Annotated in this window: 52 protein-coding genes and 1 tRNA gene (1 of these 53 running past the window's edge); 23 read left to right on the plus strand and 30 right to left on the minus strand. The window is 65.1% G+C overall.

What is annotated here, in order from left to right:
- Positions 1–112: 112 nt before the first annotated feature.
- Positions 113–187 (minus strand) — tRNA-Gly (locus ABWP89_RS00005).
- A 300-nt stretch (positions 188–487) separates the two neighbouring features.
- Between ABWP89_RS00005 and ABWP89_RS00010 the strand changes: the two genes are divergently transcribed.
- Both ABWP89_RS00010 and ABWP89_RS00015 read left to right on the plus strand, forming a co-directional pair.
- Positions 488–1,405 (plus strand): tetratricopeptide repeat protein, encoded by a 918-nt coding sequence (locus ABWP89_RS00010; RefSeq protein WP_353226381.1) that lies wholly within the window; start codon positions 488–490, stop codon positions 1,403–1,405.
- Positions 1,406–1,411: 6 nt separating this feature from the next.
- The gene (locus ABWP89_RS00015; RefSeq protein ID WP_353226382.1) at positions 1,412–2,026 is read left to right on the plus strand and encodes an LON peptidase substrate-binding domain-containing protein; all 615 of its coding nucleotides are present in this window, start codon (positions 1,412–1,414) and stop codon (positions 2,024–2,026) included.
- A 4-nt stretch (positions 2,027–2,030) separates the two neighbouring features.
- Here the strand turns inward: ABWP89_RS00015 and ABWP89_RS00020 are convergent, their stop codons facing one another.
- The 5 genes from ABWP89_RS00020 to argB form a co-directional block, all read right to left on the minus strand.
- Positions 2,031–2,654, minus strand: a complete 624-nt coding sequence (locus tag ABWP89_RS00020; protein ID WP_353226640.1) for a MarC family protein — start codon at positions 2,652–2,654, stop codon at positions 2,031–2,033.
- A 9-nt stretch (positions 2,655–2,663) separates the two neighbouring features.
- Positions 2,664–3,413, minus strand: a complete 750-nt coding sequence (locus ABWP89_RS00025) for a hypothetical protein (RefSeq protein ID WP_353226383.1) — start codon at positions 3,411–3,413, stop codon at positions 2,664–2,666.
- A 49-nt stretch (positions 3,414–3,462) separates the two neighbouring features.
- Positions 3,463–4,356: a bifunctional methylenetetrahydrofolate dehydrogenase/methenyltetrahydrofolate cyclohydrolase FolD gene (gene folD, locus ABWP89_RS00030; RefSeq protein WP_353226384.1), complete on the minus strand. Its 894-nt coding sequence runs from the start codon at positions 4,354–4,356 to the stop codon at positions 3,463–3,465.
- A 3-nt stretch (positions 4,357–4,359) separates the two neighbouring features.
- Positions 4,360–4,653 carry a YggT family protein gene (locus ABWP89_RS00035; RefSeq protein ID WP_353226385.1) on the minus strand — a complete coding sequence of 98 codons (294 nt, stop codon included), beginning with the start codon at positions 4,651–4,653 and terminating at the stop codon, positions 4,360–4,362.
- A gap of 198 nt (positions 4,654–4,851) precedes the next feature.
- Positions 4,852–5,766 carry an acetylglutamate kinase gene (argB, locus tag ABWP89_RS00040; protein ID WP_353226386.1) on the minus strand — a complete coding sequence of 305 codons (915 nt, stop codon included), beginning with the start codon at positions 5,764–5,766 and terminating at the stop codon, positions 4,852–4,854.
- A gap of 204 nt (positions 5,767–5,970) precedes the next feature.
- Here argB and ABWP89_RS00045 point away from each other — a divergent pair, with 204 nt between their 5' ends.
- The 5 genes from ABWP89_RS00045 (at position 5,971) to ABWP89_RS00065 (ending at position 12,221) form a co-directional block, all read left to right on the plus strand.
- Positions 5,971–7,233 carry a NupC/NupG family nucleoside CNT transporter gene (locus ABWP89_RS00045; RefSeq protein ID WP_353226387.1) on the plus strand — a complete coding sequence of 421 codons (1,263 nt, stop codon included), beginning with the start codon at positions 5,971–5,973 and terminating at the stop codon, positions 7,231–7,233.
- A gap of 168 nt (positions 7,234–7,401) precedes the next feature.
- The gene (locus ABWP89_RS00050) at positions 7,402–8,691 is read left to right on the plus strand and encodes a glycosyltransferase family 39 protein (RefSeq protein ID WP_353226388.1); all 1,290 of its coding nucleotides are present in this window, start codon (positions 7,402–7,404) and stop codon (positions 8,689–8,691) included.
- A gap of 81 nt (positions 8,692–8,772) precedes the next feature.
- Complete coding sequence (gene thrS / locus ABWP89_RS00055; RefSeq protein ID WP_353226389.1) at positions 8,773–10,779, plus strand: threonine--tRNA ligase; 2,007 nt, start codon at positions 8,773–8,775, stop codon at positions 10,777–10,779.
- Between the two features lie 99 nt (positions 10,780–10,878).
- Positions 10,879–11,829: a hypothetical protein gene (locus ABWP89_RS00060; RefSeq protein ID WP_353226390.1), complete on the plus strand. Its 951-nt coding sequence runs from the start codon at positions 10,879–10,881 to the stop codon at positions 11,827–11,829.
- Positions 11,829–12,221 (plus strand): PilZ domain-containing protein, encoded by a 393-nt coding sequence (locus ABWP89_RS00065; protein WP_353226391.1) that lies wholly within the window; start codon positions 11,829–11,831, stop codon positions 12,219–12,221. The genes ABWP89_RS00060 and ABWP89_RS00065 overlap by 1 nt, the downstream gene beginning before the upstream one ends.
- 273 nt (positions 12,222–12,494) lie before the next feature.
- Here the strand turns inward: ABWP89_RS00065 and ABWP89_RS00070 are convergent, their stop codons facing one another.
- From ABWP89_RS00070 to ABWP89_RS00110, 9 genes are all read right to left on the minus strand, one after another.
- On the minus strand, positions 12,495–12,863 hold the full coding sequence (locus ABWP89_RS00070) for a HesB/IscA family protein (protein ID WP_353226392.1): 369 nt from the start codon (positions 12,861–12,863) through the stop codon (positions 12,495–12,497).
- Positions 12,864–12,865: 2 nt separating this feature from the next.
- On the minus strand, positions 12,866–13,351 hold the full coding sequence (locus tag ABWP89_RS00075) for an SUF system Fe-S cluster assembly protein (protein ID WP_353226641.1): 486 nt from the start codon (positions 13,349–13,351) through the stop codon (positions 12,866–12,868).
- Positions 13,352–13,365: 14 nt separating this feature from the next.
- Positions 13,366–14,589, minus strand: coding sequence for an aminotransferase class V-fold PLP-dependent enzyme (locus tag ABWP89_RS00080; RefSeq protein WP_502915193.1), 1,224 nt, complete (start codon positions 14,587–14,589; stop codon positions 13,366–13,368).
- The gene (locus tag ABWP89_RS00085) at positions 14,586–15,317 is read right to left on the minus strand and encodes a SufD family Fe-S cluster assembly protein (protein ID WP_353226393.1); all 732 of its coding nucleotides are present in this window, start codon (positions 15,315–15,317) and stop codon (positions 14,586–14,588) included. The genes ABWP89_RS00080 and ABWP89_RS00085 overlap by 4 nt, the downstream gene beginning before the upstream one ends.
- On the minus strand, positions 15,314–16,057 hold the full coding sequence (gene sufC, locus ABWP89_RS00090; RefSeq protein WP_353226394.1) for a Fe-S cluster assembly ATPase SufC: 744 nt from the start codon (positions 16,055–16,057) through the stop codon (positions 15,314–15,316). The genes ABWP89_RS00085 and sufC overlap by 4 nt, the downstream gene beginning before the upstream one ends.
- Positions 16,058–16,429: a hypothetical protein gene (locus ABWP89_RS00095; protein WP_353226395.1), complete on the minus strand. Its 372-nt coding sequence runs from the start codon at positions 16,427–16,429 to the stop codon at positions 16,058–16,060.
- A gap of 235 nt (positions 16,430–16,664) precedes the next feature.
- Complete coding sequence (locus ABWP89_RS00100; protein ID WP_353226396.1) at positions 16,665–17,135, minus strand: endonuclease domain-containing protein; 471 nt, start codon at positions 17,133–17,135, stop codon at positions 16,665–16,667.
- Entirely contained in the window at positions 17,128–18,633 is a 1,506-nt protein-coding gene (sufB, locus tag ABWP89_RS00105) for a Fe-S cluster assembly protein SufB (RefSeq protein WP_353226397.1), read from the minus strand. Before sufB ends, ABWP89_RS00100 begins: the two co-directional genes overlap by 8 nt.
- Positions 18,630–19,097 carry an RrF2 family transcriptional regulator gene (locus tag ABWP89_RS00110; protein WP_353226398.1) on the minus strand — a complete coding sequence of 156 codons (468 nt, stop codon included), beginning with the start codon at positions 19,095–19,097 and terminating at the stop codon, positions 18,630–18,632. The genes sufB and ABWP89_RS00110 overlap by 4 nt, the downstream gene beginning before the upstream one ends.
- A 520-nt stretch (positions 19,098–19,617) precedes the next feature.
- Between ABWP89_RS00110 and ABWP89_RS00115 the strand changes: the two genes are divergently transcribed.
- The 3 genes from ABWP89_RS00115 to ABWP89_RS00125 all read left to right on the plus strand — a co-directional run bounded on the left by ABWP89_RS00115 (position 19,618) and on the right by ABWP89_RS00125 (position 24,318).
- The gene (locus ABWP89_RS00115; RefSeq protein WP_353226643.1) at positions 19,618–20,649 is read left to right on the plus strand and encodes a quinone-dependent dihydroorotate dehydrogenase; all 1,032 of its coding nucleotides are present in this window, start codon (positions 19,618–19,620) and stop codon (positions 20,647–20,649) included.
- 26 nt (positions 20,650–20,675) lie between these two features.
- Positions 20,676–22,388, plus strand: a complete 1,713-nt coding sequence (locus ABWP89_RS00120) for a gamma-glutamyltransferase family protein (RefSeq protein WP_353226399.1) — start codon at positions 20,676–20,678, stop codon at positions 22,386–22,388.
- A 127-nt stretch (positions 22,389–22,515) separates the two neighbouring features.
- Positions 22,516–24,318: an AMP-dependent synthetase/ligase gene (locus ABWP89_RS00125; protein ID WP_353226400.1), complete on the plus strand. Its 1,803-nt coding sequence runs from the start codon at positions 22,516–22,518 to the stop codon at positions 24,316–24,318.
- A gap of 71 nt (positions 24,319–24,389) precedes the next feature.
- Here the strand turns inward: ABWP89_RS00125 and ABWP89_RS00130 are convergent, their stop codons facing one another.
- The 3 genes from ABWP89_RS00130 to ABWP89_RS00140 form a co-directional block, all read right to left on the minus strand.
- Entirely contained in the window at positions 24,390–24,947 is a 558-nt protein-coding gene (locus ABWP89_RS00130; protein ID WP_353226401.1) for a hypothetical protein, read from the minus strand.
- Positions 24,948–25,083: 136 nt separating this feature from the next.
- Positions 25,084–25,809: a tRNA (guanine(46)-N(7))-methyltransferase TrmB gene (gene trmB, locus ABWP89_RS00135; protein ID WP_353226402.1), complete on the minus strand. Its 726-nt coding sequence runs from the start codon at positions 25,807–25,809 to the stop codon at positions 25,084–25,086.
- Between the two features lie 34 nt (positions 25,810–25,843).
- The gene (locus tag ABWP89_RS00140) at positions 25,844–26,476 is read right to left on the minus strand and encodes a TetR/AcrR family transcriptional regulator (protein ID WP_353226403.1); all 633 of its coding nucleotides are present in this window, start codon (positions 26,474–26,476) and stop codon (positions 25,844–25,846) included.
- Positions 26,477–26,560: 84 nt separating this feature from the next.
- Here ABWP89_RS00140 and ABWP89_RS00145 point away from each other — a divergent pair, with 84 nt between their 5' ends.
- The 3 genes from ABWP89_RS00145 to ABWP89_RS00155 are packed head-to-tail and all read left to right on the plus strand — an operon-like array spanning position 26,561 to position 30,758.
- On the plus strand, positions 26,561–27,994 hold the full coding sequence (locus ABWP89_RS00145) for an efflux transporter outer membrane subunit (protein WP_353226404.1): 1,434 nt from the start codon (positions 26,561–26,563) through the stop codon (positions 27,992–27,994).
- Positions 27,995–28,038: 44 nt separating this feature from the next.
- Complete coding sequence (locus ABWP89_RS00150) at positions 28,039–29,169, plus strand: HlyD family secretion protein (protein WP_353226405.1); 1,131 nt, start codon at positions 28,039–28,041, stop codon at positions 29,167–29,169.
- An 11-nt stretch (positions 29,170–29,180) separates the two neighbouring features.
- Entirely contained in the window at positions 29,181–30,758 is a 1,578-nt protein-coding gene (locus ABWP89_RS00155) for a DHA2 family efflux MFS transporter permease subunit (RefSeq protein ID WP_353226406.1), read from the plus strand.
- Between the two features lie 170 nt (positions 30,759–30,928).
- Here ABWP89_RS00155 and ctrA read toward each other — a convergent pair whose 3' ends face one another.
- From ctrA to lptB, 4 genes are all read right to left on the minus strand, one after another.
- Positions 30,929–31,630 carry a response regulator transcription factor CtrA gene (gene ctrA / locus ABWP89_RS00160; RefSeq protein ID WP_353226407.1) on the minus strand — a complete coding sequence of 234 codons (702 nt, stop codon included), beginning with the start codon at positions 31,628–31,630 and terminating at the stop codon, positions 30,929–30,931.
- A 206-nt stretch (positions 31,631–31,836) separates the two neighbouring features.
- The gene (locus ABWP89_RS00165) at positions 31,837–32,697 is read right to left on the minus strand and encodes a tetratricopeptide repeat protein (protein WP_353226408.1); all 861 of its coding nucleotides are present in this window, start codon (positions 32,695–32,697) and stop codon (positions 31,837–31,839) included.
- 36 nt (positions 32,698–32,733) lie between these two features.
- Complete coding sequence (gene rpoN / locus ABWP89_RS00170; RefSeq protein WP_353226409.1) at positions 32,734–34,290, minus strand: RNA polymerase factor sigma-54; 1,557 nt, start codon at positions 34,288–34,290, stop codon at positions 32,734–32,736.
- Between the two features lie 38 nt (positions 34,291–34,328).
- On the minus strand, positions 34,329–35,096 hold the full coding sequence (lptB, locus tag ABWP89_RS00175) for an LPS export ABC transporter ATP-binding protein (RefSeq protein ID WP_353226644.1): 768 nt from the start codon (positions 35,094–35,096) through the stop codon (positions 34,329–34,331).
- A gap of 376 nt (positions 35,097–35,472) precedes the next feature.
- Here lptB and ABWP89_RS00180 point away from each other — a divergent pair, with 376 nt between their 5' ends.
- Positions 35,473–35,880: a hypothetical protein gene (locus ABWP89_RS00180; protein WP_353226410.1), complete on the plus strand. Its 408-nt coding sequence runs from the start codon at positions 35,473–35,475 to the stop codon at positions 35,878–35,880.
- Between the two features lie 253 nt (positions 35,881–36,133).
- Complete coding sequence (locus ABWP89_RS00185; protein WP_353226411.1) at positions 36,134–37,480, plus strand: TldD/PmbA family protein; 1,347 nt, start codon at positions 36,134–36,136, stop codon at positions 37,478–37,480.
- Between the two features lie 171 nt (positions 37,481–37,651).
- On the opposite strand, the gene ppa is transcribed toward ABWP89_RS00185, so the two are convergent.
- The 3 genes from ppa to ABWP89_RS00200 all read right to left on the minus strand — a co-directional run bounded on the left by ppa (position 37,652) and on the right by ABWP89_RS00200 (position 41,033).
- Positions 37,652–38,194: an inorganic diphosphatase gene (gene ppa, locus ABWP89_RS00190; protein WP_353226412.1), complete on the minus strand. Its 543-nt coding sequence runs from the start codon at positions 38,192–38,194 to the stop codon at positions 37,652–37,654.
- A 137-nt stretch (positions 38,195–38,331) separates the two neighbouring features.
- Positions 38,332–39,036 (minus strand): DUF1345 domain-containing protein, encoded by a 705-nt coding sequence (locus ABWP89_RS00195; RefSeq protein WP_353226413.1) that lies wholly within the window; start codon positions 39,034–39,036, stop codon positions 38,332–38,334.
- A gap of 23 nt (positions 39,037–39,059) precedes the next feature.
- Positions 39,060–41,033 carry a M61 family metallopeptidase gene (locus ABWP89_RS00200; RefSeq protein ID WP_353226414.1) on the minus strand — a complete coding sequence of 658 codons (1,974 nt, stop codon included), beginning with the start codon at positions 41,031–41,033 and terminating at the stop codon, positions 39,060–39,062.
- Between the two features lie 98 nt (positions 41,034–41,131).
- On the opposite strand from ABWP89_RS00200, the gene hisS reads away from it, so the two are divergent.
- The 6 genes from hisS (at position 41,132) to metK (ending at position 48,709) form a co-directional block, all read left to right on the plus strand.
- Positions 41,132–42,433, plus strand: coding sequence for a histidine--tRNA ligase (gene hisS / locus ABWP89_RS00205; RefSeq protein ID WP_353226415.1), 1,302 nt, complete (start codon positions 41,132–41,134; stop codon positions 42,431–42,433).
- On the plus strand, positions 42,430–43,500 hold the full coding sequence (prfA, locus tag ABWP89_RS00210) for a peptide chain release factor 1 (RefSeq protein WP_353226416.1): 1,071 nt from the start codon (positions 42,430–42,432) through the stop codon (positions 43,498–43,500). Before hisS ends, prfA begins: the two co-directional genes overlap by 4 nt.
- A gap of 8 nt (positions 43,501–43,508) precedes the next feature.
- Complete coding sequence (gene prmC, locus ABWP89_RS00215; protein ID WP_353226645.1) at positions 43,509–44,375, plus strand: peptide chain release factor N(5)-glutamine methyltransferase; 867 nt, start codon at positions 43,509–43,511, stop codon at positions 44,373–44,375.
- A 268-nt stretch (positions 44,376–44,643) separates the two neighbouring features.
- A complete protein-coding gene (locus ABWP89_RS00220) occupies positions 44,644–45,819 on the plus strand; it encodes a DUF4167 domain-containing protein (protein WP_502915195.1) in 1,176 nt (391 codons plus the stop codon).
- Between the two features lie 18 nt (positions 45,820–45,837).
- Entirely contained in the window at positions 45,838–47,451 is a 1,614-nt protein-coding gene (gene lnt, locus ABWP89_RS00225) for an apolipoprotein N-acyltransferase (RefSeq protein ID WP_353226418.1), read from the plus strand.
- Between the two features lie 37 nt (positions 47,452–47,488).
- On the plus strand, positions 47,489–48,709 hold the full coding sequence (metK, locus tag ABWP89_RS00230) for a methionine adenosyltransferase (protein WP_353226419.1): 1,221 nt from the start codon (positions 47,489–47,491) through the stop codon (positions 48,707–48,709).
- Between the two features lie 72 nt (positions 48,710–48,781).
- On the opposite strand, the gene ABWP89_RS00235 is transcribed toward metK, so the two are convergent.
- Positions 48,782–50,077: an acyl-CoA dehydrogenase family protein gene (locus ABWP89_RS00235; RefSeq protein WP_353226420.1), complete on the minus strand. Its 1,296-nt coding sequence runs from the start codon at positions 50,075–50,077 to the stop codon at positions 48,782–48,784.
- Positions 50,077–51,471 carry a phosphotransferase gene (locus ABWP89_RS00240; RefSeq protein ID WP_353226421.1) on the minus strand — a complete coding sequence of 465 codons (1,395 nt, stop codon included), beginning with the start codon at positions 51,469–51,471 and terminating at the stop codon, positions 50,077–50,079. Before ABWP89_RS00240 ends, ABWP89_RS00235 begins: the two co-directional genes overlap by 1 nt.
- Positions 51,472–51,727: 256 nt before the next feature.
- On the opposite strand from ABWP89_RS00240, the gene ABWP89_RS00245 reads away from it, so the two are divergent.
- Complete coding sequence (locus ABWP89_RS00245) at positions 51,728–52,705, plus strand: serine hydrolase (RefSeq protein WP_353226422.1); 978 nt, start codon at positions 51,728–51,730, stop codon at positions 52,703–52,705.
- A 187-nt stretch (positions 52,706–52,892) separates the two neighbouring features.
- Here the strand turns inward: ABWP89_RS00245 and ABWP89_RS00250 are convergent, their stop codons facing one another.
- Positions 52,893–53,078 carry a hypothetical protein gene (locus ABWP89_RS00250; RefSeq protein ID WP_353226423.1) on the minus strand — a complete coding sequence of 62 codons (186 nt, stop codon included), beginning with the start codon at positions 53,076–53,078 and terminating at the stop codon, positions 52,893–52,895.
- 297 nt (positions 53,079–53,375) lie between these two features.
- Between ABWP89_RS00250 and polA the strand changes: the two genes are divergently transcribed.
- Positions 53,376–56,222 carry a DNA polymerase I gene (gene polA / locus ABWP89_RS00255; RefSeq protein WP_353226424.1) on the plus strand — a complete coding sequence of 949 codons (2,847 nt, stop codon included), beginning with the start codon at positions 53,376–53,378 and terminating at the stop codon, positions 56,220–56,222.
- 129 nt (positions 56,223–56,351) lie between these two features.
- Here polA and ABWP89_RS00260 read toward each other — a convergent pair whose 3' ends face one another.
- Positions 56,352–57,224, minus strand: a complete 873-nt coding sequence (locus ABWP89_RS00260; protein ID WP_353226425.1) for a 3-hydroxybutyryl-CoA dehydrogenase — start codon at positions 57,222–57,224, stop codon at positions 56,352–56,354.
- Positions 57,225–57,247: 23 nt separating this feature from the next.
- Positions 57,248–57,671, minus strand: partial view of a cob(I)yrinic acid a,c-diamide adenosyltransferase gene (locus ABWP89_RS00265; RefSeq protein WP_353226426.1) — the 3' portion only. Its footprint extends 155 nt past the window's final position; 424 of the gene's 579 nt are visible here — the last part of the coding sequence; the start codon falls outside the window, past its right edge — the gene reads right to left on this strand; the stop codon is at positions 57,248–57,250.

Raw genomic sequence — 57,671 nt, forward strand, 5'->3', positions numbered from 1 at the left:
AAGGGATTCGAACCGCCCAGCGGAGCGGCTTGCCGCGCAGCGCAACAAAGACTCAGAGGGTTCCAAGAGGCTGGATCGGACATCGCGTCAACGACCATAACCAACAGGCAACTGGAGCGGGCGAAGGGATTCGAACCCTCGACCCCAACCTTGGCAAGGTTGTGCTCTACCCCTGAGCTACGCCCGCTCGTGCGTTGCGCCGAACCCCGCGCATTTTCCTTGAAAAAGCGCCGTTCGGCTGGGGTGAGGCGGGCAAATAACTGCGTTGCCCCATGGGCGCAACCCCCCAAATGCGTTTTCTTTGCTGTGAGGGTGCGCACACGCCATTTCGTGGGTGTTGTTAAGGGCAATGGCACTTGCCGAATGGCCGTGTCATCCCACATGGTGGCCGGAGCGTGATGCCAAAAAGTGGGCACCGGTTTTTGGCAAAAATCACGCGACCAACAAATGCTCGCAATTCCCATCAGCGATGGCGGAGACAGTACCCGTGGCAACCCTTGGCCTCAATCTTGACGAACAAAAAGCGGTCGACAGGTTCCGCAAATCGGTGGTCGAACCATCGATGACCAAGCTGGTGGTGCTGGATTTCTGGGCCGAATGGTGCGGCCCGTGCAAGGCGCTGACCCCATTGCTGGAAAAGGTCGCGGCCGAATATGCCGATCGCGGCGTGGTGCTGGCCAAGATCAATGTGGATGAAGACCAGTTCATCGCCGCGCAGTTCCAGGTGCGGTCGATCCCCACGGTCTATGCCATGTTCCAGGGCCAGCCGGTGGCGGACCTGACCACTGCGCGCACCGAATCGCAGCTGAAACAGGTGCTGGACCAGATCCTGGGCCAATTGCCGATCGTGGCGGGGGCCGCTGGCGAAGAACCCGCGCCCGATCTGGAACCGCTGCTGGCGGCGGGCGAAGACGCGCTGGCCGCCGGCGCGGCCGAGGATGCGGTGGCGATCTTTGCGCAGATCATCGACATCGCGCCAGACAATGCGCCGGCGCATTCCGGCCTGATCCGCGCGCTGCTGGCCAATGGCATGACGGACGAAGCCGCTGCGGTGCTGGCCGATATGGACCCGAAACTGGCCGAGGACCCCGCGCTGAACAAGGCGCGCGCTGCGCTGGCGCTGGCGGCGGACGCGCCCGCGCCCGACGAACTTGCGGGTTTGCGCGCGGCGGTGGCGGCCGATCCCGATGATATGGCAGCGCAACTGGCGCTGGCCAATGGCACTTATGCCGCGGGCGACCGCGACGGCGCGGCGGCACTGTTGCTGACCATGGTGGCCAAGGATCGCGCGTGGCACGATGGCGCCGCACGCACGCGGCTGTTGCAAATTTTCGAAGCGATCGGGCTGGAAGACCCGTGGGTTGCGGCCACCCGTCGCAAGCTGTCGACCGTGTTGTTCGGATAAATGGCGATGGGTAGCGAACGATTGTCGATTTTTCCGCTGGCAGGTGCCCTGCTGTTTCCAGGGCTGCAACTGCCGCTGCATATCTTTGAACCGCGCTATCGGGCGATGGTGTCGGACGCCTTGGCGCGTGATCAGCGCATTGCCATGATTCAGCCACAGGCCGCCGCCAATGGCGCGCCGCTGTTCCAGATCGGCTGCGTGGGCAAGATTGTCGAGGTCGAGGCGGGCGAGGATGGCCGGTACAACCTGGTGCTGCAGGGTATCGCGCGGTTCCGCGTGCTGCGCGAGCTAGAGGTGACCACCCCGTTCCGCCAGGTCGAGGCCGAATTGATGACCGACGATCCCGATGCGGCGCTGAGCGCGATCGAACGCGCCGGCTTTGAACGCGAAGCGCGTAGCTTTGCCACGTCGCAGGGCTATGCGGTCGATTGGGAATCGGTCGGCAAACTGGATGACGCCGCGCTGATCAACGGCGTGGCGCAGATCGCCCCGTTCGACATCGCCGCCAAACAGGCACTGCTGGAGGCAAGCACATTGCACACACGCTGCGAATTGCTGATCCAGCTGATGCAGTTTTTTGGTCGTCGTGATCGGGATGATGGGCAGGTGACGTTGCAGTAGGTGCCTAAAACAGCTGCCCCTTGATCCCGTCGATCACGAATTGTGCGGCAAGGGCAGCCAGCAGCACGCCCAGCAGGCGCGTCACCACCGCCTCGATCTGCGCACCCAACAGCCGGATAATCGGGCGGGCGGCGACCATGGCGGCGAAGGCCAGCGCCATGACCGTGGCCAGCGCGGCCAGGATGACCGAAATTTGTGTCGCGCCATGCGCGCGTGCCATCAGCAGCATGATCGATGCGATTGATCCCGGCCCGGCCAGGATCGGCATGGCCATCGGGAACACCGCGACATCCTTCACCACCGGGCGCGAAGCCTTGACCTGTTCGGCGCGTTCGCTGCGGCGTTCGGTGTTGCGATCAAGCACCATGTCGAGCGCCAGCAGGAACAGCATGATCCCCCCGGCGATGCGAAAGCTGTCCAGTTCAATATGCATCGCCGCCAGCAATTGCGCGCCGAACAGCGCAAATCCCACCAGAATGCCCGCGGCGATCAGGCTGGCGCGCAGCGCCATCCCCATCGCCTGGCGCGGGGTGGCATCGGCGATCAGCCCGGCATAGATCGGCGCGCAGCCGGGCGGATCGATCACCACGAACAGCGTGATGAACGCCGACAGGAACAGTTGCACCAGCATGCCGGATTACCGCACCGGCGCCGGGGTGGCGCGGTCCAGCACCGCCTGCATTGCGCCGTCATGAAAGGTCCAGGCGATCAGGTGCCGCGCGCCATCGGGGGCCACCGTGGAGCGCCAGACCAGCGAACCATCATCGGAACGCCCGTCCACGCTGTCACCCCCCGCGATCGGCGCAGGGATGGCGGCGGGCAGTGGCGGCAGCATCACCACAGCAGGCTTTTTGGGCGGCGGCCCATCGCCATCAGCGCGGGCCAGGCGCGACGGGCATTCGGCGACTTTGCCGGTGATGAAATCGCTGCTGCGCGGCAGCGGCGCCAGCGGCGCGGCATCGGCCAGCAGCCATTTGTAGCCGCCCTTTTTCTGGCGTTTCCACACCACCGCGAACCAGCCGGCAGCGGCGCCGTCCCTGCCCCACAGCCCTGCGCTGATCCCCGCCGACCCGTCGCACGCCACCCACACCGACGCGGTCTGGCGGTTGACGAACTGCGCGGCGGCATCGTGGCTTTTCAGCCAGGTGCGTGCCGGCGTGCGCGCGGGCGCAAACAGCACGCCCGCATCATCGGCGTTCAGGCCCAGCGCGGCATTGGCGCCCTTGTCACGCGCCAGGTGCGCCAGTGCGCTGTCGCTGGCGACCAGCGCGGCGGGATTGCCCGCCGGGGTCATCGTGCCGGGCAGCCGCGCGGGCTGCGCTTGCAGCATGGCAGGCAACAGGGCTGTGCACAGGGCAAGCGTGGCGGTGCGGGGAATGATGGTCACACCCCCGCCATAGCCCAAGCCCGTTCCCGGTTGAACCCCGGGGAAGAAATCAGATCGCGTCGTCGGCCAGCGCGATGCCGCTGTTGCGGAATGCGGCGACCAGTGTGTTGCGCAACAGCACGGCGATGGTCATCGGCCCGACCCCGCCCGGCACCGGGGTGATCGCGCCCGCGACATCCAGCGCCTGCGCATAATCGACATCGCCGACCAGCCGCGTCTTGCCCGGTTCTGCGCCCGCAACACGGTTGATGCCGACATCGATCACGGTGGCGCCGGGCTTGATCCAGTCGCCCTTGACCATTTCCGGGCGACCCACCGCGGCCACCACGATATCGGCGCGACGGACCACGTCGGCCAGATTGCGCGTGCGGCTGTGCGCAATGGTCACCGTGCAGCTTTGCGCCAGCAGCAATTGCGCCATCGGCTTGCCCACGATGTTTGACCGCCCGATCACCACCGCATCCAGCCCCGACAGATTGCCGATGCGGTCCTGCAGCAGCATCAGGCAGCCCAGCGGCGTGCACGGCACAAACCCCGGCTGGCCCACCGCCAGCCGCCCGGCATTGGTCACGTGAAAACCATCGACATCCTTGTCGGGATTGATGGTGGCGATCACCGCCTGTTCATCGCAATGCGGCGGCAGCGGCAATTGCACCAGGATGCCATCAACCATGGGATCGGCATTCAGCGCCTGGACCAGCGCGATCAGATCGGCCTGGGGTGTATCGGCGGGCAGGCGGTGTTCAAAACTGGCCATGCCGGCCTCCACCGTCGATTTGCCCTTTGACCGCACATAGACCTGGCTGGCCGGGTCTTCGCCCACCAGCACCACCGCCAGCCCGGCCTTGCGGCCCGCCTGCGCGGTGAAATCGGCGGCAAAGGTGGCGATGCGCCCACGCAGGGTGGCGGCAAACGCCTTTCCATCAATGATTTCAGCAGTCATGTGTTACATCCCCGATTGGGCAAGGCCGGCCAGCAGCAGCGACAGCAGCCGCAACCCGACAATCAGCACCAAAGGTGAAAAATCGACCGCGCCGGTGTTGGGCATCGCCCGGCGGATCGGGCCGAGCAGCGGTTCCAGCAGCGCGTTCAGCCCGCGCCAGATCGCCACCACCGCATCGTTGCGGGTGTTGATCACGTTGAACGAAATCAGCAGCCCCATCACGAACTGCACGATCACGATCATGCTGACCACGCTGATCAGATAATCGATCATCTGCACAAGGGTATAAAGCAACACGAGGAAGACCTTTCCCGACAAAATCTGGTGCCGCTTTTGCCGAGCGGACGGCGGCATGGCAACATCTCTTCCCCCCTCCCCTTCAGGGGAGGGGCCGGGGGTGGGGCCTCTCAATATCGCTCGGCGCTTGGGGAGAGGCCCCACCCCAACCCCTCCCCTGAAGGGGAGGGGCTTTAGTTATCGTCATACACTTTGGTCTTACGCGCGGATCAGCGTACCTGCCCCGCGCGCGGTAAACACTTCCAGCAGCATGGCATGCGGCACCCGGCCATCCAGCACGACCGCCGCCTCGCAACCCGCCTCCACCGCGTGGACACAGGTTTCCAGTTTGGGGATCATCCCGCCGCTGATCGTGCCATCGGCGGCCAGCCGGGCAATGTCGGACGGGGTCAGATCGGTCAGCAGCGCTTTGTTCTTGTCCAGCACGCCCGGCACATCGGTCAGCAGGAACAGCCGCGCCGCGCCCAGCTTGGCCGCGATCGCGCCCGCCATGGTATCGGCATTGATGTTGTAGGTGGCGCCATCGTCGCCCACCCCGATCGGCGCGATCACCGGGATCATGCCGGCGGCACAGGCGGTGTGGATGATCATCGGATCGATCGCCGATGGTTCACCCACAAACCCCAGATCGACCAGCAATTCATCACCGCTGTCGGGATCGATGATGGTCTTTTCCACCTTCACCGCGGTTACCAGCCCGGCATCCTTGCCCGAAATGCCCAGCGCCTTGCCCCCGGCGGCGGCGATCCAGCTGACCAGTTCCTTGTTGATGCGGCCCGACAGCACCATTTCGGCAATTTCGGCGGTGACCGCGTCGGTCACCCGCAGGCCATCGACAAACCGCGATTCGATCCCCAGCTTTTTCAGCATCGCGCCGATCTGTGGCCCGCCACCATGCACCACCACCGGATTGATGCCGATCGCCTTCATCAGCACCACGTCCTGCGCAAAATCCTGTTGCGCGGCCGGGTCGCCCATCGCGTGGCCGCCATATTTCACCACAAAAGTCTTGCCCGCATAGCGCTGCAGATAAGGCAGCGCCTCTATCAGCGTTTCCGCCTTGTCGAGCATCGACTGGCGATAGGCGTCATGGGTGTCGAGATGCGTGGCCATAATGCCGCTGGCCCTTACGCGTTTCGCGGTGAAAGAGAAATGAATTTGCGGCGTCGGTTGTTCACGCGCAGCCCGTGCCATCCCTCTGCGGGCAGCGCGCGGGCGCCGTGCAGCGCGACGCCGAACTGGGTTTTGACCGGTTGCCGAATTGCCTTTACGCGGGGGGTCACGACCGATCCCGGTTCCGGAGCCAGGCCCTCGCCCATGCATACCCTGTCGAGCCTGGCCGGAATGGCGCTGATCCTGTTGCTGGCGCTGGCATTGTCGCACAACCGGCGCGCGATCCGGGCGCGGGTGGTCATCCCGGCATTTGCGCTGCAGATCGGGCTGGCCGCGCTGGTCCTGCGTTTTCCGCCGGGCAAGGCCGCGCTGGAGGGTGCCAGCCATGGCGTGGAAAGCCTGCTGGGGTATGCTCATGCCGGGGTGATCTTTTTGTTCGGGCCGCTGGCCGCGCCCGAAATCGGCGGGCACAGCTTTGTCATCGCCGCGCTGCCGACGATCGTGTTTTTCGCCGCGCTGATTTCGATCCTGTATTACCTGGGCGTGATGCAACTGGTGATCCGCTGGATCGGCGGCGCGCTGGAGGCGGTGACCGGGATCAGCCGGGTGGAGGCGCTGTGTGCGGCGGCCAACATCTTTGTCGGGCAAAGCGAATCGCCGCTGGTGATCCGGCCCTATCTGGCCGGTCTGGCCCCGGCGCAGCTGTTCACGGTGATGACCGTTGGCATGGCCGGGGTCGCGGGCACCATCCTGGCGGCCTATGCGGCGATGGGCATCCGCGTCGATTATCTGGTCGCCGCCGCGTTCATGTCGGCGCCCGGCGGCGTGCTGATGGCCAAGCTGATCTATCCCGATGAACCACCACTGCCGCCGGAACTGGCCACAGACGCCGCCCTGCCCGATCCGCATGAGCCGCGTGCACCCACGCCCGATCATGGCGAAGAACCCCCCGCCAACCTGATCATGGCCGCCGCACAGGGCGCGCAGACCGGGGTGCGGCTGGCGGTGGCGGTGGGCGCGATGGTGCTGGCGTTTGTCGCGCTGGTGGCGATGGCCAATGGCCTGCTGGGCTGGGCCGGCGGTTTCGTGGGCCACCCCGGCCTGGCCTTTCAGCAAGTCATCGGCACCGTGTTTGCGCCGGTGTTCCGCCTGCTGGGCGCGCCCGACTGGCGTGAGGCGCAGATTGCCGGGGGAATGTTCGGCACAAAGATCGTGCTGAACGAATTTGTCGCGTTCATCGACCTGGGCAATGCCAGGGACCTGAGCGCGCAGACCGTGGCGATCGTCACCTTTGCGCTGTGCGGCTTTGCCAATTTCAGCTCTATCGCGATCCAGATGGCGGTGGCCGGCGGCCTGGCCCCCAACCAGCGGCCCATGATTGCGCGCCTGGGCCTGCGCGCGCTGATCGCCGGCGCGCTGAGCAACCTGATGAGCGCGGCGCTGGCGGGATTGTTTCTGGGGGCGTAGCGAAGCTGACCATGCGTGATCGCGGGTCCGGTAACGGTGTTTGGGCCAGCCTTGGCGTATGTGGTTAGCGCTCGACAATCCTGGCATCAGCGGGACTGGTTTGCGGTAACAATCCAGGCACCGCCCGTTTATCCCCACTTTAACCCTCCGCTGCTATGCTTTGCGCCAATGATCGACCGCATTGCCGCCTCTCTGGCTCGTTTGCTGCTGCATCGCCATGCGCTGGCGGTGCTGTTTGTGCTCTATCTGCTGCCCCGTGCGGCAATGATTGCCTGCAACGTGACGCCGACATCCGATGCCGACTGGTATTACAGCCGCGCCGCGATGCTATCGCACGGGTTGGGCTATCTCGATGCAAAGGGGCACGCGACCGCGTTCTGGCCGGTCGGATGGCCGTGGCTGTTGTCGCTGGCGTTCCGCGTGGGCGGGGTTTCGGTGTGGACGGTGGGCGCGATAAACCTGATTGCGGCCATGGCGACGGCGTGGCTGACGCTGGATCTGGGCCGTCGCATGACCGGGTCGGAACTGGCGGCGCGCACCGCGCTGCTGGCGCTGGCGGTCTATCCCAATGCCATCCTGTATGTGCCGCTGGCCTTGACCGAGGTGGTCTATACCGCGCTGCTGCTGTTGGCAGTGTGGTTGCTGGTGGCGCGGCCGGGCTGGTTGGCCACATTGGGTGCCGGGCTGGTGTTCGGGCTGGCCACACTGGTAAAGGCGCAGACGCTGGTGATCGTGCCGGTGATTTTCGCGATTGTGCTGTGGCGTGACGGTGGCGTGTGGCGGCGGTGCCCCGGCGTGGTGGCGCGCGGCGCGCTGGTGCTGGCCGCGGCGGCGCTGGTGATTGCGCCGTGGACTTTTCGCAACCATCGCGAACTGGGCGCGTGGGTTACGGTATCGACCAATGGCGGGTTCACGCTGCTGACCGGCAACAACGACAGTGCGCGCGGCGGCTATACCCCCGATGATGTGCTGGTGCGCCAGTTGAATGCGCAGACCAGCCTGGACGAAGTGGCCTATGATGCCGAAGCGCGGCGGCTGGGCACACATTGGATCGCGACGCATCCGGGGCAGTTCGTAAAACTGATCCCGCTGAAGCTGTGGCACCTGTGGGGGCCCGATGGCGAAGGGCAATGGGCCTACGAGACGGGTTCGCGCGCTTTTACCGCCGCGCCACACGCGTTTCTGGCGGTGCGTGCGGTCAACCAGCTGTGGTACTGGCTGCTGCTGGTGGCGTTTGCAGTGGCGCCGTTCCACCTGATCCGCGCGCGCATGGCCGCGGGGCAAGGCGTGATCGACTGGTGGCTGATCGCCTATGCCGTGGCGCTGTTCCCAACCGCGATCGCCGTGGTATTTTCGGGCCAGTCGCGGTTCCATTACCCGGTCATGCCGTTTGTCTGCATCATCGCCGGGTGGCTGGTGGCCGATTGGTGCGCGCGCAGACGGCGCACGAACACCTGATCCCCCTTCCGAAACGGGGCGCTTTCTGCCAAGGCGACGGCAATCTGCCCGAAGCGCCAGCGCAAAAGCGAGTTCACACCGATGTCCGATATGCTGAAGATCACCCTGCCCGATGGTTCCGAGCGCCAGGTTGCGCGCGGCACCACCCCGGCGGCGATTGCGGCGGACATCGGCCCGGGCCTGGCCAAGGCGGCGATCGGCGCGCGCGTCGATGGCGAAATGTTCGATATCATGCGCCCACTGGAACACGATGCCCACCTGGCGCTGATCACCGCGCGCGATGAGGCGGATGCGCTGGAACTGGTCCGCCACGATTTTGCCCATGTGCTGGCAGAGGCGGTGCAGACGCTGTTTCCCGGCACGCAAATCACCTTTGGCCCATCGACCGACGATGGTTTTTACTACGATTTCGCCCCGGCGACGCGCCCGTTTACCGAGGATGACCTGCCCGCGATCGAGGCGCAGATGCGCAAGATCATCGCCGCCGACAAACCGCTGCGCCGCGAAGTCTGGGCCCGCGCCGACCTGATCGCGCGCTGGCAGGCCGCCGGCGAAAGCTTCAAGGCACAATGGGCCAGCGAATTGCCCGCCAATGAATCCGGGAGCGAAGACCTGATCGTTTATTGGTCGGGTGATGACTGGTTCGACATGTGCCGCGGTCCGCATCTGGCCTCCACGGGCAAGCTGGACCCGGCGGCGTTCAGGCTGACGCGGGTGTCGGGCGCCTATTGGCGCGGCGATCAGAACAATGCGATGCTCAGCCGCGTTTACGGCACCGGCTGGCTCAACAAGAAGCAGCTCGATGCGCATCTGACCCGGCTGGAAGAAGCGGCCAAGCGCGATCACCGCAAGCTGGGCCAGGACATGGACTTGTTCCATCTTCAGGCCGAAGCGCACGGATCGGTGTTCTGGCACCCCAAGGGCTATCGCATCTGGCGCGAGCTGGAATCCTATATGCGCCGTGCCATCGATGCCGCCGGCTATCGCGAGGTGAAAACCCCGCAAGTGATGGACGCGCGCCAATGGGAGGCATCGGGCCACTGGGGCAAATACCGCGAAAACATGTTCGTGATCCCCGACGAAGTGCCCAATGTGGCGGACGATGCCCCGCTGGTGTCGGACGATGCGCAGTGGATGGCGCTGAAGCCGATGAACTGCCCGGCGCACGTGCTGATTTTCCGCCAGGGCATCAAATCGTACCGCGAACTGCCGCTGCGCCTGTATGAAAACGGCTGTTGCCACCGCAACGAACCGCATGGCGCGCTGCACGGGCTGATGCGCGTGCGCCAGTTTACGCAGGACGATGCACATATTTTCTGCCGTGAAGACCAGATCGTGAGCGAAGTGCGCGATTTCTGCGCGCTGGCCGACCGCATCTACAAGGACTTTGGCTTTACCTATTCCATCAAACTCGCCCTGCGCCCGGAAAAGCGGTTTGGCAGCGAAGACATGTGGGATCTGGCGGAGACCGAATTGCGCAACGCGGTGGTTACCGCCGGTCTTGCCACACCCGAATATGGCTGGGAAGAACTGCCCGGCGAAGGGGCATTCTATGCGCCAAAGCTGGAATGGCACCTGACCGACGCAATCGGGCGGACCTGGCAGGTCGGCACGATCCAGTCGGACCGCGTGCTGCCCGAGCGGCTGGACGCCAGCTATATCGCCGAAGATGGCGAACGGCACCGCCCGATCATGCTGCACCGCGCCATCTTTGGCTCATACGAACGGTTTATCGGCATTCTGATCGAACATTTTGCCGGGCGCCTGCCGGTCTGGCTGGCCCCGGTGCAGGCGGTGGTGGCCACCATCGTGTCCGATGCCGATGATTATGCCGCAACGGCGGTGGCCGCGCTGACCGCCGCCGGCATCCGCGTCGACATCGACACCCGCAACGAAAAGATCAACTACAAGGTGCGTGAACACTCGTTGCAAAAAGTGCCGTTCCTGCTGGTGGTGGGCAAGCGCGAGGCCGATGAGGGCACCGTCGCGATCCGCCGGCTGGGCGAACAGCAGCAGCAGGTGGTGCCGCTGGCAGAGGCAGTCGCGCTGTTGCGGGCCGAAGCCACGCCCCCCGATTTGCGCGGTTGACGCACCCTTTTTTGCAGCCGCACGCGAACCGTAACACTGCCTTAAACCAAGCTGTGGCATCAGTCTGGCCTCTTGGGGCAACCAGTTTCGGATTCGCACATGACGATGCAATTTCGCTTTCTGCCGGATGACGCGCTGATCGACGGGGCGATCAGCGACGATGCGATCATCGCGCTACGCCGGCAGATCTGGCCCGACGGCGCGGTCGATATTGCCGAGGTCGAAGAGATCCTGGCTATCAACGAAGCGGTGCGCGCGCCCAGCCAGCCGTGGATCGATTTTTTTGTCGAGGCGGTCACCGAATTCCTGATCAATACCAGCCAGCCACGCGGACATCTGTCAGAAACCCAGGCTGACTGGCTGATCGTGCGGATGGATCGTGACGGGCGGCTGGATTCGCCGGCCAAGCTGGAACTGCTGATCCATTTGCTGGAAAAGTGCGATTCGAGTCCCGAGCGGATGAAGGCCTATATTCTGGTGCAGATCGAACGCGCGGTGGTGTTCGGTTCCGGCCCGACGCGCGTCGCCGCAGACCCGACCGGCGCGGGAACCATTACGGCGCACGAATGCGCCTTGCTGCGCCGGGTGATCTTTGCCCCCGCCGGGTTCGGCCCGGCGCGGGTCAACGCCGAAGAGGCGGAAATGCTGTTCCGTATCAAGGATGCGACGCTGGGCGCCGACAATGCGCCCGAATGGACCACGCTGTTTGTCCAGGGCGTCGCCAATTACCTGCAAGGGTGGCAGGGTCTGTCGATGCCAACCCCGGATCAGGAGGCGGCGCACGAACAGTTCCTGGCCGGCCGCAACCCCGGTGTGGGCGGTTTTCTGGCGCAGATGGTGCGCACCAGCCCCAACGGATTCCTATCGGCGGTGCGCACCACCGGCTTTGGCCGCCGCGCCCCCGCGCGCGATATTGTGGCCGAGGGCCGTAGCGATTTTGCGGTAACCGCACCCGAACAGCAATGGCTGGACGCGCATGTCCAGGACGATCACCAGATCGATCCGCTGGAGGCAGCGCTGATCGCTTTCCTGCATGATGAGGCCGCCTGATGCACCGCAAACGCAACATCCAGCCCGAAACCGAACGCCAGCGCGCCGACGCGATCGCCCGCAAGACGCGTGCGGCGATGTATATGGCCCAGGCCAACGATGATCGCCGCAGCCAGGTTCGCCTTGATGCCTTTGCCCAGAACAGCACCGAAACCGTGCGGCTGGTCGATCTGTCCCCGCATGGCTGCTGTCTGGGGTTCGCCACCAAGGCCGATTACCGGCCGGGGCAGTTTATCCGGCTGGGCTTTGCCGGCGGGCGTGACGCGGTGAGCGCAATCGTGCGCTGGACCGAAGGGTTGCGCGTCGGCGCCGAATTTACCCAGGGGCTGCCCGCCGAACGTATCGACGCGATCCTGGGCGAAAGCGCCAACCCGCTGGTCGGATTGCTGTAACGCTGGCGATGGCAGTGGGTGCGGAGCGGGCGGCCGAACACCACGATTGCGTCATGGCGGGCTTGAACTTATGCCTGAAATCAATTCCGAATCCAACCAACCCCCGCTCATCCTGAGCCTGTCGAAGGATGCGCGCAACGGCTGAACCGGGTCATCTTCCACGCATTTGGCCGGCGTTTGCACGCATCCTTCGACAGGCTAAGGATGAGCGGGCCGTGGGGAGTCGGGCAAAAAACAGAGAAAGTTGGTGCCTATGTGGCTTGACCCCGAAACCTAAACGGTAAAGCTTTCGCCGCAGCCGCAGGTGCCCTTGGCATTGGGGTTGGCGAACACGAATCCGGCCTGAAAATCGTCCTCGACCCAGTCCATCGTGCTGCCGATCAGGTACAGCACCGATCCGCCATCGATAAACAAGGTACCGCCGGGGGTCTGGATGCGTTCGTCCATCGGATCGGCGGCGGTCACATAATCGACCGAATAGGCCAGCCCCGAACAGCCGCGGCGCGGCGTGGACAGCTTTACACCGATGGCATCGGCGGGGGCTTCACCCATCAGTTTGGCGATGCGCGCCTGTGATGCCTCGGTCAGCACCACGGCGGCGGGGCGTTCGCGTACCGGGCGGGTGCGGGTAACGGTGTCCATGGTTACAACATCCCCAGTTCAAGCTTGGCTTCGTCGCTCATCTTGGCGGGGTCCCACGGCGGGTCCCACACCAGATTGACCTCTGCATCGCGCACGCCGGGCACCGCGCTGACGCGCAGTTCGATTTCGCCGGGCATCGATTCGGCCACCGGGCAATGCGGCGTGGTCAATGTCATCGACACCACCGCATGGGCATCGGCATCGATTTCCACGCCATAGATCAGCCCCAGGTCATAGATATTGACCGGGATTTCGGGGTCATAGATTTCGCGCAAGGCGGCGATCACCGCGTCGTACAGTTCGCCGCCCGGCTCATTGGCGCCCAGCGCCTGCGGGCGTTCGGCCAGAAATCCTTCAAGATAGTCACGCTTGCGTTCCAGCGTTTCCGTCGGGGTTTCGGGCGTTTCCACCACATCATCGACCATCGCGCGGCGCGGCGCTGCCACCTCGCCCACTTCCTCGATGGTAAAATTGCGCTCCTCGGCCATGCGAAAACTCCCGGTCATGCGAAAATTCTAAGCGTGCGTTCAATCCCGCGCACCAGCGCGGCGATATCGGTTTGATCGCTGTACAGTGCGAAACTGGCGCGTGCGGTGGCGGGCACATTCAGATGCGCCATCAGCGGCTGCGCGCAATGGTGCCCGGCGCGGATGGCGACGTTTTCCTCATCCAGGATCGTGCCCAGATCATGCGGATGCACACCATCGATGGTAAAGCTGACGATCCCGGCGCTGGCGGCGGGGCCATACAACCGTACCGCGTTCAATCGCCCCAGTGCCTCGCGCGCCTGCGCCACCAGCGCGGATTCATGCGCGTGGATCGCGGCCAGGCCTTTGCCGCGCACCCAGTCGGCGGCGACGCCAAACCCGATCGCCTCGGCAATCGCGGGCGTGCCGGCTTCAAACCGTTGCGGTGCAGGCGCCCAGGTGGTTTCGGCGAACGTGACCCGGTCGATCATCGATCCACCGCCCTGCCACGGCGGCATCGCATCCAGCAGATCGCCCCGCGCCCACAGCGCGCCGATCCCGGTGGGGCCGTACAACTTGTGCGCGGAAAAGACGTAGAAATCGCAGCCCATCGCCGCGACATCGACCGGCACCCGCGCCACTGCCTGGCACCCGTCGATCAGGATCTTTGCGCCTACGCCATGCGCCAGCGCCACCGCGCGGGCGACATCCAGCACGCCGCCCAGCACATTCGACACGTGCGAAAACGCCACCAGCTTGTGCGCCGGGGTCAGCATCGCCTGCGCCGCGTCCAGATCGATCTGGCCATCCTGGGTCAGCGGGCAGACATCGATCACCGCGCCGGTGGTCGCGCGGATCAATTGCCACGGCACGATGTTGGAATGGTGTTCCAGCATCGACAGCAGGATGCGATCGCCCGGTTTCAGGTTGGCCACAGCCCAGCTTTGCGCGACCAGATTGATCGCCTCGGTCGCGCCGCGGGTGAACACCAGTTCGTGTTCCGCCCCGCCGATCAGCGCCGCGACCTGCCGCCGCGCCGCCTCATACGCCATGGTCATGTCAGCCGAGCGGGCATAAAGCCCGCGATGGACGGTGGCATAGTCCGGCCCCAGCGCGCGCGTGACCGCATCGATCACCGCATTGGGTTTTTGCGCGGTGGCCGCGCTATCCAGATAGTGCCAGCGTGCGCCGTCGCGGGTCAGCAACCCGGGAAAGGCATCGGCGTCATGGCTGGTCAGGATCTGGGCAGGCGCGTTCACAACAGTGTCTCCAGCGCGGACAGCGCCACCGTGGTCAGGGCTTCCTCATCGTCGGCCCCGGCAAATGCCTCGGCCAGGAACGCCTGCAGCATCAGCGCCTTGGCTGCCGCCGGCGGAAGCCCGCGGCTGGCCAGATAGAACAGCCCATCCTTGTCGAGTTCGCCGATCGCGCAGCCATGCGCGCATTTGACATCGTCGGCATAGATTTCCAGTTCGGGCCGGGCATTGGCGGTCGCCCCGCGATCGAGCAGCATCGCGCGGATCGATTGTTCGCCATCGCTGCCGATGGCACCGCGATTGACCACCACGCGGCCGAGGTAATTGCCCGTAGCCTTGCCCGCCAGCACCTGCCGCACCACCTGGCGAGAGGTCGCATCGGGTTCGGCATGGACCACCTCGGTCACGATTTCGACCGTCTGATCACCACCCGCCAGTTGCGCCGCGCCCAGATGGAAATGCGCACCCCGCGCCAGCGTGACGCGGATTGCCACCCGGCCATAGCCGCGCGCAGCGTTCAGCACGTGAAACGTCATGCGTGCGCCTGCGCCCAGCGTGATGGCGATGTCATGGACGCCCGCGCCGTCGATCACCAGCGTGCGCGCGGCCGTATCGCCGGCCACAACCACGATCGTTTCGGTCGCGATCGGCCAGACCGGCGCCAGCGCGCCCAGGTCGGCATAGCGCCATTCCTCATCATGGCGGGTGGGCAGGGCGGCGGGCATGGTCATGCCGCCACCGCCTCATAGCCCTTTTCTTCCAGTTCCAGCGCCAGATCGGCGCCGCCCGACCGCACGATGCGGCCACCGGCCAGCACATGCACGAAATCGGGTTTCACATAGTCGAGCAGGCGCTGGTAATGCGTGATCAGCAGCACGGCCTTGTCCGGCCGGCGCATGATCGCGTTGATCCCTTCGCCGCAAACCTTCAGCGCGTCGATATCGAGCCCGGAATCGGTTTCATCGAGGATGGCCAGTTTGGGATCGAGAATCCCCATCTGCACCATTTCCGCGCGCTTTTTCTCACCGCCCGAAAACCCGACATTGACCGGGCGTTTCAGCATGTCGGCATCGAGTTTGAGCAATGTGGCCTGTTCGCGCGCCAGTTTCAGGAACGCCCCGCCCGACAGCGGTTCCTGCCCCCGCGCCTTGCGCTGCGCATTCAGCGATTCGCGCAGAAACTGCACCATCGATACGCCGGGGATTTCCACCGGGTACTGAAACCCCAGGAACAGCCCGGCGGCGGCGCGTTCATGCGGCGCCAGCGCCAGCAGATCCTGCCCGTCAAACATGACACTGCCGCCGGTCACGTCATAACCCGGACGCCCGCCCAGCGTGTAGCCCAGCGTCGATTTGCCCGCGCCGTTGGGGCCCATGATCGCGTGGATTTCGCCCGCGTTGATGGTGAGCGACAGGCCCTTGAGGATCGGCTTGTTCGCGACGGTGGCGGAAAGATTGGTGATTTCAAGCATCTAATTTTCTCGATCATTCATCATTGCGAAAAAGGCGGCACTGCCAGCAGCCGCGCCGCCGTCGCAGAAGTCCAAATATTCTTCCAACTCATCAGCCAAAATTTCTGCGCGACTTATCGAGCCGCTGTAAAGAAATGAAAGCAAATGGCCATTTCTCAAATTACGATCTACAAGACCAAATGCACCTATGTTGCGTTCGGCAACGACAGCAATCTGGTAAAATCCCATTTCATCTGCATTATTCAATAGACCTTGTCTGGCAGATAAAAGTGCTTTTTCATGACCTCTTTTTGACCGAACCTCAATTTGGCTGAATCGACTAACAAGCTCATAGGAGCGATCGAGCAATTTGCTGCGATATCGGCCAAACATTAGCGCACCGCTCTTTCAAGATTTACGCCGGATCGCACTCTCGTTTTGATGGAATAAAGCCCCTCCCCTTCAGGGGAGGGGTTGGGGTGGGGCCCATCCCCAAGCTCCAACGCCTTTTGAATGCGGTTGTGGAGCAGAACCGCCGTTCGCGCGTGGAATCCAGTGTGGAGTGCAGCCGAGAGGCCCCACCCCCGGCCCCTCCCCTGAAGGGGAAGGGAGTAGCCGTGCGACCGGTTCATTCCGTGACCCCTTCGCGTTCTTCAGCGCTGAGCCAACGATCTGGCGATTCATGCAGGGCAGCCAGGATATGCTGCAACACTCCATGGAGATTGCCCATCACTTCGGGGTTGGTCACCCGCAAGACGCGCAATCCATAGTCGGTCAGTGCCTGATCGCGCCGCGCATCATATTCAACGTCGTGCGTATCGCCATCGACTTCGACAACCAGCGCCTTTTGCGGGCATAGGAAATCGGCGATGTAAGGCCCGATTACGGCTTGGCGGCGGAATTTATGGCCACCCAACTGGCCGTTGGACAACGCGCGCCACAAGCGTTTTTCGGGTTCGGTGGGGTTGCGGCGCATGTTGCACGCTCGCTGATTCAATTCTGCGAGGAACGTGGCCGAGAGGCCCCACCCCCGGCCCCTCCCCTGAAGGGGAGGGGAGTTGAGGCGGAGCGCATCTTGTTGGGGGGAGAGGTTATCCAACGCTGCCCTCCAGGCTGATGCCCAGCAATTTCTGCGCCTCGACCGCGAATTCCATCGGCAATTGTTGCAGCACTTCGCGGGCAAAGCCGTTGACGATCAGCGCGACCGCGTCTTCCTGCGCCAGGCCGCGCTGCATGGCGTAGAACAGCTGGTCGTCGGAGATTTTCGACGTGGTTGCTTCGTGTTCGATGATCGCGCTGGGGTTGCGCACCTCGATATAGGGCACGGTGTGCGCGCCGCAGGTGGCACCCAGCAGCAGGCTGTCGCATTGCGTGTGATTGCGCACCCCTTCGGCACCGGCGGCCACGCGCACCAGCCCGCGATAGGTGTTGTTCGATTTGCCGGCGCTGATGCCCTTTGACACGATGGTCGATCGGCTGCCCTTGCCGTTGTGGATCATCTTGGTGCCGGTATCGGCCTGCTGGTAATTGTTGGTCACCGCGACCGAATAGAATTCGCCCACGCTGTCTTCACCGTTCAGCACGCAGCTGGGGTATTTCCACGTCACCGCCGACCCGGTTTCGACCTGGGTCCAGCTGACCTTGCTGCGCGCGCCCTGGCACAGCGCGCGCTTGGTCACAAAGTTATAGATGCCGCCTTTGCCCTGTGCATCGCCGGGGTACCAGTTCTGCACGGTCGAATATTTGATTTCGGCGTCATCGAGCGCGACCAGTTCGACCACCGCGGCGTGCAGCTGGTTTTCATCGCGCTGCGGCGCGGTGCAGCCTTCGAGATAAGAGACATACGATCCCTTGTCGGCGACGATCAGCGTGCGTTCAAACTGCCCGGTGTTTTCGGCGTTGATGCGGAAATAGGTCGACAGTTCCATCGGGCAGCGCACGCCTTCGGGGATGTAGACAAACGTGCCGTCGGAAAACACCGCGCAATTCAGCGCCGAAAAGTAATTGTCGTGCATCGGCACGACTTTGCCCAGCCAGCGCCGCACCATGTCGGGATATTCGCGGATCGCCTCACTGATGGAACGGAAAATCACGCCTGCTGCCTCCAGCTCCTTGCGGAACGTGGTGGCCACCGACACGCTGTCAAACACCGCATCGACCGCGATCTTGCGTGCACCTTCGACGCCGGCCAGCACGGCCTGTTCGGCCAGTGGAATGCCCAGCTTTTCATAGATGCGCAGGATTTCGGGATCGACTTCGTCCAGGCTTTTGGGGCCATCCTTGGTCTTGGGCGCGGCCCAGTAATAGGCGGCCTGGTAATCGATCGGCGGGATCGACAGCTTTGCCCAATCGGGCGTCGTCATCGTCAGCCAGTGGCGATAGGCCTTCAGCCGCCAGTCGAGCATCCATTCCGGCTCATCCTTCTTGGCCGAAATATAGCGCACGGTGTCTTCGGACAGGCCCTTAGGCCCGTATTCCTGTTCGATGTCCGACGACCAGCCGTGTTCGTAATCGGCGGCACGCGCCGCCGCTTCACGCGCGGCGACATCCTTGACCGGGGCCAGATCCTTTACCGAAACATTCAGGTCTTCGCTCATGCGTGAATCTCGATCATTGCGGGGGCGGTCTGGGTCGCGGTACGGGCGGGGGCGGCCAACTGGCTGAGCGAAACGCCGGCCAGCGCACCGCGCAGTGCGGCATCGACCACCGGCCAGTGCGGCCGCACCAGACACGCGCTTTCCAGTGTGCAGTCATGCCGGCCCTTTTCATTGCGCAGGCGTTCGCTGCAGGCGGCCATGGCGATCGGGCCTTCGACCGCTTCGATGATATCGGCCAGCGAAATCGCCGCCGACGGCCGCGCCAGCACCAGCCCGCCACCCGCGCCGCGCATCCCGCGCAACAGCCCGGCGGCCGACAGTTTGCTGACCAGTTTCTGCACGGTTGGCGCCGGCAGACCGGTTTCATCGGCCAGCTGCTGTGCCGAAACGCGCGCATGACCGCAATGCCGCGCGGCGGCGGTCATGGTGACCACGGCATAATCGGCCATGCTGGAAAGACGCATTTCAACGACCTCTGGCCCAAATCGGACTGATTCGGTCTGGTTTATCTAGGTGTCGTGATTGCGAATGGCAAGGTGGCCGTGCGGCGCTGGTGGCATTTGCCCCTGTGGCCGCAGCAACCGGGCGCATGAGTCGCACTTAACGCCGCCTGTTGGCGGTCCGCGCGGCACGGGCGCGCAAACCGGAATGGTTCATGGCCTGGCCCGAACCGCCGAACAAAAAAAGGGCGGCCGGGCATAATGCCCTGGCCGCCCCTGAAGTCGAGAACCCGTTGCATCACTGCACCAGGCTCTTCGGGTCGCAGGGCGGACGCTAGGGCATTGTGCGATTCGTGCATTGGACGGATTCGACAAAATCGCATTACAAATGTTGTCATGATGCCCGCGCGGCTGTAAAAAAATACCGGGCTCTGGCGAAATTGGTACCATTTCCCACTTGGCGGGGGCCAGGCGCTCGCCCAAGGGTGAGGCTTCAACCTTGCAGGCCATACTGGCCGGATCGCGATGTGATTTTCCCGTGCCCATGCTTTACAATCTGTTGCGCCCTGCCCTGTTCAAAATTCCCGCTGAACCTGCCCACCGGTTGACGATCGCAGCACTGCGCCTGGCACCCCTGTCGCACAAGCCGACCATGACCCCGACGCTGTGCCAGCGCGTGGCGGGTATCGCCTTTCCCAACCCGGTCGGGCTGGCCGCCGGGTTCGACAAGAATGCCGAAGTGCCCGATGCCATGCTGGGGTTGGGGTTTGGCGCGGTCGAAGTGGGCACGGTCACGCCGCGTCCACAGGCAGGCAACCCGCGCCCGCGGCTGTTCCGGCTGATCGAGGATCGCGCGGTGATCAACCGCATGGGTTTCAACAACCAGGGTGCCGATGTGGTGGCCGCGCGGCTGCGGGCGCGGCCGTCGGTGCCCGGCATTGTCGGCGTGAACATCGGCGCCAACAAGGATTCGACCGACCGCATCGCCGATTATGCGCGCATGACCACGATCATGGCGCCACTGGCCCGCTACCTGACCGTCAACATTTCATCGCCCAACACGCCTGGTTTGCGCGAATTGCAGGACGAAGGCGCGCTGGGCGCGCTGCTGGATGCGGTGATCGCCGCACGCGGCGACCAGCCTGCGCCGATTTTCCTGAAACTGGCGCCCGATCTGGCGCTGGCCGATATCGATGCGATCTGCCGCATCGCCATCGACCGGCGGATCGATGCGCTGATCGTGTCCAACACCACGCTGGCGCGGCCGCCGCTGCGATCGCCGCACGCGGGCGAAAGTGGCGGATTGTCGGGCGAACCGCTGCGCGATCTGGCGCTGCAGCGACTGCGCAATTTTCGCAAGAGCAGCGGCGGACTGATCCCGCTGATCGGGGTGGGCGGGATTGCGTCGGCCGATGACGCCTGGGCGCGCATCCGTGCCGGCGCCAGCCTGGTGCAGGTTTACAGCGCACTGGTCTATGCAGGCCCGGGCCTGGTGCGCGACATCGTGCGCGGGCTGGAGGCACGGGTCCGGGCCGAGGGCATGGGCAGCATTGCCGAAGCGGTGGGTAGCGAATAGCCGCGCCGTCGTATAGGGTCCGGACGATGTTGTTCCGACCTGTTCACGCGGCGCTGGCCGCCGTCGCCCTGCTGTCGCAGCCCGTTGCCGCGCGCGCGCCTGCGGCAAAACCCGCGTCGGCCGGATTCCACGGTGTGGTATCCGCTGCCGATCCCCGCGCCGCTGCCGCCGGCGCGGCCATGCTGCGCGCGGGCGGCAGCGCGACCGATGCGGCGATCGCCACGATGCTGGCATTGGGCGTGGTCGAACCGCAAAGCTCGGGCATTGGCGGCGGCGGCTTTCTGGTCACCGCCGGCGCCGATGGCCATGTCGACAGCTTTGACGGGCGCGAAGCCGCACCGGCGGCGGCCGATGCCCAGTGGTTTGTGCGTGATGGCCATGCGCTCGATCATGGCGAGGCCATTCCCGGCGGACGCAGCGTTGGCGTGCCGGGCAATCTGGCGCTGGCCGCGCTGGCGCATGCCCGCCACGGGCGCCTGCCGTGGGCACGGCTGTTTGCCCCCGCCATCCGGCTGGCGCGCGATGGCTATGCCATGACGCCGCGGCTGAATGCCTCAGTCGCGTCGATGAAATCCTCGGCCGGGTTTGATCCGGCGGGTCGCGCGCTGTGGTTCGATGCGGCGGGCGCGGCGCTGCCGGTGGGCACGGTGATCCACAATCCGGCGCTGGCAAAGATACTGACCCAAGTGGCGCAGTTGGGCCCACGTGCGTTCTATAGCGGGGCCAATGCCGCGGCGCTGGCGCGGCATGTGCGCACCAGCCCGATCAATCCCGCGCCCATGACCGTGACCGACATCGGACGCTATCACGCCCGCACCGCAGAGCCGGTGTGCGCCCCCTATCGCACCTGGAAAGTGTGCAGCATGGGGCCGCCATCGGCCGGCGGCATCGCCGTGCTGCAAGTCATGGGCATGTTGCAGCGGTTTGATCTGGCGGCGCTGGGCCCGGCATCGCCGGTGGCCTGGCACCTGGTGGCAGAGGCCGAACGGCTGGCATTTGCCGACCGCGACCGGTTTGTCGCCGACCCGGGGTTTGTGCAGGTGCCCACCAAAGGCCTGCTCGATCCGGGCTATATTTCCGCGCGATCAGCGCTGATCAGCGCGGGCAGCACCATGCCCGTGGTGGCGCCCGGCACACCGGCGGGTGCCGTCATGGCCTATGCCAGCGCCAACCCGGTCGATGAACACGGCACCACGCATTTCGTGGCGGTCGATGCGCGCGGCGATGTCGCCAGCTATACCTCCACGGTGGAAAGCGGGTTCGGATCGGGGCTGATCGTCAACGGCTATGTGCTCAACAACGAATTGACCGATTTCAACTTTGCCAGCGACAGCGGGGGCAAGGAAACCGCCAACCAGATCGGGCCGAACAAGCGTCCGCGCAGTTCGATGAGCCCGGTGGTGGTCTATGACAGCGCGGGCAATATCCGCCTGGCCACCGGGGCGGCGGGCGGCCTGACCATCCCGGTGCAGGTGGTGCGGGTGCTGATCGGCACGCTGGATTGGGGGCAGGATGCGCGCACCGCGATCGCGCAGGGCGTGGTCATGCCCTATGGCGGGGCGCTGGTGGTGGAATCCGGCACCGCGCTGGAACCGATGATCCCCGCGCTGGTCGCGCTGGGCCACGCCAAAGTGGTGGCGATGCCGATGCGGTTAAAGGCCAACGCGGTGGAACACACGCCCGACGGGTGGCGCGGTGCCGCCGACCCGCGCAGCGAAGGCGCCAGCGTCGCGCCGTGATCGCCGAAGCGGGCCAATCGGCAACCGGCATTCTGTCTCGCTTGCCGTAACGGCACGCCCGGCCTAGGCTGAACGAAACAACCACAACCGGGGGCGCAACGCCCGGGGCAGAGGATCGCAGACACCCGTGCAACTGACCGATTTTGACCGCTATCCCAATCTGGTGGCGATGTTTCTGGACCGTGCGGAGACTCGCGGGGATCATCCCATGCTGGCGGCCAAGCGCGGCGGCAAGTGGACCACGATCAGCTGGGCGACCGCGGCAGAGCAGGTGTGCCTGCTGGCGCGGTCACTGCGTGCGATCGGGCTCAATCCCGGTGACCGGGTGGCGCTGGTGTCCGAAAACCGCCCCGAATGGTGCATTGCCGATCTGGCGATCATGGCCGCCGGGCTGATCACGGTGCCAACCTACACCACCAACACCGAACGCGACCACCACCATATCCTGGAAAATTCCGGCGCGCGGGCGATCATCGTGTCCACCGCCAAACTGGCACAACCGCTGCTGGCGGCGGCGCTGCGCACGCCCAATGTCGAACATGTCATCGGTATCGAACCGCTGCGCCAGATGCAGTCGGGGGCGTTGAACTATCACAGCTGGGCCGATCTGGTCAGCGGTGATGCCGCCATCGCCCGCGCCGAAGCCGACGCGCGCCTGGCCACGATCGGCCGGGGTGATCTGGCGTGCATCATTTACACCAGCGGCACCGGCGGGGCGCCGCGCGGCGTGCGCCAGCATCACGGCGCAATCCTGTGCAATGTCGATGGCGCGGCGCACGTGCTGGGCGAGGATTTCAGCTGGGGTGACGAGGTGTTCCTGTCGTTCCTGCCGCTCAGCCATGCCTATGAACACAGCGCGGGGCAGTTTCTGCCGATCGGCATGGGCGGGTGCATTTATTATGCGGAAGGGCTGGAAAAGCTGGCCAGCAACATCGAGGAAGTGCGCCCGACGCTGATGGTGGTGGTGCCGCGCCTGTTTGAAGTGTTGCGCACGCGGATCATCAAGCAAGTGGAAAAGCAGGGCCGGTTCCCGACCATGCTGATGGGCCGCGCGCTCGCGCTCACCGCGCGGCGTGCCGCGGGCAAGGGCCGGCTGACCGACCGGTTGCTCGATCTGGCGCTGGAGGTCACGCTGCGGCCGAAAATCCGCGCACGGTTTGGCGGGCGGATGAAGGCGCTGGTGGCGGGCGGCGCACCGCTCAACCCCGAAGTTGGCCAGTTTTTCGATGCGATGGGCCTGACCCTGTTGCAGGGCTATGGCCAGACCGAGGCCGGGCCGGTGATTTCGGTCAACCGCCCGCGCGTCGGGGTGCGCATGGATACGGTCGGGCCACCCTTGCGCAATGTCGAAGTGCAAATTGCCGACGATGGCGAAATTCTGGTGCGCGGCGAACTGGTGATGCACGGATATTGGCAGGCAGAGGCCGAAACCGCGCGCACCATCCGCGATGGCTGGCTGCACACCGGTGACATTGGCCATTTCGACAAGGCCGGGCGGATCGTGATCACCGATCGCAAGAAAGACATGATCGTCAACGACAAGGGCGACAATGTCTCTCCGCAAAAGATCGAAGGGATGCTGACGCTGCAACCCGAAATCGCGCAGGCGATGATCAGCGGCGACAAGCGCCCCTATATCGTCGGGCTGATCGTGCCCGATGCCGAATGGGCGCTGGATTGGGCGCGCGCCGCCGGTGAACATTTCGATATCGCCGCGCTGCAGGACCTGCCCGCGTTTCGCGCGGCGATCCGCGCCGCGGTGGACCGGGTCAATGCCGATGTTTCGGTGATCGAAAAGGTCCGCCAGTTTGCCTTTGCCGACGAACCGTTCGCCATCGCCAACGAGGAACTGACCCCGTCGATGAAGATCCGCCGCCACAAGATCCGCGAACGCTATGGCGCACGGATCGATGCGTTGTATCGCGGTTAGGAAGAGCCACCCACCCACAAGGTCCCTTGTCGGGTGGATGGGCCGGGGGTGCAGGGCGGTGGGTGGCGCAATCAGGCCGCTTCCAATTCCACAAATTCCGGCACAAAGATCGGTTCGCGGCGTGACCAGCCGGGTGCGGTGGCGGCGGCTTCGCTGATTGATTGCAACAGCACTTTGCGCCGGTCGGGGCGGATCTGTGGCAGCGCGGCCGCGCCGCAAAACGCACCGGGCAGCCACGGCCGCACCCCCGCGCCCAGCAGGCGTTCGTACAAAAAGCGATAGGCGCAAAAACCGCCCAGCCGTTCCTGCGCCAGATCGAAAATGGTCACCCGCAGCAAAGGCCCCATGATCGATTCCATCGCATCCTGGCCGTCGAACGTTCCGGGATGGGCGGGCGCATTGCCATTGGCCACGAGCGCCCGGCGCAACAGTTTCAGATCCTGATAGACGACATACTGGCTGCGGATCGATGCGGTTTCCCCGCCATCGCGCGCCCACAGCCGGAACGCATCGGTGCGGCCCAGCCCGACATCCAGGCTGCGCCGGATATAGCGCTGTTCGCCCGGCGCAAACGCGGCGAATTCGCGCATTTCGGCAAGGATCAGCTCTGCACTGGGTGTGTATGCCATGGCCCGTTACTCCCGACCGATCACGGCGGTCGCGCCATCATGCATGGCCTCGACACAATTCCGTAATCGCCAGTCAGCACCTTAGCCGATGGTGGTTATCAGGCCGTTAACCACGCGGCGGGTCGCCACGCTGGCATCATTTGCGGCGATAGCGGAAATACCAGACCTCGTGCCCCTTGGCGCGGGCCTTTGCCTCGTAACGGGTTTCGGGCCAGCCGCCCGGGCGGACCTGGAAATCGCGCGGGGTCTGTGCCAGCCATTCAAAGCGGTCGGCGTGGCGCGGCATGACCATCAGCGCGTGGCGCAGATAGACCGGGTGATCGGTGCCGAAACGGAATTCGCCGCCGGGTTTCAGCTTGGCCGCGAACAGTTGCAGCGGGCCATCGTTCATCATCCGCCGTTTGATATGCCGCGCCTTTGGCCAGGGATCGGGGTGCAGCAGATAGAGGAACGACAACGATCCATCGGGAATGCGCCGCAACACCTCCAGCGCGTCGCCGTGGTGGATGCGCACATTGCCCAGCGGCGCGCGGCGTTCACCATGGCGCCCGATCACGCCATCGACATGCGCCAGCGCCTGCGCCACGCCGTTCAGAAACGGTTCGGCGCCGATAAAGCCATGATCGGGCAGCAGATCGGCGCGATAGGCCAGGTGCTCGCCGCCGCCAAAGCCGACCTCAAAATGCAGTGGGCAATCGTGACCGAACAGGCGGGTGGCGGTCACCGCACCGTCATCCGGCACCGCGATGCGGGGCAGCAGCTGTTCCACCAGGCCCTGCTGAAACGGGCGCAGCGGTTTGCCCTTTGACCGGCCATAAAGCCGGTTGAGCGTGGTCGGATCGTGGGGAGGAACGACGGTCATGGTGGCCGGGCGATGGCAAACCGTACCCTTGCGGTCAAGCGCGCGGCATGACCCCGGCGACAAAGATGCGCGCGGCATGGCGCGCATGGCGGGCGATTTCGGCATCATCCGGCGCCGGCATTCCGCCCACCGCAAACCGCAAATGCCGGTCGCCGCGCAACATACCCAGGTATTGCCCCGCCGCCAGCAACAGATCGGGGCAGGCAATTCGCCCCGCATCCACAAATCGCGCCAGTGTGGCGCGCAATTCCTCGATCGCGGCATCGGGCCCGCTGCGGAAAAACACCTTCGCCAGCTCGGGAAAGCGCGTGCCCTCGCTATGCACCAGGCGATAGACATCGAGCGCACCGGGTTCATAGATCTTGGTCAGGAACAATACGCCGAATTCGGCCAGCAACGGTTCCAGATCATCGCCATCGCTGCCGCGCAGATCGCGCAAGGGCGCCAGCACGCGTTCGCACTGGCATTCCATCACCGCTTCGAACAAGGCCTCTTTCGACGCAAAGTATTTGTACAAGGTGGCTTTTGAGCCGCCCAGTCGCGTTGCAATGGTCGACATCGACGTGGCGCCATAGCCCTCATGGGCAAACAGCTCCGCCGCGACAGCAATGATGTGATCACGCCGCGCATCCGGGGTAGTGCGTGCTAGCCTACAGTTAGTGACCATGCCGTGCACCTAGCGCTTGACAGCGCCGGGTCAAGCATGGGAATGCCACTAGTGACCGATCAGTACACCAGTTGCGGAGCATCGATGACCTTCCCCGCTTTCCGCTACCCCAACCGGCACCGGTCGCTGGCGATCATGTGCACGCTGCTGCTTGGCGCCTGCGCAGTCCCGCCGCCGATGGCGGCGACGCCGGCGTTGCGCAGTGCCGATACGCTGGCCGCCGCCAGCCTGAACGGTCCGGATGGCAGTGCCTGGCCCGATGAAACCTGGTGGCGCGGGCTGGGCGATGCGCAGCTGAGCGCGCTGATTGAGCAGGCGATCGGCGATTCGCCCGGGCTGGCGATGGCGGCGGCGCGGCTGCACATGGCCGATGGCTATGCCCGCAGCGCCAATGCCGCACTGTTGCCCAGCCTGTCCGCCAATGGCGCCGCGGGCGCTATCAAGCAAAGCTACAATCAGGGTTTTCCGCCGGTGTTCGTGCCGCACGGGTGGAACAGCAACGGATCGTTGCAGGTCAGTGCCGGCTATGACCTCGACCTGTTCGGGCGCAACCATGCCGCGCTGGCGGCCGCCACATCGGATCGCACCGCCGCACAGATCGAGGCGCGCGCAGTGCGGTTGACCATCGCCACGCAAGTCGCGGCCGCCTATGCCGATCTGGGCCGTTTTGCCGCGCTGCGCGATGTCGCCGCCGCCGCGCTGGATGTGCGCGCGCAGACCGCCGCGCTGGTGACCAAACGCGTTATCAACGGCCTCGACACCCGTGCCGAACAGCGCAGTGCAGAGGCCGCCGTGCCAGTGGCGCGCGCCGATCTGGCCGCGGCGGATCAGGCGCTGCACCTCGCGCGCAACCGGCTGGCGGCGCTGATCGGCGCGGGGCCGGACCGCGCCGCCACGGTGACCCCGCCCGCCCCCGCGCAGTTTGCGCTGATCCCGCTGCCGCCGCGGCTGGCGCTGGATCTGGTTGGCCGCCGCGCCGATATCGCGGCGGCGCGTGCCCGGGCAGAGGCGGCGCTGGCGCGGGTGCGCGGTGCGCGCGCGGCCTATTTCCCCGATATCAACCTGCTGGCATTTGTCGGCGCGCAATCGCTGGGGCTGGCCAACCTGACCGCAACGGGATCGGAAACCGGGCAGGCGCAAGCGGCGATCAGCCTGCCGCTGTTTGCCGGCGGGCGGCTGGCCGGTGGTTATGCCGCGGCGCGCGGCGGCTATGACGCGGCGGTCGCGCAATATGATGACACACTGGTACAAGCGGTGCGCGACGTGGCCGATGCCGCCGCCGCGCAGACCGCGCTCGCCACCGAACTGGACGCCGCGCGTGAGGCAGTGGGCCGCAGTCAGGAGGCGTTTGACCTGTCACGGCGGCGCTATACCGGCGGGCTGTCCCCCTATCTGGCGGTGCTGTCGGCGCAAGAGGCGCTGTTGCGCAACCGCCAGTTGCTGGCCGATTGCGAGGGCCGCGTGCTGGCTGTGCGGGTTGATCTGATCCGCGCGCTGGGCGGCGGCTTTACCACCTGATTTACCCGATCTTCCTTTGAATTTCTGCAGGATACGAGATCCCCATGGCTGACACTGCTGCCACGACTGACCAGACCACGCCCGGTAATCCGGCACGACGGCGCGCCTTCACGCTGTTTGGCGGCCTGTTGGTGGTGATCGCACTGGTGTGGTTCGGCTACACCTGGATCACCGGCGGGCGCTATGTCGAAACCGACAATGCCTATGTGAATGCAGAGGTTGCGGCGGTCACCCCGCTGACCGGCGGGGTGGTGGCCGAAGTGCGGGTCAGCAACACGCAAAGCGTGCATGCGGGCGATGTGCTGCTGGTGATCGACCCGACCGATGCGCGCATCGCGCTGGCCGCCGCCGATGCCGATTATGCCGCCGCGCTGCGCAAGGCGCGGCAGACGCTGGCCACCGGCAGCGCGCTGGATGCGACGGTGGGCGAACGCGTGGCCGACATCGCGCGAATGCAGGCGCAAGTGGCGATTGCCGAGGCCGGATTGACCAGTGCGCGGATCGATCTGGACCGGCGCCAGGCGCTGGCCGCCGATGGCGGGGTTTCGGGCGAAGAGCTGAGCAGCGCGAAAAACGCGTTCGCCACCGCGCAGGGCAATCTGGCCGCCGCCCGTGCCGGGCTGGCACAGGCGCGCGCGGCGCGCGGGTCGGCCAACGGACAGCAGGCCGCCAATGCCGCGCTGACCAGCGGCACCACCCCCGAAACCAACCCCGACGTGCTGGCCGCCAAAGCCCGGCGCGATCAGGCGCAGATCGACCTGGCCCGCACCGTGGTGCGCGCGCCCAGCGATGGCGTGGTCACCCAGCGCAGCGTGCAGGTCGGCCAGCGCGTGACCGCCGGCACCACGGTGATGAACCTGGTTCCGGTCGAACGTGCGTTTGTCGATGCCAATTTCAAGGAAAGTCAGCTGCGCCGCGTGCGCCCCGGTCAGCCGGTGGAACTGACATCCGACCTGTATGGCGGCAAAGTGGTCTATCACGGGCGCGTGGTCGGGTTTTCGGGCGGCACCGGATCGGCGCTGGCGGTGATACCGGCGCAAAACGCCACCGGCAACTGGATCAAGGTGGTGCAGCGCCTGCCGGTACGGATCACGCTTGATCGGGCCGAACTGGCGCAACACCCGCTGCGCATGGGGCTGTCGATGGACGCCACGATCGATACCGGCAGCAACTGAGGCGCGCGCAAATGGCCGGACCCGCACCCCAGTTTGCCCCGCCTACCGCACCCCCGCTGCAGGGCGGGATGATGCTGCTGGCGGCGTTTGCACTGGCGCTGTCGAACTTTGTGGTGGTGCTCGACATCACCATCGCCAATGTGTCGGTCCCGCACATTTCGGGCAGCATCGGGGTATCCCCCAGCCAGGGCACCTGGGTGATCACGTCTTATGCCGTGGCAGAGGCGATTTGCGTGCCGTTGACCGGGTGGCTGGCCGCGCGGTTTGGCGCGGTGCGCGTGTTTTTGCTGTCACTGGCCGGATTCGGGCTGTTTTCGCTGTTGTGCGGGCTGTCGCGCAGTCTGGAGGCGCTGATCGCGTTCCGGGTGATGCAGGGGCTGTGCGGGGCGCCGATCATGCCGATGTCGCAAACGCTGCTGATGCGCATTTTCCCCCCGCAAAAGGCCAGCGCCGCGCTGGGCCTGTGGGCGATGACCACGGTTTCCGCCCCGATCGCCGGGCCTATTCTGGGCGGGCTGATATCCGACAATCTGTCGTGGCACTGGATCTTTTTCATCAATCTGCCGATCGTGGCGGTGTGCGCCGCGGTCACGCTGCGGCTGGTCCGCCGGTACGAAACGCCGACGGTCAAAAACCCGGTCGATTTCGTCGGTCTGGCGCTGGTGGTGGTGTGGGTCGGGGCGTTGCAGATCATGCTCGATACCGGGCGTGAGGCGGACTGGTTTGCCAGCGACACGATCTGGATACTGGCCATCGTCGCAGTGGTGGGTTTTGTCGCGTTCCTGATCTGGGAACTGACCGAGCGCAATCCGATTGTCGATCTGTCGGTGTTTCGCCATCGCGGGTTTACCATCGCGGTGATCACGCAAAGCGTATCCTATGCCGCATTCTTTGCCATGGTCGTACTGACACCGTTGTTTTTGCAGACCAATCTGGATTACACCGCGACCGTCGCCGGGCAGGCGATGGGCTTTATGGGTGTGCTGGCGGTGGTGATGTCGCCGATCGTGGCGGCGATGACGACCAAAGTCGATGTGCGCGCGCTGATCTGTTTCGGCGTCACCTGGCTGGCGGCGATGGCGCTGCTGCGCACGGAATGGGCGAGCACCATGGGCTTTTTCGACATCGCCATGCCGCAATTCCTGCAAGGGTTCGGCATGCCGTTCTTTTTCGTCGGCACCACCACGCTGGCGCTTGGATCGGTGAGCCCGCGCGAAACCGCATCCGCCGCCGGCATCCAGAATTTCATGCGCACGCTGTCGGGCGCATTTGCCACATCGCTGACGACGACGATGTGGGATTATGAAACCAAATATGCCCACGCTGAACTGACCGGGATCATCCACCCGCCCGCCGACATGATGGCACGCGGCCTGACCGGCCGCATCATGCTGGACCGCATGGTCACCGTCGAAGCGGTCACCCTGGCCACCAACACCGTGTTCCTGACGTGCGCGGGCGTGCTGTCAGTGGCGGCGTGCTTCATCTGGCTAGCGCCAAAGCCGAAGCCGCGGGTGGCACCGGCAGGACCGCTGGCACAGGCGAAAGACGCGGCGGACGTCGATCTGGACATGGCCCTCACGCATTGAGTCGGGCTCACTGCCGAGCCTCTCCCTCGTCATTCCTGCGAAGGCAGGAATGACGAGGGAGGGGGGTGTAGACCGCGGTATACCAACCAAAAAAAGACCCGCCAGCAGGCGGGTCATTTTCCAGGGAGTATACACACCGGGGCACGCCAGAGCCCCGGTGAAGCGGCCGGTCAGGCCGCTTCGGTTGCCGGTACTTCTTCGGGATCGCGCAGCACATAGCCGCGGCCCCAGACCGTTTCGATATAGTTGTCACCGCCGCAGGCATGCGCCAGTTTCTTGCGCAGTTTGCAGATGAACACGTCGATGATTTTCAGTTCGGGTTCGTCCATGCCGCCATACAGGTGGTTCAGGAACATTTCCTTGGTCAGCGTCGTGCCCTTGCGCAGCGACAGCAGTTCCAGCATCGCGTATTCCTTGCCCGTCAGGTGGACGCGCGCGCTGTCGACTTCGACCGTTTTGGCATCGAGGTTGACCGACAGTTTGCCGGTGCGGATGACCGATTGCGAATGGCCCTTTGACCGGCGCACCACGGCATGGATGCGGGCGATCAGTTCTTCACGGTGGAACGGCTTGGTCACATAATCATCGGCGCCAAACCCGAACGAGCGCACTTTGCTGTCCATTTCGGAAATGCCCGACAGGATCAGCACCGGCGTCTGCACTTTGGCGACGCGCAGTTTTTTCAACACATCGTACCCGTGCATGTCGGGCAAGTTGAGATCCAGCAGAATGATGTCGTAATCATACAGCTTGCCGAGATCGAGGCCTTCTTCCCCCAAGTCGGTAGAATAGACATTGAACCCTTCTGCAGACAGCATCAGTTCAATTGCCTTGGCCGTGGTCGGCTCGTCCTCGATCAGCAGAACCCGCATTGATCAATCCCTTCTTGCCATTACCCCCGATGGCTGCGTTCCCCGGCAAAAGGGACGCGCCGTCCATTAACCATATGACCTATGAACATGAAAGGTTAATTTATGGTATAGAGTAAACACCCCACGGTTTCGTAAAGGGCCACATTGGGGAGAATGCGTAAGGCTTTTGGCTGCACTGACGTACAGTCAGACCGCCTGCCGCGCCATCACCGCTCCGACGCGTCGGATGGCGCAGGCTGGGGCACATCTTCGACCGCACGCATCGGTGCCCCGATCAGGCCGGGCAGCGTCGCGCCACCAGGGCGCCTGGCAGGACGCGCACCAGGCTTGGTGGCGGGCGCAATGGGCACTGCCTTGGCCGGCACGCTTTCGGGCGGGATATAGCGCACATCGGCCAGCCGTTTGTCGACCTTGATATGGTGGCGCGCGCCAACCGTCTTGATCACCGCGCGGATGTCGGCGGTATAGGGCGCATCGGGCGGGGTATCCGCCAACAACGCCAGCCAGCCGTTGATCGCGCGGCGGTGCTGCCCTGCCAGATCCCAGCCCACCGCGCGGTAATAGCGTGCGCGCGCATCTTTGGGGTCCAGCCGGATCGCGGTGTCGAACGCCGCGCGCGCCTCGTGCGGCATGCGCCGCTGGCCTTTGCGCGCCTGCAACAGCGCCTCACCCAGAAACGAAAAGGTGCGCGCGTTGGTCGGATCGATAAACGTCGCCTGGCGCAGCGCGTCGGCGCTTTGGGTAAACTGGTCACGCTGAAAATACGACCAGCCCAGCGTGCGCCAGGCATCGGCATCATCGGGCGTTTCGGCCACCTGCCGTTGCAACCGGGTAATTTCGTCTTCGACCGTGGCGCTTTGCGTTTCGCGCGGCGCCGGGGCGGCCACCATCGGCAGCCCTGCGCTTTGCCGCTGGTTGCGGTAAATCGCCACGCCGGAAACCCCGATCGCGCCAACCACCGCCAGCCCCACCGCCAGCCGCCGCAGAACACCGCCCAGCGTCAACGCCGGCGGCACTGGCGCACCCGAGCGGGCATCGACATCGGGCACTGGATCGGCCTCGGTCATGCTCTGGTCCCCAGTGCGCGTGGTTGTTCACGCCAATCATGCATGGGCGCCGGCCCCCTGGCCCGCTGCCGTCCGCCCCAGCGCCTTTTGCCGCCGGCGCTGTACCGAACTGCCCAGCCCGATCGCTTCGCGGTACTTGGCCACGGTGCGTCGCGCCAGATCAAACCCGCGCGCTTTCAACAGATCGACCAGCGTATCGTCCGACAGCACCGCCGCCGCATCCTCCGCATCGATCAGCTGGCGGATCGCGGCCTTGACCGCCTCGGCCGAAACGGTGCCCTCTCCATCCGACGATGCGACGCCCGAGGTGAAAAAGTATTTCAATTCAAACGTGCCGCGCGCGCAATGAAGGTATTTGTTGGAGGTCACCCGGCTGACCGTCGATTCGTGCAGCGCCACGGTTTCGGCCACCGCGCGCAGCGTCAGCGGGCGCAAATGCGACACCCCGTGGCGGAAAAATCCATCCTGTTGCCGCACGATTTCGCTCGCCACCTTTAAAATGGTCTTTTGCCGCTGGTCCAGCGCTTTCAGCAGCCAGTTGGCATCGGCCAGCCGTTCGCTCAGCCAGGCGCGCGCATCTCTGGTTACACAGGCGCCGCGCATTTCGACAAAATAGCTGCGGTTGACGATCAGCCGCGGCAGGGTGGCCTGGTTGATGGCAATGTCGAACCCGCTGGCACCGTCGGCGGTAATCACGCTGCGCACCAGAATATCGGGCACGATCGATTCCGCCACCCCGCCACCAAATTTCAGCCCGGGCTTGGGGTCATAACCGCGCAATTCGGTCAGCATGTCGGCAAAATCGTCTTCATCAACCCCGCACATGCGGCGCAACCGCGCCAGTTCCCCCCGGCCGATCAGATCAAGATTGTCCAGCAATCGCGCCATGCACGGGTCATAACGGTCGGCCTCTTTGGCCTGCAGCGCCAGACATTCGCCCAGGTCGCGCGCGCCCACCCCGGTCGGATCAAGCGTGTGGATCAGCGCCAGCGCTGCCTCTACACTTGGCACCGGCACCCCCAGCATCTGCGCCGCCTCTGTCAGCGGTTGCAGCAGATAACCTGCATCGTCGATCTGGTCGATCAGCCAGCGGGCGATGAACAGCAATTGTGCATCGCGGGTGACCGCGCCGATCTGCGCATGCAGGTGTTCGGCCAGGCTGGCTTCGCCGCCGCCATGCGATTCGATCCCCGGACCTTCATCGCCTTCACCTGCGCCACTGCCGCCGCCGGCGCTCCAGTCGCCGCTGTCGGCGACGGCCGCACGTTCGCCGCCGTCGCCGGTATCGCGGTCGCGGTCGAGCGTGGCGGGATCGATGTCGAGCGGGCGATCTTCGGCCGCGCGGCCCTCACCCACCAGCTGGTCGACCGGCGATGATTCCAGATGGGTGCGGCGCAGATCGGGATTGACCGGCACATCGGCGGGTTCACCGGCATCGGCCATGTCGAGCAGCGGATTGGCATCCAGCGCCTCACCGATAAAGGCTTCGACTTCAAGATTGGACAGCGTCAGCAGCTTGATCGCCTGCTGCAACTGCGGGGTCATCACCAGCGACTGCGTCTGGCGAATGTCCAGTCTGGGCCCTAGTACCACGGTGTCAAACCCACTGCGTCAGCCCCCCCGAGCCGGCATCAGAGCGTAAAGCCCTCACCCAGGTAGAGCCGCCGGACATTGGGATCGGCCACCAGATCCTCCGGGCTGCCGGCAAACAGCACTTGCCCGCCATAGATGATGCATGCGCGATCGACGATATCGAGCGTTTCGCGCACGTTGTGATCGGTGATCAGCACGCCGATCCCGCGCCGTTTCAGATCGGTAACAAGATGGCGGATGTCGTTGATCGAAATCGGGTCGATCCCGGCAAACGGTTCATCCAGCAGGATTATCGACGGGCGCGCGGCCAGCGCGCGGGCGATTTCGCAACGGCGACGTTCGCCGCCCGACAGCGCCATCGCCGCGCTGCCACGCAGCTTGGTCAGGCCAAATTCTTCCAGCAGCTTTTCCAGTTCGGCGCTGCGAGTCGCCCGGTCAGGCTCGATCAGTTCCAGCACGGTGGCGATGTTCTGTTCCACCGTCAGCCCGCGAAAGATCGAGGTTTCCTGCGGCAGATAGCCCAGCCCCAGAATGGCGCGGCGGTACATCGGCAGGCGCGTGATATCGACCCCGTCAAGCAGGATGCGGCCCGAATCCGGGCGCACCAGCCCCATGATCGAATAAAAACAGGTGGTCTTGCCCGCGCCATTGGGGCCGAGCAGGCCGACCACTTCGCCCTTGGCCACCGACAGCGAAATGTCGCTGAGCACGGCGCGTTTGTCGTACGATTTGGCGATCGACACCACTTCCAGCCCGGTGGCCGGTGTCGCGCTGATCACGGGTGCAGCGCCGGCATCGCCATACAGGTCGGCCCCGGCCACGCCGATATCCGCCGCAGTCACGAAAAATGTCCCGTTACGATACCTGTCACAGTCACGTACCCTGTCATAATCCCGTACAATCTTTGCCCTTTGGCTTTGTCCTTTGGCGCTGTCCTGCGCCGGCACGCCGGTTGCGCCAAACCGTGCCATAGCCTGCCTGCGCGCGGTGGCAAAGCCCGCCGTAGCTGATCTGGCAGGATTTGTGCATGATCGCGCGCCGCACGCATGCGCCCGCTCACCGCCGGCATCGCGCACGCCTTTTCCCCCGCCAGCAAACAGGCTTGCCATCGGGCATCGCGCGTGATTTATTGGCGGTCTGGAGAGAAGGACCGAGATGATGGCAAAAGCCACTGCACCGTCCATGTTGACACGCGACCGCGCCGCACGGCCGGCAGCGGCGCCATCTGCGAACGCCGGGCACCATGCCCAACCGCAACGCCGGCTCGACTGGCGCAAGCGGATGAGCGATACCGTGGCCTATGCGCTGCTGGTCTATACCGCACTGCAGATCTTCGTGACGGTTGAGGTGATGACCGGGCAGGACGCATCGATGCTGCCGCTGTTTGCGCTGGTCGTGCTGGTGGCGGGGATCATCCCGCTGTTCCGCCATTACGAACGCCACTGGGAAGGCCTGGACGATCTGGCCGCAGCCGACCCAGCACTGCGGCCGCTGTTCCGCCGCGACCAGCTGTCGGTGTGGCTGTTCGCGATCGGGTTGCCGTTTGCGATAACCGGTTTGTTCAAGGCGTTCGTTTCGCTGGCCGGCTGAACTGCCGGCGGTGCCGGGTTAAGCGCTGATCCCTTGTTGTTTGAAACGAAACGCGCGAAAGAGCGCGTCTCGAAGTCGGCACCGGCCCGCTCCCCCACCCGACCACCCATAGGGTACTATCGTTGGGTGGTCGGCTCCTCAGCGAAAACGTCCCCCGGACGTTTTCGTGCTCTTCGTCGCGGGGAGCGGGCCGGTGCCGACTTCCCGAAACGATAGTTTCGGGTCAAACACATTAATGGGATCACCCTGACCGATGCTTTCTCCTGACGAAGCCAAAGACCGTTGCGTGGCGCTGTTGCGCCGGGCCGAGGCGGCTGGCGCCGAAGCGGGGGATACCGTCTATCTCGCCAATGCATCGCAAAGCGTGACCGTGCGACTGGGCGCGCTGGAGGATGTGGAGCGGTCTGAATCCGAACATATCGGCTTGCGCGTGTTTGCCGGCGGCGGCTCCGCCTCGATCGGTTCGACCGACCTGGGCGATGCCGCGCTGGACGAACTGGCGCAGCGCGCGGTGGCAATGGCGCGGCTGGCCCCGCCCGACCGTTTTGCCGGGCTGGCCGACGCCGGGCTGTTGTTGCGCGATATGCCGCCCGCGCTCGATCTGGACGACGGCGGAGAGGCCGAGCCAATGGCGTTGCGCCGGATGGCCGAGGCGGTGGAGGCCGCCGCGCTGGCAGTGCCGGGCGTCACCAACAGCAACGGCGGCAGCGCCAGCAGCGGGCGATCGGTGTTTGCGCTGGCCACCAGCCACGGTTTTACCGGAGCTTATGCGGCCAGCAGCCATGGCATATCCGCCAGCGTGGTCGCCGGCGAAGGCAGCACGATGCAGCGCGATTACGCCTATACGTCCGCACGCCACGCCAGCGACCTGCGCGACCTGGCGGCCATCGGGGAAGAGGCTGCAACACGCGCCACCCGCCGGGTAAACCCCGGGCGCATGCGCAGCGGGGCGATGCCGGTGGTGTTCGATCCGCGCGTGGGATCATCGCTGGTCGGGCATCTGATCGGGGCGATCAACGGTGCATCGATTGCCCGCCGCGCCAGTTTCCTGCTCGATCGCGATGGCGCACAGCTGTTCGACAGCGCCATCACCATTCTGGACGATCCGCATGTGCGGCGCGGGCTGCGGTCACGCCCGTTCGATGGCGAAGGCCTGCCGACCGCGGCACGCGCGCTGGTCGAACAGGGGCGGTTGACCGGCTGGCTGATGGATTCGGCCGCCGCGCGGCAATTGAGCCTGGCGCCATCCGGCCATGCCGGTCGCGGCGGATCGGGCGCACCGCATGTCAGCACCGGCAACGTCACGCTGTCGCCCGGCACGTTGAGCCCGGCGCAGCTGATCGCCGACATTGCCGAGGGCGTCTATGTCACCGAACTGATCGGCAGCGGCGTAAACGGGGTGACCGGCGATTACAGCCGTGGCGCCAGCGGATACCGCATTACCGGCGGGGTGATCGGTGAACCGATTGCCGAATTCACCGTGGCCGGCAACCTGATCGACATGTTTGCCGCACTGGTGGCCGCCAACGATCTGGAAGTGATCCACGGCATCGATGTGCCGACGCTGCGCATCGACGGGATGACCGTGGCGGGCGATTGAACCACAACTTGTAAATCTGTTACCCGTTCGTGCTGAACCTGTCGAAGCATACGCGCTGGCATTTGCCCCGGGAAGGGTTGATTACCCGGGGCCAAGGTCGCGCGTGTCCTTCGACAGGCTCAGGACGAGCGGGGTTTGTCTGGATTTGATTGGTTCAGGTCTCGAAATCAATCAATCCACGGTCTTGGCCGCGTTGTAACGTTCGATCGCCTCTACGGTGATCCGGCGCGCGTCATCGGCGCCGCCCCAGGTGCCGACGCGCACCCACTTTTCCTTTTCCAGATCCTTGTAGTGCGTGAAGAAGTGTTCGATCTGCAGCAGCACGATTTCGGGCAGGTCGCCCTTTTCCAGCACGTCGGCATAATAGGGAAAGGTCTTGTCGTCGGGCACGCAGATCAGCTTTTCATCGCCGCCGTGTTCGTCTTCGAGGTTGAGCACCGCGATCGGGCGCGCGCGCACCACCGATCCGGGCACGAACGGCGAACGCGCGATCACCAGCGCATCCAGCGGATCGCCATCGGGCGACAGCGTGTGCGGCACAAAGCCATAGTTGGCGGGATAGCGCATCGGCGTGTGCAGGATACGATCGACAAACAGCGCGCCCGATGCCTTGTCGAATTCGTACTTCACCGGTTCACCGCCGACCGGCACCTCGATGACGACGTTCAGGCTTTCCGGGGGATTTTCGCCAGTCGGGATCATGTCGATACGCATTGTGTGCCCTTATCTGCTGGTGTGCTTGTGTGTGTCCTGTCAGGACCGGTTGCTGTATTGTTGCGGCCATTAGCCCGCGTTGTGTTGCGCCGCAACAAAACTTGGGCGTCATTCCGAATTTGGTATGAGGATCGTGGTCACCCGGCCGCCCCGCCGATGGCATTGATGGTGAACGCGATCACCCCGATATTGTAAACAAATGCGGCAAACCCGTGCAAAATGGCGATGCGCCGGATCGGTTTGCCGGTCATCGCCACATCCGCGGTCTGAAACGTCATGCCCAGCGTGAACGCGAAATAGACGAAATCGAGGTAGTCCGGATCTTCACCCCCGGGAAATTCCAGCCCGCGCTGGTCTTCGTTCGCCACGTCACCCGCGCTGTAATAGACATGCGCGTAATGCAGCGCATAGACCGCGTTGGCGAACAGCCAGGTCAGCGCCAGCGTGGCAATCACCTTGGCCAGCACCACCCGCCCGCCATGCGCGATATGCGGCACTTCGCCCGCAATCGCTGCCAGGATCACCACCGTCAGCAGCGTGGTAACCGACAGCACCACCACGCGGTTGGCATCGTTTTCCGCGGCATGGCGCCGCATCGATGCGGTATCGCACCGCGTCAGAAACAGCGGCACCAGGCTGATCAGAAACACCAGCGCCGCGCCATCAAACCCCAGGTCCAGCGCATCGGTCACGTCATGCCCCAACGCATGCCAAACCCACACCCCGGCCGGAAACAGCGCCATGAACATCAGGAACCGTGGCGGGGCAAGCCATTGCCCCAGCCCTGATTGCATACGCCCGGCGAGCGGAGACCGAGCCTCGCTGCCGTTCACTTGCTCCACTTGCGGCGTCTCCTTGCGCGGGGTCAGTGCGCTGCCGCTGCGCGATGCGGCGCCAGCAGGCGATCAAGCCCGCCCGGGCCCTTTGCCGCAGCATCGCGTTCCAGCCACGGATAGCGCAAGCCGCCGTGCCAGGCCAACGATACCGTGTCGAAATGCCCGTCGCGTTTGACCAGCAGCGCAACGGATTTGGTGCTGTCCTTGGCCGCGGTCACTGCCGCCTTGATCACATCGGCGTCATAGGCATCGCCATTGACCGCCACCACCTGGCTGCCCGGGACGATCCCCGCGCCAAACGCGGGACTGCCCCACAGCGTCGACAGCACTTTGCCTTCGCGATCCAGCGTCACGCCCAGCGAATAGCTGAGGCCCAGCGACTTCGCCTCGGTCATGCGGCCCTGGTCATAGGGGTTGGGCGTGTCTTTCCACACCAGGTGGTATCCGCCGCGTTCGATCCCGCCCAGCGGCACCGGTTGCCCCGGCGTTTCGATCCGCGTTTTGAAAAAACCATCCCAGTCATGTGGATAGACGGCATTGAGCGTGGCCACCACATCGGCACGGGTATAGGGCAGCACGCCCCAATCGCCATTGCGCGTGCCATAGAACAGGTGGGCAAAATCATCGATACCGCGCAGGCCCTGGGTGCCATCGCGGATGATCTGGTCCGCCTCGATCCACACCAGCGCGCCTTCGGTATAATAATCCTCTCCGCGCGACATCGACGGGAACGGTTTGGGCCGGCGTGAGGCAAAGATCGGATCGGCGGTGGTATCCGCGACCGACCGCCATTCACGCCCCGCGGTGGCGGTAAAGCCACCGGCATAAGTCGCCAGTTCGGCCAGCACCATCGCCTTTGACTGCACGCCCGACCGCGCCGCCAGCACCAGGCCCCAGAACTGTGTCTGGCCTTCGTACACCCACAACAGATCATCAACCATCGGCTGGCGGTAATCGGGGGTCCACAACTGCGCCGGGCGACGGTATTTCCCATCCCACGAATGCGAATATTCGTGCGGCACCACGTTTCGATCCCAGTCGCTGCCGGCCCAGTCGGTCCACGCCTTGGGAATATAGGTGCTTTCGTTCGACCGGTGGTGTTCCAGCCCGATCCCGCTCAACTTGTCGGTCAGCCCCAGCAGGAAATCATAGTGGTCGAAATGGCGCGCGCCAAATGCGGCGTCCGCTTCCTTCACCAGGTCGCGATAGGTTTCCAGGTTTTCAGGCGCGATCACCAGCGAGTCCGGCTTGTCAGCCACTGCATCCAGGAACACGTTGTCACCAATCGGGAACCGACGGGTGTAACGCCCGGCAAAGATCGGCGAATCGACCAGCGTTTCGTAATCGGTTACATCCCAGCTGACACGCCCGTCCTTCACCACTTTGCCATCGAGCGCGGTATAGGCGGTAAAGCCGTCGGGGAACGTGACGGTGGGCTTGATCCGCACCTGCCGCACATAATGCCCGGCGGGATAGAGCGCCATGTGATCCCATTGCAGATTGATGATGTCGCGCGTCATGGTCACCCGGTCGCCGGGTTCGGCATGCTGCGGCGGGGTGTGGATGAACTTTGCCACCACCGTCTGCGTGCCCACCGGCAGATCAACGATATAGGCAAACACATCCACCGAATCGCGGTGCCAGGGCAGATCCTTGCCATCGGCGGTGAAATGCACGCCCACCAGTTCGGCCGGCAGCCCCGAACGGCTGTGATGGCCGGGAATCCATTCGGGCAGCAACAGCGTCAGCTGGCGCGCATCGGCCGCAACCGGGATCGTTTCGGTCACCCGGTACACCCCGGTGGTGTTGTCGGTGGCATCGATATCCAGCGCGATCGTGCCGGGAAAGGGTACATCGCGCGGATCGGGCACCACGCGGGTGACCGGCACCGCCATCGGCAAGGTATTGGTCGCAGGCTGGACCTGGGCCAGCGCGTTTTGGCCGGCACCGGTGGCAAGGAGCGCGGTCAGCGCAGAGGCGAGCAGCAGAGAAAGTTTGTTCATGCCCGTGTTCATGGCAAGATCGTGCACGTCACGCAACCGTCACGCCGGGCTGCCCGCCGCCTTTTATTCTGCCCGCCGTTCCGCTAAGCGCCAGCGGCATGAGCGCCCCCACAGACACCACCCCGAACGACAGCCCGGCCAGCGACGGCCCCCAGAAGGACGGCGCGCGGCCCGAAACGCCGCAGGCCATTCGCGGCACCCAGGATATCCTGGGGCCAGATGCAGAGGCATTCGGCTTTGTCGTCGAAACCTTTGCGCGCATCCACCGCCTGTACCGCTTTCGCCGCGTCGAAATGCCGGTGTTTGAAAAGACCGCGGTGTTTTCGCGCAGCCTGGGCGAAACCACCGACGTCGTTTCCAAGGAAATGTATTCGTTCGACGATCGCGGCGGCGAATCGCTGACGCTGCGCCCCGAATTCACCGCCGGCATCGCCCGCGCGTACCTGACCAATGGCTGGCAACAGCATGCGCCGCTGCGCGTGGCCACCCACGGGCCGCTGTTCCGCTATGAACGCCCGCAAAAGGGCCGCTATCGCCAGTTCCACCAGCTGGATGCCGAAGTGATCGGATCGGGCGATCCCACGGTCGATGTCGAATTGCTGGCGATGGCCGACCATCTGCTGCGCGACCTGGGGATTGCCGATGGCGTGACGTTGCAGTTGAACACGCTGGGTGATGGTGCCAGCCGCGAGGCGTGGCGCGCCGCGCTGGTCAGCTATTTCCGCGACCATCGCGGCGACCTGAGCGAGGATTCGCAGGACCGGCTGGAACGCAATCCCCTGCGCATTCTCGATTCCAAGGACCCGCGCGACAAACCGTTTACCGCCGCCGCGCCGCGCATCGACGATTTCCTGACCGATGAAGCGCAGGACTTTTTTGGCCGGGTGACCGCCGGGCTGGCGGCCGCCGGCGTGGCATGGGTGCGCGCGCCAGCGCTGGTGCGCGGGCTGGATTATTACCGCCACACCGCGTTTGAATTCGTTACCGACCGGCTGGGCGCGCAGGGCACCGTGCTGGGCGGCGGGCGCTATGACGGATTGATCGAGGCATTGGGCGGCCCGCCCACCCCGGCGGTTGGCTGGGCAGCGGGGATCGAACGGCTGGCGATGCTGGTCGGCCAGCGCGATGTGCCTGCCGCCGATGTGGTGATCGCGGTGGAGGACGATGCGGCGATTGATGCGGCGATGGCGGCGCTGGCGGCGCTGCGCCATGCCGGGCTGTCGGGCGAACTGGTCGCGACCGGGTCCCCCCGCAAACGCTATGACAAGGCCACCAAAATTCCGGCGAAATTGCTGGCTGGCCTGTCGCTGGCCGATGGCGCCCCACGCTGGCGGCTGCGCGGCGATACGGCACTGGCCGCGCAAGTGCGCACGCTGCTGGGGGCAGACGGCGCGGCATGAGCATTGCGGATTCGCGCCTGGCACAACTGGCGGCCCGCTTTGCCGAGCTGGAGGCGCGGCTGTCATCGGGCACGCTGGAAGGCGATGCGTTCATCACCGCCAGCCGCGATTATGCAGAGCTGGAGCCGGTGGCCCGCACCGCCATCCACGTGCAGGGCCTGCGTGCCGAACTGGCTGATCTGGCCGCGATGGTCGACAGCGATGCCGATATGCGCGCGCTGGCCGACGAAGAGGTTGCGCGCATCCGCGCCGAATTGCCGCAGGCCGAACGCGCGCTGGCGCTGGCCATGCTGCCGCGCGATACTGCCGATGCCCGCCCCGCGATGCTGGAAATCCGCGCCGGGACCGGCGGGGATGAAGCCGCGCTGTTCGCCGCCGATCTGTACCGCATGTACGAACGCTTTGCCGCCGAACAGGGATGGCAGGTCGAACTGATCTCGGTCAGCGCCAGCGACATCGGCGGGTTCAAGGAAGTGGTGGCGCATATCGCCGGCACCGGCGTGTTTGCCCGGTTGAAATACGAAAGCGGGGTGCACCGCGTACAGCGCGTGCCGGTCACCGAAAGCGGGGGGCGCATCCACACCTCTGCCGCCACCGTGGCGGTGCTGCCCGAACCCGACGAAGTGGACATGACGGTCGATGACAAGGACCTGAAAATCGACATCTATCGTGCGTCGGGCGCGGGCGGGCAGCATGTCAACACCACCGATTCGGCGGTGCGCATCACCCATCTGCCCACCGGCATCGTGGTCATCCAGCAGGACGAGCGCAGCCAGCACAAGAACAAGGCCAAGGCGCTGCAAGTGTTGCGCACCCGCCTGTTCGACCAGCGCCGCGCCCAGGCCCAGGATGCCGAGGCGGAGGCGCGCCGCGCGATGGTCGGATCGGGCGACCGGTCCGAACGCATCCGCACCTATAATTTTCCGCAAGGCCGCGTGACCGACCACCGCATCAACCTGACGCTGCACCGCCTGCCCGAAGTGCTGGCGGGCACCGGCCTCGGCGAACTGATCGACGCGCTGATTGCCGAGGACCAGGCCAAACGGCTGGCGGCGATGGACGCCTGATGGCGGATATGCCGGCGGCCCTGGTGGTCAAAGCGGCGCTGATCACGGCCACGCGCGATCTCGCGCCGGTCAGCGACACCGCGCGGCTGGATGCCGAACTGCTGATGTCGCATGCGCTGGGGGTGACGCGGTCCGACCTGATCATGCGCCACATGCACGATCCCGTGCCCGACCGCTTTTGTGCCCTGGTCGAACGGCGCCTGGCCTGCGAACCGGTGGCCTATATCATCGGCAGCCAGCCGTTCTGGGGGATCGACCTGCTGGTCGATCCGGCGGTGCTGATCCCGCGCGGCGATACCGAAACGCTGATCGCGGCGGCGGTCGACCGGCTGCACGGCCACCCACCGGCGCGCGTGATCGATCTTGGCACCGGATCGGGCGCGCTGCTGCTGGCGGCGCTGCACCAATGGCCGACGGCGCAGGGCATCGGCATCGACCGGTCGCCGGCCGCGCTGACCGTGGCGCAGGCCAATGCCGACCGGCTGGGGCTGGCAGCCCGCGCGCGGTTGATCCATGCCGATTGGGCAGAGCCCGGCTGGGCGCGCAATCTGGGGCAGTTTGATCTGGTGCTGGCCAACCCGCCCTATGTCGAAAGCGGCGCAGTGCTCGACCGGTCGGTTGCCGGGTATGAACCGCCCGAGGCGCTGTTTGCCGGGGCCGATGGCCTTGATGATTATCGGCGCCTGATCCCGCAATTGCGCGCGCTGCTGGCGCCAGACGGGACCGCCATGATCGAGATCGGCTGGACACAAGGCGACGCCGTGATGGCGCTGGCAAGGGCGGCCGGTTTGGCCGCGCAGTGTCACACCGATCTGGCCGGACGCCCCCGCGCGATCGAAATTGTTGTTGAAATCGACCAAATACCCCAAATTTGACCAAACATTTCACTTGGCAAGCCACCATACCGCCACTAATTACCGCCAAAGACGTTGGGGTGGACGATTGCTTCCCGCCCGGAACTGCCCACCCAGGTCTGCTCCACCATTTGCACGGCTTGGCCAGGTTTTATCGGCGCAAGGCAGATGCTGGGACTAACCCGCCCGCCATGATGCGCGCGGGATGCATAGGCAAAGGTTGCGCTGCATCTGGGCTATCCCAAGATCATTGGATGTGCCCGGAAACAAAGCCTTTCGAAACAAGGACGTGCCTGACTTGAACAACAATCGTGGTAACAACCGTCGGCGCGGTCGCGGCAATAGCAGCCCTAACAGCAATGGCCGTCCGCAAAACGGCAACAGCCAGATCAACCGGATTGACAGCCGCGCGCGGGGCAATGCCCCCCAGTTGCTGGAAAAGTATCGCAAGCTGGCGCAGGATGCCCATATGAATGGCGACCGCGTGCAGGCGGAATACTATCTGCAATTTGCCGACCATTATTTCCGCGTGCTGGCCGATGCCCGTGTTCGCCAGGATGAACAGCGCGCGCGCCAGAATGGCGGGGCGCCAACCGGCCAGCCCTATCCCGCCGGCGGCAGCGTCAGCGGTGACCGCTGGCAGGACCAGGACGGCGACGAGGACATCGGCGAAGAATCGATGGACCCCGATTTCCCGACCTTTGAACGCGTGCCCCAACCCCGCCGGGAAGAGCGCGAACCGCGCCGTGATGAGCGCGAACCACGCGAATACCGCGACACCCGCGATCGCAACGGCCAGCGCGAATCCCGTGACAACCGCGAACCCCGTGAAAACCGCGAACCGCGCGAAAACCGCGAACCGCGCAGCTTCACCCCCGAACCGGGCAACGATCAGGCACCGGCCGAGGGCACCCGCGCGGCAGAGGGCGAACCGATTTCGCCCGCGTCGGACAACCCGTTCATCCGCGATGCGCGCGGGCCACGCGGCCCGCGCGGCCGCAATGACCGGCACACCGGCCGCCGCAACGATGGCGATGCGCCGCGTGTGCAGCGCAATGACAACCAGCGCAATGACAACCAGCGCGACGATTATCAGCGCAACGACAATCCGCGTGCTGACGTTCCACGCGCCGATACCCAGCGCCCCGAAGCTCAGCGCGCCCCGGTCGAACCAGTGGTGGAACCGGCGCTGCGGTTTGATCCGTCCAGCCTGCCCCCCGCCATCGGCCCGCGCGCCGACAGCGGCGACAGCGAAAAGGCCCCGGCGCGGACCGAACGCCTGCGCATGCCGCGTGCGCGTACAGCCGAACTGTTTGCCGAACCGATCGCTGCCGCCCCTGCTCCCGCCCCTGCCGCGATCGTCGCGGATGCCGGTGCACCGGCCGATGCCGCACCTGCACCCAAAAAGCGCGGCCGCCCGCGCAAAAACCCGCTGCCTGAAACGCAGCCCGCTGCCGAAGACTGATCCGGGTTCCGCCGCGCCATGCGCGACCACGCCATTGCGGATGGCCCGGGCCGGCGTTCCACGCTGATCCGTGTGCTGGCGCCGCTGGTGGCGGGCGCGGTCGCGGCGACCGGGTTTCAGCCGCTGATGCTGTGGCCGGCCACGCTACTGGCCGTGGCGGTGCTGATCGGGATGGTGGCGCGCACAACGCGTGCGCGCGAAACCGCGCTGATTGGCTGGTTGTTCGGGGTCGGGCTGTTTTCGGCCGGCAACGGGTGGATCGCCACCGCGTTTACCTATCAGGCGCAGATGCCCGCGTGGCTGGGCTGGATCGCGGTCGTGCTGCTGGCGCTGTATCTGGCGGTCTATCCGCTGCTGGCGGTGCTGGGCGCGTGGGTGTTGCGCCGCCGCACCGGGATCGCGCTGGTGCCGGCGCTGGCCGCCGGCTGGATCGTGACCGAATGGTTGCGCGGCTGGGTGTTTACCGGTTTTCCGTGGAATCCGCTGGGCGCAGTCACGTTGGGGCCGTTTGACCGTCCCGGCCTGGCGCGGATCGCGGCCTGGTGCGGCACTTATGCGTTGTCTGGTCTGGTCGTGCTGATGGCGGGGCTATGGCACACGGCCTGGCAGACCTGGCGCGATGGGCGTCGTGCCAGCGCGCTCACCGCAGCCGTGGCACCGGTCATCCTGATGCTGCTGCCGCTGGGCGGCGATCCCCGCGACAGCACGCTGGCCTATACACTGGTGCAGCCCGCCATCGCGCAGGACCAGATCAACAATCCGCTGCTGTACGAAAGCACCTTTCGCACCATGGCGAACCTGTCGAATCGGATTGCCGCCGATGGCACCGGCCCGCGCGTGGTGCTGTGGCCCGAAGGCGCGGTGCCCGATTACCTGCGTCCCGGCTATGACCCATATTGGTACGGCGCGACGACCTATGCCGGTGATCCCGCGCTGGCGCGGCGGCGGCTGGGGCTGGTCGCGGGTGACCACAGCCTGTTGATGACCGGGGCGACCGATCTGGCGATCACCGGGCGCCAGGTTACGGGCGCGTGGAACGTGATCACGCTGATCGATCAGACCGGGGCGATTCGCGGCAGTTATGCAAAGGCGCATCTGGTGCCCTATGGCGAATATCTGCCGATGCGCGACTGGCTGACGCCGATCGGGCTGTCGCGGCTGGTGGGCGGTGATCTGGATTTCATCGCCGGGCCAGGCCCGCGCACGATTGCCTTTGCGCCGGTGGCGAATGGAGGATTTGGGCGGGTCGGGTTTCAGATCTGCTATGAAATCGTGTTTCCGGGCCACGTCGTCGATCGTGCGCATCGCCCCGATTACCTGTTCAACCCGTCCAACGATGGCTGGTTCGGCAGCTGGGGCCCGCCGCAGCATCTGGCGCAGGCGCGGTTGCGCGCGATTGAAGAAGGATTGCCGATCCTGCGGTCGACCACCACCGGGATCAGCGCGGTGATCGATGCCGGTGGGGTGGTGCGCCAATCGCTGGCGCATGGCGTGGCCGGGCGTGTGGATGGCCGCGTGCCGGCGGCGCGGCCGCCCACGCTGTTTGCGCAGACGGGCAACATGCTGTCGCTTTGCTGGGGCATAGCGGTTCTTTTGTCAGGGCTGGTTGCCAGCCGCCGCCGAGGGCGCTAAAGCACATCACATAAAGAAACCTTTATATGGTGTAGCCATGCGCAGCGATTATCTTTTCACTTCCGAAAGCGTGTCCGAAGGTCATCCCGACAAAGTCGCCGACCAGATCAGCGACGCGGTCGTCGATCTGTTCCTGGCCAAGGACCCGGAGGCGCGGATCGCCTGCGAAACGCTGACCACCACGCAGCTGGTGGTGCTGGCCGGTGAAATCCGCGGGCTGGGCATCATGGATGAGGCCGGCAACTGGGCCCCCGGCGTGCCCGAAGAAGTCGAAGCCGCTGTGCGCGCCACCGTGCGCCGCATCGGTTACGAACAGGCCGGGTTCCACTGGCAGACGTTCCGGTTTGAAAACAACCTGCACCCGCAATCGGCGCATATTGCGCAGGGCGTCGATGCCAGCGCCAACAAGGACGAAGGCGCCGGCGACCAGGGCATCATGTTCGGGTTTGCCTGCGACGAAACCCCCGATCTGATGCCGGCGACGCTCGATTACAGCCACAAGATCCTGCAGCAGCTGGCCAATGACCGCCATTCGGGCGCCGCGCCGTTTCTGGAACCCGATGCCAAAAGCCAGGTCACGCTGCGCTTTGCCGACGGCCAGCCGGTCGAAGCGACCGCAATCGTCGTATCCACCCAGCACAAGGCCGGTTGGGACGAAGGCGAAAAGGGCGCGGAACTGAATGCCTGGGTCAAGGCCGCGATCGCCAAGGTGATCCCCGCCAGCCTGCTGACCGACCACACCGTCTATCACATCAACCCGACCGGCAGTTTTGAAATCGGTGGCCCCGATGGCGACGCCGGGCTGACCGGGCGCAAGATCATCGTTGACACCTACGGTGGCGCCAGCCCGCATGGCGGCGGCGCATTTTCGGGCAAGGACCCGACCAAGGTCGATCGTTCTGCCGCCTATGTCACACGCTATCTGGCCAAGAACGTGGTGGCCGCCGGGCTGGCCAGGCGCTGCACGATCCAGGTGGCCTATGCCATCGGGGTTTCGGCGCCGCTGTCGCTGTATATTGACACCCACGGCACCGGCGTGGTGCCCGATGGCGATCTGGAGGTCGCCGTGGCCGCGGTGGCGCGCGACCGCCTGGGCGGGCTGACCCCGCGCGGCATCCGCGTCAACCTGGCGCTGAACAAGCCGATCTATGCCGTCACCGCCGCCTATGGCCATTTCGGCCGCAAGCCCGAAGGCGAAACCTTCCCGTGGGAACGCACCGACCTGGTCGACGATCTGAAGGCCGCCGTCGGGGCGTGACGCCCCGCGCAGGACGACGTTTTGCGTAAAATTGCAACGGCCCCGCTCCCATCGAGCGGGGCTGTTCCGCGTTCAGGCTTCAGCCGCAAACCGCGCCTTGTTCGGGCCCATATAGCCGAACAGGAATCCGGCCACTTTGCGGATCTGGATCTCTTCCGATCCTTCGGTAATGCGATAGCGGCGGTGGTGGCGATAGATGTGTTCAAACGGTTTGTGGCGGGAATAGCCGATGCCGCCGTGCACCTGCATCGCGCGGTCGGCGGCTTCGCAACACAGCCGGTTGGCCCAGTAATTGCACATCGACACTTTGTCCGACAGTTCGCGTTCGATCTGTTTGTGGTCCATCCGGTCCATGTCCCACGCGGTCTTGCGGATCAGCAGCCGCAGCATTTCGGCCTGCGTCGCCAGTTCGACCAGCGGAAACTGAATCGCCTGGTTGTGCGCCAGATCCGCCCCGAACGGCTTTCGCGCGCGCGCATAGCGCACCGATTCGTCGATGCAGAAGGTGGCCGCACCCAGTGATGATGCCGCCTGCCGGATGCGATTCTGGTGCACAAAGCTTTGCGCAATCGCCAGCCCGCCGCCGATGGGGCCCAGGGTCGCGCTGTCGGGCACCCACACATCGGTGAACGACACGCGCGGGTGGTCGGTCGGCATGTTGAAAGTCCACAGGTATTCTTCGATCACCAGCCCGGGCGTGGGGCTGGGGACCAGGAAACAGGTGATCCCGCGCGCATCGCCGGCTGCGCCGCTGGTGCGGGCAAAGGTCGCGCAATGCGTGGCCACGTGCATGCCGGTGGTCCACATCTTTTCGCCATTGATCCGCCAGCCGGCCACGCCATCGCGGGTTTCGGGCACGGCGACGGTTTCCATATGCGTGGCGTCCGATCCGTGATCGGGCTCGGTCAGGCCGAATGCCGTGCGACGGGTGCGTTCAAACCCGCCAAAGATGAATTCCTGTTGCTGGGCGGGTGTGCCGAAATGTTCGAACATCGCCACAAACGGAAAATTGCCGACGATCGAATGTTCGTTCTGCAGATCGTTGTGCAGGCCCAGGCCCTTTGCGGCGAAATGTTCGCGGATCACCGCCATCCACAGGTTTGATCCGTCTTTGCCGCCGTATTTTTTCGGCGCGGAAAACCGCCAGTGGCCCGCCAGATCGGCGCGTGCGGTGGCCTGCGCCAGCAAAGCCTCCCATTCGTGGCGCGGCAGGCCGCCGTTGTCGAAATCGGTGCGTGCCCATTCGCGACGGTGGTCGAAAAAGCGGATGTTGTCATCCGCCTGTTCCAGCGGGGTAATTTCCGCGGCGATAAACGCGTCGAGCTCGGCCAGATAGGCGATGAGGTCGGCGGGCAGGTCAAAATCCATCAGGCGTGCTCCCACTGCGCGCGGGCCAGGGCCAGCGCCGGATATTTCGGCATGTCGGCGGCCAGCGTGGTCAATGCGCGGCGGCGCAGATCGGCCAGCAGCCCGGGCGTGGCCAACCCGGTGGTAACCGCCAGAATGGCATCGGCCAGCGGGCGATCACACGGCGAAGGCCGCGCGGCGATGTCACGCTGCACGATGCCCAGCGCATTGCGCGCCACCGCCAGTTCCCAGCGTTCGCGGCCATCCAGCCGCGGCTTTACCGTGGTCGCCAGCCATTCGGCAATCGCGGTCAGAATTTCGCCAGCCTGCGCTTCGCCGTCGGCTGGCACGGGCGGCGGTTGGGCGGCAGGCAGTGCGCGCAACCGTTCCGCCTGTGGCGCGTCGCTTTCCAGCAGCAGCAGCAGATCAAGCTCTTGCTCTGCCGCGCGGCGCGATACCACCACGCGTTCGAGCGAACGATCCGCCCCCGACCGCCATGCCCGCCCCATTTCAAGGCAACCCAGCGCCCACCACACCGTGCGATAGACCAGCCAGAACCGGAACCGCGCGGCATCAAACGGTTCGCCACCCGCCGCCGTATAGGCATTGGCCAGCGTCGCCACATCGGTCAGGCCCAGGCCCTGTTTGTCCAGCCGGCCGAACCGCCATACCGTCATGCAGCCATAGGCGAGATCTTCATGCCCGTCGCCCAGGTGCGCCAGTTCCCAATCGAGCACGCCCGTCAACCGCCCATCGGCCACCATCACATTGCCGATGCGCAGGTCGCCATGCACCACGCAACGATGCGGCACCGGCGGCGGCACATGCGCGCGCAGCCACGCCAGCCCCAGCGCGATGATCGGCCGATCACCCCCGGCGGCGTCAAACTGCGCCGCCAGCTGCGCAACCCCGGCGGCCGTTTCCAGTACGGGCAGATGATCGGCACCGGCCGGGTCCAGCGCGTGGATCCGCGCCATCGCACCGGCGATTTCGGCGGCCAGCGACGGCGGCGAGCTCAGCGCCAGTTCCGGATCGGCGCTGCCGGCCAGTGCAACCATCACAAAGCCGATGCCCAATCCGTCTTCGGGCACCAGTTCCAGCACCACTTCGGGCGCGGGCACGCCGCCGGCGACGGCGTGGCGAATCACCCGCGCCTCTCCCGCCATGTCCAGCGCGCGGCCAGCCAGCCATTGTGCAGACGGGGCGCGGCGCAGCACCAGCGGATCGGTGCCGCAGGTAAACAGCCACGATTCCATGTTGGCACCACCCGACAGCCGCCGCAGCGCGGTGACCGCGCCGTGGCGCCCGGCACGCGCCAGCGCGCGTTCCAGCGCAACCGCCAGATCGGCCAGCGAATCGGTCCCCAGGTCAGCGGTGTGTGCGATCGTTGCATCCCTTTGCAGGTCGTGGGTCATGGCAGTGACCCCGTGATATCCTTAATCGACCGATTAAAGTCCAGCGCTGATTTGGATTCGGGCATGGTCGGGCGGGGTCTGGCGGGCGCCGCAGCGGCTGCATCCCGCCGGATTGCCCGCCAACCGCGTCCGGATGATTGCGCAGGGGCTTTCCCCGCGAATCGCAATCAGTTAGATACACTATGGGTATATACCGCAGGGGTCATGGCGCGGTCATGATGCGCGGGTAACAGGGTTGATCATGGTGAAACGGACAATGCGTTTGCGCAACCTGGCGCTGCTGGCTGCCGCGCTGGTGGGCAGTCCGGCGCTGCTGGTGGCGACACCGGTGGTGCAGGGCCGTGCGCCGGTGACCATGCCAGTCACCATGCAGGACCAGCGCGACCTGGCTATTCAACAGGCGGTTCAGGCGATAACGCTGCATTCGCGTGGCCGCATCGGCGTGGCCGCCGCCGATCTTGACGGCAGCGGGCAAGTGCTGATCAACGCCGACATGCCTTTTCCCATGGCCAGCACGGCCAAGATCGCGGTGGCCGGGACATTCCTGTCGGGCGTGGAACAGGGCCGTTTCCGGCTGGACCAGGCATTGCCGATGATGATGCCAGTGGCCGAACGCGGCGAACATACCGCCAACGCGGCGCTGCGCCCCGGCCCGGTGATGTCGGCGCAGCAGTTGATGGAACTGATGATCACGCGCAGCGACAACCACGCCACCGACGGGTTGATCACCGCGGTGGGCGGTGTGGGCGTGGTCAACGCCTGGCTGGCCCGCAATGGCATTGCCGGCCAGCATCTGGACAGCACGATGGCCACGCTGGTGCGCGATGACGGCCGAATCAACCCGGTCGCCACGCTGGACACCCCGACCGCCAGCACGCCGCGCGCGATGTTGTCGCTGCTGGCAGCCATCGATCGCGGCGGCGCGCTCAGCCCGCAATCGCGCGCGGTGCTGCTCGACACCATGACCCGCACCAGCACGGGAAAGAACCGCATGCGCGCCGGGCTGCCCGACGGGACGGTGTTTGCGCATAAGACCGGCACCTTGCAGGGTGTGACCGACGATGTCGGCATCATCCGCCTGCCCGACGGGCGGCACCTGGCGCTGGCGATCTTTGTGATCGGGCCAGAGGGGCATACCGCGCATGCGACCACCATCGCGCAAGTGACCCGCGCGCTGTACGACGGCTATGCCCAGACGCTGCCACGCGGGGAAATGCAGCAAAGCCGACGCTAATCAAGCCCCTGAAATTCAAAGAAAAAGGCGCCATTTGGCGCCTTTTTTATGCCCACCCGGGCGCGCCATATCGCGGCGACGCCATCCGGAAAACAAACGCGAAAAAGGAAGCCCAACCTTTCGGCCAGACTTCCTTTTCAATTCCGTCTCGAAGACGTGCCGGTAACCGTGCCCTTGCGGGCAGGGATTACATCTTTGCGGCAGTGCTCGAATCGGCAGCAGCTTCTGAGCTGGCGTCGGCAGCGACGTCCGAAGCGGCACCGGTGTCGGTCGCTTCAACAGCGGCTTCGGTTGCTTCCGGAGCCTTCGTTTCCGAGCAGCCTGCGAGAGCAAAAGCAGTGCCGGCAACAGCGGCGAGGATGAGCTTGCGCATGCGTTACAATCCCTGGATTGAATGAAACCGCGGCGGGCAAGCGCCAGCCGCAAAGCCTACTCTGGCGATAGACTTCGCAGGTCAATTAATCGGCAATTCATCGCGTTGCAACCCTTGAACGCAATCTTAGTCCAACCCTTGTCATATCCGTTGCGAAATGCAGGGTTTTTTTCGCACTTCGGGTCCTGCGCCAGCGCGTTTTTCAGCTGCGACCAGCCGTTTTGGCCCGCCCGCCTACGCCGTTTCGCGCAAAATCATCGCTGGCGAAATTCACAGGTTACCGTAACAGAAATCACCATGGACGCCGCCACCAAACCCCGCAGCCACCTCTATCTGGTCGATGGATCGGCCTATATTTTTCGCGCTTATCACCGGTTGCCGCCGCTGACCAACCCGGTGGGCACCCCGGTCGGGGCGGTCTATGGCTATACCACCATGCTGTGGAAACTGGCCGAGGACCTGCACGCGGCCGATGGCCCGACGCACCTGGCGGTGATTCTCGACAAAGGGTCGATCACCTTTCGCAACGACATGTACCCTGCGTACAAGGCCAACCGCCCGCCCGCACCCGAAGACCTGGTGCCGCAGTTCCCACTGATCCGTGATGCCACCCGCGCGTTCAGCCTGGCCTGCATCGAACAGGCCGGGCTGGAGGCTGACGACCTGATCGCATCCTATGCGCGCGCCGCGCATGCCCGCGGCTGGGACGTGACAATCGTATCGTCGGACAAGGACCTGATGCAGCTGGTCGGCGAAAACCCCGATGGCGCGCGTGTCGACATGCTCGACACCATGAAGAACCAGCGCATCTTTATCCCCGAAGTGGTCGAAAAATTCGGGGTTGAACCGGCGCGCGTTGGCGATGTGCTGGCGCTGATGGGCGATGCGGTCGACAATGTGCCGGGGATTCGCGGCATCGGTCCAAAAACCGCGACCAGGCTGATCCAGGACAACGGCGATCTGGAATCCGCGCTGGCCGCGGCCCCGACGATGAAGCCGGGCAAATTGCGTGACAGCCTGATTGCCGAGGCCGACATGGCGCGGCTGTCACGGCGTCTGGTGGCGCTTAAAGAGGATTGCGACCTGCCGGTTCCGCTCGACGATTTCGTGCTGGGGCCGATCCCGCCCGATCCGCTGGCGGCGTTTCTGGGCGAGCACGGCTTTTCCAGCCTGCTGAAAAAGCTGGGTACGCGCGCCGCCCATGCGCCGGCGGGCCAGGCCGGTGTCAGCGCGCCGGGCACAGGCCCCGGTGACGACGCCAGGCGACCCGGTGACCGCCAGTCGGCGCCCCAATGGCCGGCGATCGACACCGGCGCCTATGACTGTGTGCAGGATGTCGCCACGCTCGAAGCGTGGATCGCGCGTGCGTATGCCGCCGGCGTGGTGGCGATCGATACCGAAACCAGCGCGCTGGATGCTGTCGGCGCCGAACTGGTGGGCGTGAGCATGGCCGTCGGGCCGGGCGCCGCCTGTTATATCCCGCTGGGCCACGGCGGTGGCGACATGTTTGCCCAAGGGCCGGTGCAGATCGACCGCGCCCAGGCCTGTGCGCTGCTGAAATCGCTGCTGGAAAGCGATGCGGTGCTGAAGATCGGGCAGAACATCAAATATGATCTGGTCGTGCTGGCCCGCCATGGCGTGGCTGTGGCGCCGATCGACGATACCATGGTGATGAGTTTTTGCCTGGATGCCGGGCGCGGTGATCTGGCGCCGTGGGGGCACGGCATGGACGAACTGGCGACGCGCCACCTGGGCCATGCCACGATCACGTTCAAGGATGTCGCGGGCACCGGCAAAAAGGCCATCTCGTTTGCGGAAGTGCCGATGGCCGATGCCACGCGCTATGCCGCCGAAGATGCCGAGGTAACCTGGCGGTTGCATCAACAGCTGGCGCCACGGCTGGCGGACGAAGGCGGCACGCGTATCTATCAACGCGTCGATCGCCCGCTGGTGCCGGTGATCGCAAAGATGGAGGCGACCGGGATCAAGGTCGATCGTGAACAGCTGGCGCGGCTGTCGGGCGAATTTGCGCACCGCATCGCCGATCTGGAAGCCGTGATCCACGACAAGGCCGGCGGGCCGTTCACCATCGGCAGCCCCAAACAGCTGGGCGACGTGCTGTTCGACCGGCTGGGCTACAAGGGCGGCAAAAAGGGCAAGAGCGGGCAATATTCGACCGACCAGTCGATACTGGAAGGGCTGGCCGCGCAAGGGGCAGAGGTCGCCACGCTGGTGCTGGAATGGCGCCAGCTGTCAAAGTTGAAATCGACCTATACCGACGCGTTGCAGGCCGCGATCAAGCCCAGCACCGGCCGCGTCCACACCAGCTATTCGCTGGTCGGCGCGCAGACCGGGCGGATGTCATCCAACGATCCCAATTTGCAGAACATCCCGGTGCGCACCGAAATCGGGCGGCAGATTCGCGAAGCGTTCGTCGCCGAGCCCGGCCACGTGCTGCTGTCGGCGGATTACAGCCAGATCGAATTGCGGCTGGCCGCGCACATGGCTGATGTGCCCGCATTGCGCGAAGCCTTTGCCCAGGGACAGGACATCCACGCGCGCACCGCGATGGAACTGTTTGGTGAGGTCAACCGCGACACGCGCGGGCGTGCCAAGACGATCAATTTCGCCATCCTCTATGGCATCAGCCGCTGGGGGCTGGCCACCCGCCTTGGCACCACCGCGGATGAGGCGCAGGCGATGATCGACCGCTATTTCGAACGGTTTCCGGGCATCCAGCGCTATATTCACGAAACGCTGGAACAGGTGCGCGAACGCGGCCATTCGACCACGCTGTTCGGGCGCAAGACGTGGTTCCCGCGCATCAACGCCAAAAACCAGAACGAACGCGCCGGCAGCGAACGCGCCGCGATCAACGCGCCGATCCAGGGCACCTGCGCCGATATCATCAAACGCGCGATGGCGCGGATGATGCCCGCGCTGACCGACGCCGGCCTGGGCCATGTGCGCATGCTGTTGCAGGTGCACGACGAACTGGTGTTCGAACTGCCCGCAGCCGATGTTGCCGCCGCCAGCGCGGTGATCGAACGCGTGATGGCGGGCGCGGCCGAACCGGCGGTCATGCTGTCAGTGCCGCTGGGCGTCGAGATCGGCCATGGCCGGTCGTGGGGCGCGGCGCATTGATCGCAGCGCATTGATAATATGGTGAGCTCCGCACGTCCACGGCGACGGGCAATCGGGGTACGCGAAGAGCGCGCGGAGCCGGGCTGAGGGTCTCATCCCGACATTCCCACCGCAACTTCGTATGAGTACCTACCTGGTCGGGACTGGCACTTCGCCGCTGTAATCGTAAAACCCGCGGCCAGATTTGCGGCCCAGCCAGCCGGCCTCGACATATTTCATCAGCAGCGGCGCCGGGCGGTATTTCGAATCGCCGGTGGTGTTCAGCAGCACGCGCATGATTTCCAGAATGGTATCCAGCCCGATGAAATCGGACAGTTCCAGCGGCCCCATCGGGTGGTTCAGCCCCAGTTTCACGCCGGCATCGATATCGGCGACATTGGCGGTGCCGCTGCCCAGCACAAAGCACGCCTCGTTCAGCATCGGCACCAGGATGCGGTTGACGATAAAGCCGGGTTCATCCTGCGACACCACCACCTGTTTGCCCAGCTGGACGCTGGCAAAGGCGCGCACCGCGTCAACCGTGGCGGGCGCGGTGGCGAGGCCGGGAATCAGCTCGACCAGCTTCATCAGTGGCACCGGGTTGAAGAAATGCACGCCGACAAAGCGCGCCGGATCGGGCGTGCCGGCGGCCATCCGCGTGATCGGGATCGAGCTGGTGTTGGACGCCAGGATCGCCTGCGGGCCCAGCACTTTGCCGGCGGCGGCGAAAATCCGCGCCTTGATGTCTTCGCGTTCGGTGGCCGCCTCGATAATCAGGTCGGCCGCTGCCATCGGGGCATAATCGGCCACCGGATGGATCAGCGCGACCGCGGCCGCTGCGTCAGCGGCCGAAATCTTGTCCTTGTCCACCAGCCGCGCCAGCGTTTTGGCAATCCTGGCCTTGGCCGCCTCGGCCAGCGCCAGATCGACATCGCACAACAGCACGGTGATGCCGGCCTGCGCCGAAACCTGGGCAATGCCGGAACCCATTTGCCCTGCGCCGATTATGCCAACTGTTTTCATCAAAGTCTCCGGATCAGATCAAGTCAGGCGCGCGATGCGCCGGGCACCCACAACGGGTCGGCGCCGGCGTTGATCGCGCGGGCCAGCACAAACAGATAATCCGACAGGCGGTTGACATAGCCCAGCGCTGCAGGATTGACCGGCTCGGCCGCGGCCAGCGCGACAATCGCGCGTTCGGCACGGCGGGCGATCGCGCGCGCCAGATGCACCCGCGCCGCTGCCTCACTGCCGCCGGGCAGGATAAAGCTGGTCAGCGGGGGCAACGCGTCATTGTGCCGGTCGATCGCGCGTTCCAGCCAGTCGACCTGGCCCGGCACGATCCGCAGCACCATGTCGGTCGGCCCGAAATCGGGCGTATCAAACGCACCCAAGGGCGTGGCCAGATCGGCGCCCAGATCAAACAGGTCGTTTTGCGTGCGCACCAGTTCGGCGTGGATGGCCGGGGCG

The organism is Novosphingobium sp., assembly GCF_040398825.1.
In the GTDB taxonomy this organism is placed as follows: Bacteria; Pseudomonadota; Alphaproteobacteria; order Sphingomonadales; family Sphingomonadaceae; genus Novosphingobium.

Bases quoted from the DNA above. Each gene is read 5' to 3' on its own strand.
- ABWP89_RS00165 (WP_353226408.1), bottom strand. From the start codon at position 32,697: ATGACCGAGGCCGATCCAGTGCCCGATGTCGATGCCCGCTCGGGTGCG.
- ABWP89_RS00015 (WP_353226382.1), top strand. From the start codon at position 1,412: ATGGGTAGCGAACGATTGTCGATTTTTCCGCTGGCAGGTGCCCTGCTG.
- ctrA (WP_353226407.1), bottom strand. From the start codon at position 31,630: ATGCGGGTTCTGCTGATCGAGGACGAGCCGACCACGGCCAAGGCAATT.
- ABWP89_RS00120 (WP_353226399.1), top strand. From the start codon at position 20,676: ATGTTGTTCCGACCTGTTCACGCGGCGCTGGCCGCCGTCGCCCTGCTG.
- trmB (WP_353226402.1), bottom strand. From the start codon at position 25,809: ATGACCGTCGTTCCTCCCCACGATCCGACCACGCTCAACCGGCTTTAT.
- ABWP89_RS00180 (WP_353226410.1), top strand. From the start codon at position 35,473: ATGTTGACACGCGACCGCGCCGCACGGCCGGCAGCGGCGCCATCTGCG.
- ABWP89_RS00070 (WP_353226392.1), bottom strand. From the start codon at position 12,863: ATGGACACCGTTACCCGCACCCGCCCGGTACGCGAACGCCCCGCCGCC.
- sufC (WP_353226394.1), bottom strand. From the start codon at position 16,057: ATGCTTGAAATCACCAATCTTTCCGCCACCGTCGCGAACAAGCCGATC.
- ABWP89_RS00095 (WP_353226395.1), bottom strand. From the start codon at position 16,429: ATGTTTGGCCGATATCGCAGCAAATTGCTCGATCGCTCCTATGAGCTT.
- ABWP89_RS00075 (WP_353226641.1), bottom strand. From the start codon at position 13,351: ATGGCCGAGGAGCGCAATTTTACCATCGAGGAAGTGGGCGAGGTGGCA.
- polA (WP_353226424.1), top strand. From the start codon at position 53,376: ATGGACGCCGCCACCAAACCCCGCAGCCACCTCTATCTGGTCGATGGA.
- argB (WP_353226386.1), bottom strand. From the start codon at position 5,766: ATGGCCACGCATCTCGACACCCATGACGCCTATCGCCAGTCGATGCTC.
- lnt (WP_353226418.1), top strand. From the start codon at position 45,838: ATGCGCGACCACGCCATTGCGGATGGCCCGGGCCGGCGTTCCACGCTG.
- ABWP89_RS00155 (WP_353226406.1), top strand. From the start codon at position 29,181: ATGGCCGGACCCGCACCCCAGTTTGCCCCGCCTACCGCACCCCCGCTG.
- folD (WP_353226384.1), bottom strand. From the start codon at position 4,356: ATGACTGCTGAAATCATTGATGGAAAGGCGTTTGCCGCCACCCTGCGT.
- ABWP89_RS00115 (WP_353226643.1), top strand. From the start codon at position 19,618: ATGCTTTACAATCTGTTGCGCCCTGCCCTGTTCAAAATTCCCGCTGAA.
- ABWP89_RS00150 (WP_353226405.1), top strand. From the start codon at position 28,039: ATGGCTGACACTGCTGCCACGACTGACCAGACCACGCCCGGTAATCCG.
- ABWP89_RS00250 (WP_353226423.1), bottom strand. From the start codon at position 53,078: ATGCGCAAGCTCATCCTCGCCGCTGTTGCCGGCACTGCTTTTGCTCTC.
- ABWP89_RS00260 (WP_353226425.1), bottom strand. From the start codon at position 57,224: ATGAAAACAGTTGGCATAATCGGCGCAGGGCAAATGGGTTCCGGCATT.
- ABWP89_RS00065 (WP_353226391.1), top strand. From the start codon at position 11,829: ATGCACCGCAAACGCAACATCCAGCCCGAAACCGAACGCCAGCGCGCC.
- metK (WP_353226419.1), top strand. From the start codon at position 47,489: ATGCGCAGCGATTATCTTTTCACTTCCGAAAGCGTGTCCGAAGGTCAT.
- ABWP89_RS00060 (WP_353226390.1), top strand. From the start codon at position 10,879: ATGACGATGCAATTTCGCTTTCTGCCGGATGACGCGCTGATCGACGGG.
- ABWP89_RS00235 (WP_353226420.1), bottom strand. From the start codon at position 50,077: ATGGATTTTGACCTGCCCGCCGACCTCATCGCCTATCTGGCCGAGCTC.
- ABWP89_RS00185 (WP_353226411.1), top strand. From the start codon at position 36,134: ATGCTTTCTCCTGACGAAGCCAAAGACCGTTGCGTGGCGCTGTTGCGC.
- ABWP89_RS00245 (WP_353226422.1), top strand. From the start codon at position 51,728: ATGCGTTTGCGCAACCTGGCGCTGCTGGCTGCCGCGCTGGTGGGCAGT.
- ABWP89_RS00145 (WP_353226404.1), top strand. From the start codon at position 26,561: ATGACCTTCCCCGCTTTCCGCTACCCCAACCGGCACCGGTCGCTGGCG.
- prfA (WP_353226416.1), top strand. From the start codon at position 42,430: ATGAGCATTGCGGATTCGCGCCTGGCACAACTGGCGGCCCGCTTTGCC.
- ABWP89_RS00130 (WP_353226401.1), bottom strand. From the start codon at position 24,947: ATGGCATACACACCCAGTGCAGAGCTGATCCTTGCCGAAATGCGCGAA.
- ABWP89_RS00200 (WP_353226414.1), bottom strand. From the start codon at position 41,033: ATGAACAAACTTTCTCTGCTGCTCGCCTCTGCGCTGACCGCGCTCCTT.
- ABWP89_RS00110 (WP_353226398.1), bottom strand. From the start codon at position 19,097: ATGCGTCTTTCCAGCATGGCCGATTATGCCGTGGTCACCATGACCGCC.
- ABWP89_RS00140 (WP_353226403.1), bottom strand. From the start codon at position 26,476: ATGGTCACTAACTGTAGGCTAGCACGCACTACCCCGGATGCGCGGCGT.
- ABWP89_RS00050 (WP_353226388.1), top strand. From the start codon at position 7,402: ATGATCGACCGCATTGCCGCCTCTCTGGCTCGTTTGCTGCTGCATCGC.
- ppa (WP_353226412.1), bottom strand. From the start codon at position 38,194: ATGCGTATCGACATGATCCCGACTGGCGAAAATCCCCCGGAAAGCCTG.
- ABWP89_RS00085 (WP_353226393.1), bottom strand. From the start codon at position 15,317: ATGACCATGCCCGCCGCCCTGCCCACCCGCCATGATGAGGAATGGCGC.
- hisS (WP_353226415.1), top strand. From the start codon at position 41,132: ATGAGCGCCCCCACAGACACCACCCCGAACGACAGCCCGGCCAGCGAC.
- sufB (WP_353226397.1), bottom strand. From the start codon at position 18,633: ATGAGCGAAGACCTGAATGTTTCGGTAAAGGATCTGGCCCCGGTCAAG.
- prmC (WP_353226645.1), top strand. From the start codon at position 43,509: ATGCCGGCGGCCCTGGTGGTCAAAGCGGCGCTGATCACGGCCACGCGC.
- ABWP89_RS00045 (WP_353226387.1), top strand. From the start codon at position 5,971: ATGCATACCCTGTCGAGCCTGGCCGGAATGGCGCTGATCCTGTTGCTG.
- thrS (WP_353226389.1), top strand. From the start codon at position 8,773: ATGTCCGATATGCTGAAGATCACCCTGCCCGATGGTTCCGAGCGCCAG.
- ABWP89_RS00240 (WP_353226421.1), bottom strand. From the start codon at position 51,471: ATGACCCACGACCTGCAAAGGGATGCAACGATCGCACACACCGCTGAC.